Genomic DNA, 57,304 nt, shown 5'->3' on the forward strand with positions numbered 1-57,304 from the left:
GCCTTCATTTATGCTGCTATGATCCATATAATGAGCAGAAGACTGGCTAATATAGTAACTTTACCCGAATGAAAAATGAATATTCAGACAGCCTCTTAGAATATGGACATTACAAACTGCATGTTCACAATTTTTGTATTTGAAGTAAGGTTTCCAGAAGTCATGAACAACTATTCCCCTATACTTTGGTAACACCCCCATTTTCTTCATAGCTTTGTGTCCTCTATTTCTATGATGAAAGTACAATGTCAATTTCTCAGTAGAAATTACATGACAATGGTGTTTTCGACCATTCAAATTAATATCCGTCTCATCACAGTTGATAACGTTTTCTCTAATTAATCTGCTCTTGATGTTATTTGTAACTCCTTTTAGATTGTAGAAGCACTTATTTTCTGCATTTATTATCGTAGCGACTGTTATTTTCAATCCAAAAAAGTCTTGTAATGCTCTCGAGATTCTCTCGTAAGGTATCAATTGAAAATTTCGTAAATAAACTGCAATTGCCAAAACTCTTGAACCATATTGTGTTCTTTTTATTATATTTTCCGGAAAATCTGCTTTAGATATGGAATCACAATAAGTGCATTTCTTAATTTCAATACGATACTCTATCACATTTTGATTTATAATAATATCAAATTTCTGTCTCTTTTCGTATTTTTTGACTTTAGTATTCAATAAACTATTTCCACAATGCTTGCATTTATAAAGTTGATATGTGATGATTTCACCAGGATACTCACTCATATTTAGTGTAAATCCTGGGTGTCCTTTCTGACCACCTGGACGTCTACAACCCCTTTTTTCGATGCTTTGAGTAAAAGTATCAGTAGATAGGGTTGTAATCGTATTTTGATTGTTTTGATTCAAAAGAGCTTCTGTATTTTGAATTTCGTCACATTTCATATAAAACACGAGCCACTAATTTTATAATAATTGATACAAAATAATCAGAAATAAGTGTAATAGAAAAACGAGTTAGGATTAAAAGTCACTGACTTAATATAACAGGGCTTATGCACTTAAAGTACACAATCGAGTACAATAGGCACTGCGATCAAATGTGTCTTTTAGAGAGTTGAAAGTTAAAAGCGTACTAATTTTTCAGTTCAACCGCGTAAGTCCTAGTTATGATAGCTCTTATTTCCAAATAATTACGAATCAAAAGGTTTATTTCTACTAAGGCTTTTTTTTGAGAATAAGAGACTGTACATTATTTTTGTACTAGTGAAAAAAGATTTGTTTTTTATTGTCCCAAATTTATGAAAAACTAATTTTTGGAGAGCCAACTTTCTAAAAAAACGGTTGTGCATAAACCTTACAAAAGCGTACAAAAAATTCGAGTTACCTATTACCCAAAAGGTTAGTGCGGGGATATAGGTAACTCAAAAAAACGCAACGCTGTTTTTTAACATTTATGCACAGCAGTTTTTTGAAAGTTATCTTAGCCAAAAAAATCAATTTTCTAATTTTGAATTCCTTATATACAAAGGAACGTCGAATTTTTCATATAGTTATATGAATTTATGCATAAGAAGTATTTTTAAAAAGCGTTTATTTCTAAAAAGCAAAAATATATAACTGAATACTATTTATAAAATTCTACTAAAAAAGTATTTAGGGGAAATTTCATTTTTATGGATCCGATGGTAATTTTTTTAATTGGTGTCTCCATGTTAATGTTAATTTTTGGTCGTGGAAGTGATGAAAATACGATTCTATCATTAAAAAAAACGGGAGATTATGACTTAATATGTAAATTTGTTCAAATATATAAAAGTGGGTTTTCAGAACGAGAATTCCAATCTCTGAAAAATGAACTCGATAGTAAGAATAGAAGAATAAAAATTAGTGATCCGTTGTTAAAAAAAATAGTGAATTTAGAATTGAAAAAAACTAGAGAGAGAATTAAATCTGAAAAAAACAGTATAGAAAAATATAACATTATCAATGAGGAAAAAAAGATAGATAGCAATCAAAAAAGTACATATGAGGATAAAAATTCTACAAATTATCATGAAAAAGAAGCAGCTAATAATAGAGAGAATAATAAATTTAAAGAGAGGTATACAGCCAAGAAATTACGTGATATGGGTTGTAGATTGTCAAATGAAGGAAAATATGGAGAGGCTATAGAATATTACGATAGATCCATTTTAGCTAACCCAAACTATGCATATGCTTGGTATAAAAAAGGAATAGCTTTTCTTAATGTAAATAGATACCAAGAAGGTATTGAATGCTTTGAAAAAACTAGAAAGATTGATCCTAATTTATATTTTTCTCTTGTAGAAAGAGGTGACATCGCTACACCAAATAAAAAGTTTGAAAAACATGATACGGAAAAAGTAACAGTTAGTAATAAGGAAAAAAATACCTCTAAAGATAAAGACTTAGCTAGAAACTTATTTGATACAGGTTGTAGTTTATCAGATAATAGAAAACATAAGGAGGCAATAGAGTACTACGATAGACAGATCTTGGCTAAGCCTTACCACCTAGAAGCTTGGCTTCACAAAGGAACTTCTTTTTATGAGAGGGGCATGAATCAAGAAGCTATAGAATGCTTTGATAAAGCCCTCTTGATTGAATCAGAACACGCAAGTGTATGCTTGACTGAGTCAGAACACGCAAGTGTATGGTTAGTAAAAGGAGCTTGTTTTATTAATATTGGCATGAATCAAGAAGCTATAGAATGCTTCGATAAAGCAACCCTGATTGAGCCAAACAATGCATCAGCGTGGCGTAATAAAGGAGTTTGTCTTTTTATCCTGGGCAGATACCAAGAAGCTATAGAAGTCTTTGATGTAGCAATCTCGTTTCAGCCAAGAAATGCAGATTTTTGGTATGTTAAAGGAGGTTCTTTATGTAAGATGGAGAAATATCAAGAGGCCATAGAATGCTTCGATAAAGTTATTTCAGTTGAGCCAAATAATGTAGATGCTTGGTACAATAAAGGGGTTTCTCTTCTGATTGTAGGGAGAAATCAAGAAGCTATGGAATGTTTTGATCTGACAATCTCTGCCAAGCCAAACCATGCATATAGTTGGCACAATAAAGGAACGACTTTTTTTAGAATGGGTAGGTACGAAGAAGCTATAAGATGCTATGAAAAAACAAAAAATATTGATTCTAAAGCATACTTTGCTCTTGTAGAAGATACTATTGACGAGATAGATAAAATGAAGGGCTATGATTTTGAAAAATTCACAGGAGCTTTATATAAAAAGATGGGATACACTATTAAACATACTTCATTATCTGGGGACCAAGGGGCCGATTTAATTATATCTAAATGTGAAGAACGAAGTGTGGTACAAATAAAAAGACATACAGGAAAGGTTTCAAATAAAGCAATACAAGAAGTAGTCGCATCTAAAGGGTATTATAAATGTAATTCCTGTATTGTAGTAACAAATAGTTATTTCACTAAACGTGCAATTGAGCTTGGAAACGCAAACGATGTAAAGCTGATAGACCGGGACGAGTTCAAATCTATGATTAAGAATCTGTGACCGTGAACATGAGTAACAGGTGCACCACAGTTATTTTACTGTAAAATTTACATATTACTTGTAAAATTTACAATTTCGTTTGATCCCGTTTTACCATTTTACTGTAAATTTTACATTTTTTACATTTTACAGTAAAACTATACACATTTTTACTTTTGACTTGAAACCAATGCCTCCCACTTATTTACCCTTTCCAGAACATGGCTGTTAAGAGTAAACGGTTTATCTGACATTGCATTTTGCTTCATGTAATGTAAAGTGCCCTTAGAAAATCCTAACTTCTTCCAATCAACATAAGAAATATTGAGAATCTTTTGCCTTATGTCGTAAGAGTCAACTCTCTCAATCTCATATTCAGGCTTAACAAAATCCAGTTTTTCCTTTTTGCTAGTAAGATAATGTGCTAATTCTCTTACCTTCAGGAAAATAACATAGCTCCAAGTGCTTTCTTTTCCCTGGTAATTTACTTTTTTATTCAGCATACTGGAAAACTCATTAACAATCTTCCTAGCTCCTGTAGGTTTAAGCCTCAGATTGTAATTTTCTGTCCTGATAAAGTCTTTACTTTCCATAGCTCCACTTTCAACCAGGCTGATAACTGCCAGATCCACAAGGAACCTGAATAGCTCCTGAAGGTCATAGGCTAAACTGTTTTTGCTTGGTGTCATTTCATGCAAAAACCCTACATGAATATCCATACCTACAGAATTAATGGCTCTCAGGCACTCAGATTCAAGCAAAGAATAGCCATAATTCAGCATAGTGTTTACCATATCCCCAGGTCCTACAGGTCTTCTGTACTGGTCTATCCTAGAACAGAAATCATATTCCTTTGGAATAGCTTTTGAAAACTCATTCCAGTATTTCCAAGCTAACCCTCCCTCTATTCCCATAAGTTCTCGGATACTCTTTCCATCTTTTAATTTTGTGAGTTCATCCGAAACATCAAATTTAATTTGAGGATACCTTTGGCTAAGGAAGTCAAGAACAGTTTTAGATTTATCAAATTTAGCCTCAATAAACTTCTTTGCTATCTCAAGCCTGGTTTCCTGATCCTCAAAAGCGTGATACTGAGCAAACTTTGTTTTTACATTTGTACTTTCAGGAGGAAGCATAGTTGTTAAGAGTTTACCATTCCAATTGAGAATAGTGACCTGGACATTATGTTTAATCAGCCATCTAACAGCCTCGAAGGTTAGGTTTCCGCGTTTCCCATAGATTATAATGCTATCAATATCAATCCTTTTTGGGGAAAATATGTATTCTTGAGGCTCTTCAGTAGTTGAAAACCTGCCATCCTTAATATGAAGCTTGGCTCCATCAACGTGCATATTTATGCCGTGACCATTCAAAAGAAGAAGCTTCACCAAGAATCATCCTCCTTCTTTCCTTTTATATAAGGGTTTTTATATAAACCCAAATTAATTAGAGCCTCAGTTCTTATGTTAGAAACAAACTGTGAAGCGTTATCTTTTCCTTCTATTGCTAGCTCTTCTTCTAGTTTGTAAAGTTCTTCTCTGTGTTCCTCTATAAGGTTGGCTGTGTATTCTGTATTGTAAACATTTTCTACAGAAAAAGGATCCTGTAGGGTTCTTGCATCTTCCATAAACCTTTCAATTACAGCCTTATGCCCATAATGCCCAAGAAGATAGATGATGTGAGTTCTAAGGTTTACATGGGTTGAAACAGGAACAGGATATTTGTCTAGCAATTTTACTAACAAGTCAATTGTTTTTGCTTTATTCGTTGGCTCAATATCTTTTTTCAAAATATATCTGTCTAATAAAAGTAATAGCTTATCAGCAAGCTCAGCATCTATAGTTCCTACATCAATGTTCTTATCAAACTGAGCTACAACTAGATCCAGTTGTACAGGAGTTAAAACATAAGTTTGTTCATAACGGGCAATCTCTTTTAAAGCCATTTTTTGCTTCATGGGCTCTTCTGAATCAAGCCGTTCTAAGATCTTATCCAGATGCTCCGTTATTTTGGATATATTTTTCAAGGTAAGATAACTGGCGTTTTTATCAGTATCCTCTATTCCTAATTTCCCAAAATCGGAATATTCCAGCCGTATAATCATACCTTGATTTTTTAGTTTGTCTAATTTACGGTTTATACTTTTGAGGCTATATCCAAGTTCATTTTTATGTATTTCCATGAGGTCTTTTATGAGTTGCCGCCTTCTTGCATACCCTTTTTGCGTAAGATAATTCTTTACTTCAGTGTCAAAATCATACTCTTTCTTTTTCATATTGATCACAAATATATATAAAATATACGTCAAACTTGTACTTAAAGTTATACTCAATTCTGTACAATACCTAGTATAATGCATACTGTTTATTGTGAGTTACATGAATACAAAAGATACAAAAGACAGAGTACTGATAACATTGTCTCCTTACCTTAAGGAGAACCTCGCACAGAAGGCAAAAGAGTACGGATGCTCTCAGGCTGAAGTTATGAGAACAGCTTTTATCAGAATGATGAAGGCGGAAAGATGAGCCGACCAAAATTTTCCAAAGAATGTAGAACCTATGGAGAATGGCTCAAGGCTCAGCCCAGAGATACAAAATATGCAAAAGAAATCATCAGGAAACACAAGTTTTTCCCTGATCGGAGCCTCAGCCAACTTAGAAAACTCAAGATCGGAGATTTTGATCTAAGCCAGGTAGCCTGGAAAACTCTTTCATCCCAGGATAAGAGAGATAGAACCCTATCTCTCCAAATTTTAAGGAAAATGCGAAAAGGAGAAAATCTTTCTTCTGTACTTGAAAAAATAGGCAAAAGAACCGAATTTGCAGTCAAGCATCTTGGAAAGAACCTGTACAAGTCAGGAGGAACCTGGAAGGTCACAAAAGCCGATACTATCCAGGTTAATATGCTGATCTATTCCACAGAAGGACAAAAAACGATCATTACAGCCAGTTCTAAAGATAGGTCTTTGATTGGAGAATATTTCGCCAGTGTTTACAAGGCTACAAAAAACAATGATCCTTCTGTTCTTGCCAAGTTCAAGGATATTCAAATAGTGGATTCTGAAGGCAAAGTCCACCATTTTGAAACTGACCTTGATAAGCTCTATGAGATCCTGGAAGCCCAGGAAGAACCTGAATTTTTGGAAATCTATCAGCATTGAGGAGGGGGAACTATGGATAAAGAAGCATATCAGAAAACTTTGAACAAACAGAAGAGAAACCGAAAAACTTCTCTTTGCTGTGTTATCTGTGGGGAAGATGACCCAGATGTAATTGAAATGCATCATCCCTATGGGCGGAACAATTCAGACCAGGTTCAGCCTCTCTGTAAAAACTGCCATTCCAAGATAACAAGGGAACAGAATAAGCTAAGCCCAAAAGCCAGATCTGGAAACGCCTCTCCTGAACAAAAGAGAGCTTTTCAGATAGTCTCTATTGGTGCTTTACTAACAGAATTAGGAACTCAGCTAATTGATGTTGGAAATGAGATGATGCAAAATGTCTAAAGTTGCAGTTAGGGGATATACTCAGAGGCTTGAGAAAAAAGGGGAGTATAGGAGCTTTAGGCATTATGATACTCCTCTCAGGCATAACAGGGTACTGGTCTTTGATACTGAAACAACCATAGACCAGTATCAAAATTTCAAAATTGGATACTTTCAGATCTACCAGGATGGAGTTATTCAGCATGATGGGTTATTTCATGATCCAACTATCCTGAATGAAAGAGAAAATAAGATTCTGGAAGCCTATTCAAGAAACCATAACTTAAACCTGTACCTCCTGGATGAGTTCATCGACAATGTATTTTATCCTGAAGTCTTTGAGCTTAAAACCCTCTGCAATGGGTATAACTTAGCTTTTGACATAAGTCGGATAGCAAAAAGATCAGGAGATTCAAGGGGAAGGAACAGAGGCGGTTTTACCCTTACCCTCTCAGATGATCCTTTTAACCCTCCTGTAATCATCAGGAAGCTTGGCTATTCTAACAGCTTTAAGTTTACCACTACCAAGCAGAACAAAGGAGATAGTTATTTTTCAGGATATTTCCTGGATACTCAAAGGCTGGCTGAAGTTCTTCTTCAATCAAACCATATTTCCCTTGAGAGAGCAGGAGAGAAGCTTAATACGCCTGTTCAGAAAATGAAAGGGGTTGAGCATGGAAAGGTTACTGAAAAGTATATTGAATATCTAGTAAAGGATGTTGAAACCACCCAGGCTGTATATAAGGCACTTGTTAAGGAGCTTGACGTTTATCAGATCCATATACCCATAACAAAGATCTTTAGCTCTGCTTCCATTGGAAAACATGCTCTCAGCCAGTTAGGGGTTAAGCCATTCTTGGAAATGAATCCAGATTTTCCAGATTCAGCTATTGGAAACATGATGACTTCCTATTTTGGGGGAAGAACAGAATGTAAAATAAGGAAGGAGCCAACAAAGGTTACTGTTCTGGATTTTACAAGCATGTATCCCACAGTTACAATGGAAATGGACCTCTGGAAATACATCATAGCTGAGAGCCTGGAAATTCAGGACATCACAGAAGAAACCAGGGAGTTTATCTCAAAACTGAAGCTTTCAGACCTTCAGAAACAGGATACATGGAAAAAGCTTGTTGTTATGGTCAAGATTCAGCCTGATAATGATAATTTACCTGTAAGGATGGATTACAAAGGAAATAATACAGGGTTTAACGTAGGAATCAATTATCTGAGTTCTAACTCTGAGATGTGGTATTCTTTACCGGATGTTATAGGCTCCTACCTCCTTACTGGCAAGGTTCCAAAGATCAAAGAAGCTGTAAAATTTATTCCTAAAGGAGTACAGAAGGGGTTAAGGAAATCCAGGATTCTTGGAGTTGACATTGATCCGTCAAAGGATAACATTGTTCAGGTTCTTGTAGAAGAAAGGCAGAAAATTAAGGAAAGGTTGAAAAAGACAGATAAAAATGATCCTGAATTTCAACATCTATCAAGCAGAGCCCAGGCTATCAAAATCCTTGTAAATGCCCTCAGTTATGGAATATTTATTGAGCTTAACCCAGAAGATAAGAAAAGTGATTTTCAGGTTTATGGGCTTGATAACTTTGTTACTAAGGAAAACAGGTTTGAGAAGTCAGGAAAGTATTTTCATCCTCTCCTGGCTGTTATGATTACTTCAGGAGCCAGGCTTTTCTTAACAATGGCTGAAGCCAGATTAAAAGAGCTTGGAGCAATTCACGCTTATATGGATACTGATTCTGTATTTGTGCCTCCTGAAAAAGCTCAGGAGCTTGCAGAGTTCTTTCAGCCTCTTAACCCTTACAACATGGATATTCCATTGCTTAAACCTGAGAAAAAGGATCTCTGGTTTTATGGTATTGCTTCTAAAAGGTATGCTCTATACTACTATGAGAATAGAAAAATCAGGTTCATGGAAGATGAAAGGTCTTACAAGCTTCATGGGCTTGGGCATCTAACAAACCCTTTTCCTAACTCAGTTGAAGATTGGCAGGCTGAAATCTGGCAAGATATTCTTAAACTTCATTATGGGCTGATTACTGAAAGGGATATTGAAGAGAAGTATTCAAACCTTTATGCAATTTCCAGGCTTACTGTTACTACTTCCAATGTATTGAATAGGTTTAAGAAACTGAATGATGTGAAGCCTTGGAAAGAGCAAATTAAGCCTTTTAACTTCTTTCTTGTAGGGTTCCAGGCAATTGAAGAAAATGATAAGGCTGTCAAGCCTCTGGCTCCATTTACTAAGGATTATCAGAAGATAGTTTATGGGCCATTTATTGATTACGAAACTGGAGAAGTTAAGGAAGGATCACAATATTTCAAGCCATTAAGCAGAACCATCTTGCAGTATGTTGAGCATCTTGAAAACAAGTTTGAGGGAGAGATTGGGATTTTAGAGAGAAAGCATGTTCAGGCTGACGGACTGGTTTACATTGGGAAAGAAGCCAATAATATTGAGGATCAGCCTTTGGATGTAACAGGATCTCAAGTTTTCATTAATCAGGAAGAGATTAAACAGAAAATTTTGGCTTTAACTCCTGAAGAGGCAAGGAAGTTAGGAATTAAGCATAGAAGTACATTGAAGAGAATGAAAGATAGAATTCAGGAAGATGGGAAGATAAATTTAAAAACAAAAGAAGTAAATAAACTTCTAGATGTTATCTGAACTACTTCTTTTTAGGTTTCGTACTAAGTCTTTTTCATAGTTTTTTATAGACTCAAAAATTAAAAATGTTTATTCTGGAGGTAAATTCTTACAAACCCGTATTAATATATTAATAATGTAATTAATTTCTTCTTTATTTGATAGAAAGTAATCATTAGTTAGATTTACATCTATTGAATGTGCTGCTGAATTTCCAGATTCTTTGTACTTCTTAATCTTTCTCATTAGGTCGTCATTGAAGCTACTAGAAACGTGTTTAAAATCTTGCTTACAAGAATCAAGATTACGCAACAAAACTGAAAAATCTTGGAACCGTCCCTGGTTTATGTTATAATACATCTCCATATTTGAATGTCCGTATTTTTTACGCAAGATATCAATTATCAAATTTTCTATAATTTTACGAATTAGTATCGAAAGAGGTATATAATGATTAGTTATGTACTGAAAATTTATTTCATTGGCTAATGCCCTGTAAAATGAGTCTGGAACTACTTCACAATCAATTAAATTTTCATGAGTCGGGTTTTTAATATTTTGAATTAACAATTCAATCCAATTATTCTGCTCAAAATTGGTCAATATTTCGTGGAATTTTTCTTTTCCAGTATCGTTCAATGTTCCTTGTTTTCCGACTAATCTAATAAGAAGCATGCAAAAATCTTCGTTATAAGAATGTACATCTTTTAAAAAATAATAAATATGAGACTCATAATTAGAGTCTATAAGTTCATGAGATCTAATGAGTTGTTCATTCTTTGGGAAATTTAATATATGAGTAACACCACATATTTCTGAAACATAAGACCAATTTGTGTCGCTTAAGTTGTTTACTATGAATCCAGAAATATTATGAAGAAATAAGTTTAGCTTTAAGTTTGTTGTCTCAATGAGTGTTTCGTTAGTATAATCAATATCAATGTTAGAAGATTTTAAATTCTCAACAACTTTTGGGTACCATGCATTTATTTGTTCTCCATAATAGTTGAAGTCAAGCCGTTGCGTTTTTTCAATCTGAGTATCAAAAATAATCTTTTTTAGTATTTCTAATTTTTTTTCATCTTTAACAATACTCATAAAGTCTTCAATAGAATGATCGTGTTCTTTCATAAAATCATGAATATTATTCGGGTATTCTACATCATAATTAAGTTCAAAACTTCTTAAAAAGTTAATAAACTTAGAACTTCCGTATACATGAAGATAAAGTCTTTCAACGTAATACCAGGTTTCGTTTTTTATTAACAGAATCATATCATCTTATACAAGACAATTGCATTATATATTTTTCTCACAAAAGTAGCGAACTTGAACTTAAAAGGCAAAATCATAAAACTCATTAGCGAGGATTTAACTGTTTATTTTTAAGATCTTTCACTAAAAACAGAAAATCTGTTTTAAATTCAATTATTTTTTGAAAAATGAATTATGCACAAATTTCGAAAAATAGCCTTATGTTTTATTTTTATATATAAAAATTTATAAACATGAGCTGAATTATATATCAGATCTTTTTCCGGAAAAAACTGTTGTGCGAATTCCTTTCAAAACAGCGTTGCGTTTTTTAGAGATACCTATATCCCAAAAGGTTAGTGCGGGGATATAGGTAACTCAAAAAAACGCAACGCTGTTTTGTAAGGAATTTGCACAACAGTTTTATTTTCAAAAGTTGCCTCAACTAAAAAACTCTTTTTCTACAATTTTTGATTTAATAAGTTAATATAAATAAATAGTTAGTTGGGTGAGAGTAATAATAATGCATCAAAAATAGGACCAAGTTCGAGGAAGGACGAAGCTTGAGAATTCAGATGGATTTTTAGAACGTTGAACTTTGAACGTAGCAGTAAATTAATAGGCACAACTCATTAAATGTTTTTAGTTAATTGTTAAAAAATAAGAGAAGTTAAAAAATAAACGTGACATATATTATAAGTATATGTGAACTGTCCCTAAGCTAAAGACCTGGACGTTCATGCTTCTTTATATAAAAAAAGGAGTATTGCACCCCTCAATTGTAAATTAACTCTAATTCAGGGGTATAGGTGAAGATAGAATCAAATACACCATGCAAAATACCATCTCCATCTGGACCGTCAACACTACTCCTGCTGTCATCTGAATCATAAGCCAGGTGCGTATAATCAACAGCCTTATTATCATTGTTATAAACATGAGGATTATCATATGCTCCTGTTGCATCTGAGTGAACCCAACGGCTTCCATCCCATATCTCATTAAATTGATGAGATATAGTAGGTTCTCCGGGTTCCACTAAATTACATGCAATAGTCCTTGCTGGTACACCTAAAGCTCTTGCAAAATCACTATTTAATACAGAAAATTCATCGCATATTCCTTCATAACCATTCTCAATTATCCAATCATCTGATCCAGTTAATGTTGGGTCTAATGCAGATATATTGTATTCCATTACACCATCAACATATAGAACAATTTTACGTCCTGTAGTATAAGGAGTAGATGTATTATCTCCAGCTTGAGCTGCTAATACAGATATTTCATATTCGTTATGATGATGGAGGTCAGTCAGTTGCAAATTTCTGCCATTATCAGGGTCTTCAAGATACCCTACATTATTATTGTAGACTTCAACAAAGGGTGCACTGACGGTTGGAGCACTTGTTAAATAAACGCTTGAATTGACCACAACGTAATTTCTTATAGTTATTGACTTGCTACCCACAGTTGTGAATAAATCAGGATCTACATAAAATGGAAGGGAAATTGTAACTTCTTCACCTGGTAAAAGGTTTACGTAATTTCTTGCCCAGCCATTCGAATCTTCATAAGAATAAAGCATAACAAATCCATTAGCAGCAACTGTGCCATAATTTTTTATTGTAATTTGATTGGCTGCAGATTCATTCTGAATCCATCTCCAGTCACAAGTAGCACCCGTAACAACAACATTTGGTACCACTGTCTTTATAGAGTATTCGGAAGAGTCAGATATTGCCTTATTTTTTGAAGTTGACCAAACCATAACTATTTTATCATCCTTGATTGTGACATTTTCAGGCGAATTACTTTTTACCGAAACATCTTCGATCCCACTTATTAAGAACATTCCTTCTGGAGCATTAGCATTTATTTGAGCTATTTTTTCAGGTGTAAGTGGTTTTTTAATTAAATTTTCTTTTTCATCTTTTTCAATTTCTATTCTGAGTTTTTCCCGTTCTTCTTCGCATTTTTCAAACCAGTCGTCAGGTAATATTGGAGTACTATTTCCAAAAATTGCAATTAGTTCTTCTGGCGTTGAAACTTTTCCGGAATATAGGTCAATATTGTAATTTTGATCTTCATCTTCCTCTACTGCTGCTCCTAATCCTATCATATTGATTAGTAGGAGTACTAGAAGTATCTTTAATTTCATATTTTTACCTCTATTATTTTCTGTAATTCTGAATCATATTCACAAAATAATGGAGTTATTTGAGATCGATGCGCGAGTTATTTATCAAGAAGCAGAATCATTAAAGCTAAGTCTTAAACGCAAAGCTAACATAATTGTGCTTCTTGATATACATCTTAGAGATATTTTGTGGAGTTCAGATAATCTGAAAAGTAGATTTGAACTTCATATGATCATCTTTGGCAATGTAGATATAAATTTTACGGCAAATGTCTTAAATTAATCTTTTTTTGGAATCATTTTAATGTCTATAATTATTTTCTAATTTTGATTGTTTGATGTTCTGGCCATAAAATATATAAGATCATAGATGCCGCAAGAAGTTCCAATGTAAAACTATAAGAAAAGATATGAGTAAATATTGTATCCTCTTCAAATTGTATGGGGAAAAATAAGTTTCACAGATTTGCTGGAAAATTAAAAATTTAGCCAGGTATAAAAAACATACTTGGGAGACACAATCAACTTCATAAATGTATGACCAAATTATTGTATATTTTTCGGGGTAGAAAATTCCCCCTTGAATTTGAAGAGGATACTAAATATTATCTTATATCCTGCCTTCGGCAGGTAAACCTATAGCTTAATATTATTAATTTTATATCTCTTTCCTGGTTTTCCCATGGCAGATAAAAAAGCTCAGGATAGATTCAATAATTATCTTGTTACAAATGAAGAGAAGGAAACGAATATTTACTCACAGGGTATATATCAGATTCCAGATAGCGCTAAGGAATATAGCAGAGTAACATTAACCAGAAGGTGGTATGATAAATGATACTTTTAAGCTCCAAATTCTAATATAGACATATCAAAAATTACTTGATTTTGAACTATATCACAGAATTTTACAAAGAGATACAAAATCTAATTTACTTGTTACAATCCTTATTGATACCGTTTTACAATTTTACAGGTGAAATTTACAATTTCCCTTGATATCGTTTTACAATTTTACTGTAAAATTTACAATTTCTCTTGATACCGTTTTACTATTTTACTGTAAAATTTACAATTTTACACTTTTCAGTAAAAACATACATATTTTTACTTTTGACCTGAAACAAGAGCTTCCCATTTATTCACCCTGTCCAGAACATGGCTGTTAAGAGTAAACGGTTTATCTGACTTTGCATTCTGCTTCATATAATGCAATGTGCCTTTAGAAAACCCTAATTTCTTCCAATCAACATAAGAAATGTTAAGAATCTTTTGCCTTATAACATAAGAATCAATCCTCTCTATTTCATATTCAGGCTTAACGAAATCCAGTTTTTCCTTTTTGCTAGTAAGATAATGGGCTAATTCCCTTACTTTCAGAAAGATAACATAACTCCATGTGCTTTCTTTTCCCTGGTAACTTACCTTTTTATTCAGCATACTGGAAAACTCATTAACGATCTTTCGGGCTCCTGTAGGCTTTAGCCTCAGATTGTAATTTTCTGTCCTGATAAAGTCTTTACTTTCCATAGCTCCCTGTTCAATAAGACTGATAACTGCCAGATCCACAAGAAACCTGAAAGGCTCCTGAAGGTCATAGGCTAAGCTGTTCTTGCTTGGCGTCATTTCATGCAAAAACCCGACATGAGGATCTAACCCAACAGTGTTTATGGCTCTCAAACATTCAGATTCAAGCAGAGAATAGCCATAATTGAGCATGGTGTTTACCATATCCCCTGAACCCATAGCTCTTCTGAACTGGTCTATCCTGTTACAGAAATCATACTCCTTTGGGACAGCCTTTGAAAACTCAATCCAGTATTTACCGGCTAAGGTTCCCTCTACTCCCAATATTTCCCTGGTGCTTTTTACTTCTCTTAATTTTGTGAGACCATCCGAAATATCAAAATTAATTTCAGGATACCTTTGGCTCAGGAAATCAAGAACCGCTTTAGACTTGTTAAATTTAGCTTCGATAAACTTCTTTGCTATCTCAAGCCTTGCTTCCTTATCCTCAAAAGCATGATACTGAGCAAACTTTGTTCTTAGATTGGTACTTTCAGGAGGAAGCATTGTGGTTAAGAGCTTGCCATTCCAATCCAAGATAGAAACCTGGATGTTGTGTTTAATGAGCCATCTAATAGCCTCTAAGGTTAGGTTCCCACTCTTACCATAAATGATAATACCGTCTACATCAATCCTTTTTGGAGAAAATACGTATTCTTGAGGCTCTTCAGTAGTTGAAAACCTTCCATCTTTAACATGGAGCTTTGCTCCATCAACATGCATGTTTATGCCATGACCATTCAGAAGAAGAAGTTTCACCAAGAATCATCCTCCTTCTCTATTATATAACCTAAAGCTTTAGCCGCTTCATGCTTTACGTTATACACAAGCCTGGCTTCTTCCTCTTTGCCTTCTTTTTTAAGATCATTTATTAAATTGAATAATTCGAGCTTATGTCTATCAATAATTCTAACGGTGTGAGTATCGCTGTAATTTTTCTTGATTTCAAAAAATTTCTCATTAGTGTTCAGATTTTTGAGGTCATATTTTAACCAATCAATAACAGAATCGCTATTATAGTAACCAAGGATGGATATGAGATATGTTCTGTAATTTTCATGTTCTTTTGAGATTCCAGAAAGTTTACCTAAAGTTTCGTTCACAGCTTTGAGCAATTTTTCTTTATTTGTAGGCTTAATATTTCTCTCAAGGATATACTCTTTTAAGATTTGTATTATATGAAATTGTAGATTTTCGTTGTCAGTAGATAGATAGTCAACCAAAACATCTAACTGTTCACCAGTAAATGAATATCTATCTTTATAGAGATCAATCTCAATTAGAATCGAATTTTTATCATATTTTTCATTTGATTCAAAGTAGGAAAATAAAGTATCAAGATAAACGTCAATGTCAATAATTTCTTTTACGGTCAAGTATGAGGCTCTCTGATCCTTGTCATATATCCCATAGTTTTCTAATTCTGGTTGCTTGACAATAATTAAAGACCCATTCTTGGTCAATCGTGCAATCTTACGCTCAATACTTGGTCTTGTATACCCTCTTTCTCCGTTATGTGTCTCTATGAAATGATTAATGAGTTGCTCCCTTCTAACAAAGAGATTTTTGTATACATAATCCATTACCTCTACATCAAAGTCTACATCATTTTTCTTGTTAATTACATCATTTCTATAATATTTAGCTATCATATTTACTATCAAATATTACATCAAATACATATAAAACCTTTCATTTGCTTGTGTTTTTTGGTAATTGATTATGAGTAACACAAATGAAAGGATAATAACAACACTTTCTCCTTACCTTAAGGAGAAGTTAGTAAAGATGTCAGATAAATTTGGCTGCTCTCAGGCTGAAGTTGTCAGAATAGCATTAATGAAACTGTGGGAGGCTGAAAGATGAGCCGACCAAGATTTTCTAAAGACTACAGAACTTATGGAGAATGGCTCAAAGCTCAGCCCAGGGATACAAAATATGCAAAGGAAATCATCAGGAAACACAAATTTTTTCCTGATAAAAGCCTCAGCCAGCTTAGAAATCTGAAGATAGGGGATTTTGACCTTAGCCAGACAGCATGGAACACCCTTTCAGCCCAGGATAAGAGAGATAGAAATCTATCTCTCCAAATTTTAAGGGAAATGAGAAAAGGAGAAAATCTTTCTTCTGTACTTGAAAAAATAGGCAAAAGGACAGAATTTGCAGTCAAGCATCTTGGAAAGAACTTGTACAAGTCAGGAGGAACCTGGAAGGTTACAAAAGCCGATACTATCCAGGTTAATATGCTTATCTACTCAACAGAAGGACAAGAAACAATAGTTACAGTCAGTTCTAAGGATAGGTCTTTAATAGGAGAATATTTTGCCAGTGTTCAGAAGGCATTAAAAAATAATGATCCTTCTGTTCTTGCCAAGTTCAAAGATGTTCAAATAGTGGATGCAAAAGGCAAAGTCCACCACTTTGAAACCGACCTTGATAAGCTCTATGAGATCCTGGAAGCCCAGGAAGAGCCAGAGTTTTTGGAAATTTATCAGCACTAAGGAGGTGAAACTATGGACAAGGAAACGTATCAAAAAACTTTGAACAAACATAAGAGAAATGGGAACCCTTCTCTTTGCTGTGTTGCCTGTGGGGAAGATGACCCAGATGTTATTGAAATGCATCACATCTATGGAAGGAGCAATTCAGACCAGGTTAAGCCTCTCTGCAAAAACTGCCATTCCAAGGTAACAAAGGAACAGAATAAATTTAACCCAAAAGCCAGATCGGGAAACGCCTCCCCTGAGCAAAAAAGAGCTTTTCAGATTGTATCTATTGGTGCCTTGCTTACAGAATTAGGAACTCAGCTAATTGATCTTGGAAATGAGATGGTGCAAAATGTCTAAAGTTGCAGTCAGGGGATATACTCAAAGACTTGAGAAAAAAGGAGAGTATAGGAGCTTTAGGCGTTATGATACTCCTCTCAGGCATAATAGGGTACTGGTCTTTGATACTGAAACCACAATCAACCAGTATCAAAATTTTAAGATAGGATACTTCCAGATCTACCAGGATGGAGTTATTCAGCATGATGGTTTATTCTATGATCCATCTACCCTGAATGAAAGGGAAACAAAGATACTGGAAGCCTATTCAAGAAAACATAACATAAGCCTGTATTCCCTGGATGAGTTCATAGACAATGTATTTTATCCTGAAGTCTTTGGGCTTAAAACCCTCTGCAATGGGTATAACCTGGCTTTTGATATAAGCAGGATATCCAAAAGATCAGGAGATTCAAGGGGAAGGAACAGAGGAGGCTTTACCCTTACCCTCTCAGATGATCCCTTTAAACCTCCAGTAATCATCAGAAAGCTTGGATACTCTAACAGCTTCAAGTTTACCACTACCAAGCAGAACAAAGGAGAGATCTATTTCTCAGGCTATTTCCTGGATACTCAAAGGCTGGCTGAAGTTCTCCTTCAGGAAAGGCGTATTTCCCTTGAAAAAGCCGCAGAAAGGCTCAACACTCCTGTTCAGAAAATGAAAGGGATTGAACATGGAAAAGTCACTGAAAAGTATATTGATTATCTGATAAAGGATGTTGAAACCACCCATGCCGTTTATGAGAAGCTTGTTAAGGAACTTGACGTTTACCAGATCCATATACCAATAACAAAGATCTTTAGCGAGGCTTCCATTGGGAAACATGCTCTCAGCCAATTAGGAGTTAAGCCATTTTTGGCACTGAACCCAGATTTTCCAGATTCAGTTATTGGAAACATGATGACTTCCTATTTTGGGGGAAGGACAGAATGTAAAATCAGGAAGGAGCCAACAAAGGTTACAGTTCTTGATTTTACAAGCATGTACCCTACAGTTACAATGTTAATGAACCTCTGGAAATACATCATAGCTGAAAGCCTGGAAATTCAGGATATAACAGAGGAGGTCAGGAGATTTATTTCAAACCTGAAGCTTTCAGACCTTCAGAAACAGGACACATGGAAAAAGCTTGTTGTTATGGTTAAGATTCAGCCAGATAATGATATTTTTCCTGTAAGGATGGATTACAAGGGAGATAATACAGGGCTTAACGTAGGAATCAATTATCTGAGTTCTACCTCTGAGATGTGGTATTCTTTACCGGATATCATTGGCTCATATCTCCTTACTGGCAAGGTTCCAAAGATCATAGAGGCTGTAAAATTTGTTCCTAAAGGAGTACAGAAGGGGTTAAGGAAATCCAGGGTTCTTGGAATTAATATTGATCCATTAAAGGATAATGTTGTTCAGGTTCTTGTAGAAGAGAGGCAGAGGATTAAACAGGAATTGAAAAAAACAGATCGGAATGATCCTGAATTTCAGCATCTATCAAGCAGAGCCCAAGCTATCAAGATCCTTGTAAATGCTCTGAGTTATGGAATTTTTATTGAGCTTAACCCAGAAGATAAGAAAAGTGAGTTTCAGGTTTACGGGCTTGAGAATTTCATTACTAAGGAAAACAGGTTCGAGAAGTCAGGCAAGTATTTTCATCCTCTCTTAGCTGTAATGATTACGTCAGGAGCCAGGCTTTTCTTAACAATGGCTGAAGCCAGGTTAAAAGAGCTTGGGGCAATTCACGCTTACATGGATACTGATTCGGTATTTGTGCCTCCGGAAAAGGCTCAGGAGCTTGTAGAGTTCTTTCAGCCTCTTAATCCTTACAACATGGATATTCCATTGCTTAAACCTGAGAAAAAGGATCTCTGGTTCTATGGAATTGCTTCTAAAAGGTATGCTCTATACTACTATGAGAATGGAAAAATCGGATTCATGGGAGATGAAAGGTCTTACAAACTTCATGGACTTGGGCATTTAACAAATCCCTTCCCTAACTCAGTTGAAGATTGGCAGGCTGAAATCTGGCAGGATATTCTTAAACTTCATTATAGGCTGATTACTGAAAGAGATATTGAAGAGAAGTATTCAAACCTGTATGCTATTTCCAGGCTTACTGTTAGCACTTCCAACGTATTGAACAGGTTTAAAAAGCTGAATAATGGGAAGCTCTGGAAAGAACAGATTAAGCCTTTTAACTTCTTTCTTGTAGGGTTCCAGGCAATTGAAGAAAATGATAAGGCTATTAAGCCTCTTGCACCATTCACAAAGGATTATCAGAAAATCGTTTATGACCCTTTTATTGATTATGAAACAGGAGAAGTTAAAGAGGGGTCGAAATATTTCAAGCCATTAAGTAGAACAATTTTGCAGTATGTTGAGCATATGGAAAACAAGTTTGAAGGGACAATTGGAGTATTAAAGAGAAAACACATTCAGGCTGATGGTTTAGTTTACATTGGAAAAGAAGCTAATAATATTGAGGATCAGCCTTTAGATGTTACCAAGTCTCAGGTTTTCATTAATGAGGAAGAGATTAGGCAGAAGATTTTGGCTTTAACTCCTGAAGAAGCCAGAAAAAAGGGAATTAAGCATAGAAGTACATTGAAAAGAATGAAAGACCGAATTCAGAATGAAGCCATAATTAGCCTTCGCACAAAGTCTATAAAAAAGCTTATAATGGATAGTTAATGTATTAATTAAACTGATCAGCTCATGGATCAATCAGAAACCCCAAATGATAATGGTACCAAACGAGATAAAGAAGATATAGATACTAAGCCAGTAGCATCTAAAGCATTAGTAAACGTTCGTGTACCTAAAGTGTTCACTCCTAAATTAATAGAAAGTATTCAACGTATCCAATCTAATTATGCTGGAATTCAGTCTTCTTTTGCTGGAGTAATGGCAAACATCCAAGTACCTAAAACGTTTGACCCTGAACTAATAGAAAGTATTCAACGTATCCAATCTAATTATGCTGGAATTCAGTCTTTTTTTGCTGGAGTAATGGCAAACATCCAAGTACCTAAAACGTTTGATCCTGAACTAATAGAAAGTATTCAACGTATCCAATCTAATTATGCTGGAATTCAGTCTTCTTTTGCTGGAGTAATGACAAACGTCCAAGTACCTAAAACGTTTGATCTTAAATTAAATAATTTAATTGAGGATGTAAGTTATTTAAGAAACCCAGCCATCGAAGGAACGGAACTTTTAAATGTACCTGCTGAAGATCCTCGTCAAATATTCCCAGGCTCAAATCTAAACATTGGAAAACTTGGAGAGTTAGAGAAATTAGATGACGAAATATCAACGGCCTATAAAAGATCTGGTTTTGAATTTAATAATGAGGCATACCGTTTTCTTTCTGACTTAGAAACATACTTAAGATATTTGATCAAGAAAAGAATAATTGAACCTCATGAAAAAAATCTTGAGAGCAAAATTCCAAAAGATGTATTAAGTAGATGGGAAGAAAGAAAAAGCCGTGATGCTTCAAATGAATATGATTTGATAGACTATAGTGATTTTACAGATCTGAAAATAATATTCGAAAAAGGAAGAAATAAGGAATTATTTAATGATATTTTTAACAATGAGGAATGTAAAGCTCTAATTACTAAACTACATGAATTAGACCCTATAAGGAAAAAAATAGCACATTTTCGACCACTTACAAAAATCGAATTCACTCGGTTAGTTTTATATCATAATGATATTTTTTCAATTGTAACGGCTCGACAACCTTGATTCAACACTTAGAAGAATAATAACCGTAAAAATACTTATAATGTGAAATATTACAGAATGTTTTGCATGATATATTTGCCCAATATAAAAATATCTGCTTATTTTAATCAAATTGGATTGAAAATAGAAATTTTATTTTTGAGATATAAATTTTTAGGATATTATTTTTGGTTAGGGCAATTTTGAAAGATACAGTTGTGCATAAACCTTACACATGCGTTGCGTTTTTTTAAGTTACCTATATCCCAAAAGGTTAGTGCGAGGGATGAGATTCGAACCCACGAACAGACACATCACAAGAATAAGCCATATTCAGATCATTTCCTAACCGCCGCATTGGTAATCCACCAGTAGTCGATTGCTATTATTCCAAATTAATCGAAATCCAGTTTCTACTCTTTCTTTTCCCGCATTTTTCTTGCTACTGTGGTCATCTGCTGTACGAGCACATAAACGCAAGCAAAAGCCATGTTGGAGAGAACGTTATGAAAACATCAATCACGTATTGGTGAATGACCCAAAGATTTAGTTTTCATAATAAAAAAAGTGTGCCGGAATGAGAATTTGATGTTTTTCAATCTCACATGCACCTGTAATTATAAATATCATCCAATTTTATAATAATCACTGAATAACTGACATACACAAACAAAAGGGAAAATGGGGGATTGAAATAGATGAAAAAGAAGGATAATTTATCCTTAACATTTTTGACTTCAGCAGTCCTGGCTTGTTTTTTAATTATCGGCTCATCTGCTGCACAGGTATCTAGCGAGCAAAATGCTTCGGATAATGACTCGGCGGCAAATAATGAATTTCCGTATCCGCGCGGTATGGCTCTGGCATACGGGATGATGGGGTGGGAGACAGGCACTCAATTTTTAACGGATAACGCCACGCTTGTCCACCTCGGATGGAGCACTTCTATAACTCCGCAGCAGTTTGTTGACAACGTAAATAGAGGCAAAGAGCTGGGGATTTCGAAATATCTGGTAGCTACCGGCGGCCCGCAGATGGAGTCTGAAAGCTTCTGGAAAGAAGTCAGGGATCTGGGGGTTACTGATGATGATTTCTATGGGGTGTATTTCCCTGATGAGGAAGGAGACCCTTCAACGCTTATCGCCATGCGCACGGGTATGAAGAAATACTTCCCCAATGCTGTTGCCGGCGATTATTTAGGGGATATGCAGACCGGGCCTGACGATGAGGAATTTATTCCGGGGCTGGACGTCTGTTATTTCACCACCTACACTAAATTTCATCCAGAGCGCCCGCACGCCTGGGTATATGGCAACCTTATTGCAAATGCCCCTGACTGGAAAAATGCAGGAAAAACAATATATGTAACAACAGAAGCGTTCGGTCAGGCTCTTGAGGTGAATGATCTGGACCCGGACCTTGATACTGAACAAAAAGTGGCTGCTCGTCATGAAAGCCAGATCGTGATGGGAATTTTAGGCGGGGCGCAGGGTGTTTTCTCATATGCTTACAAATACGCCGAAGATACTCCAAACTATGCCGGTTGGGTCAGCTTTAAGCCGAAATATGAACAGGTCTGGCCCTGGATTATGAACGACAACCGGACACTTCTGGCAACAAACGTAACCAGCGGCAGGACAAATATAACATCAGATCCGGGCGGCACAATCGATGCGGTTACAGCTTACATATTTTCTGATGCAGACGATAGAAAGTTAGTTGTGTCATCAAGTATGCTTGATTTTACCGAAGCAAACGGCACGGCAAATAATGCAACAATTTCCGGCGTGCCAGACGGAACGTATGATGTCTTATGGGAGAACAGAACCATGAATGTTACTGATGGAACCATCAATGATACCTGGCAACCATACGAGTACCACTTTTACCAGTTAGAGGCGAACGATACCAGTACCTTATAAGCTTTTACTGTCACCAGATAAGCTCTAAGTGTTACCAGTGGTTCAGGTTTACTGTTACCAGTGGTTCAGGTTTACTGTTACCAGTGGTTCAGGTTTACTGTTACCAGCAGTCCGTTTCGGGTTCTTTCACCGGGGGTCGGCAGGTTACTATCTCTGCTGACTCTTCTATCTTTGCCGACTCTCCTGTCTCTGCTTACTCTCCTGTCTCTGCTTACTCTCAACTCTTTCGCTTTCGCTTTTTCTTTTTTACTGTTTCATTGAGCAGAAGTTCTGGTAAAACCTCTCTACTTTCCCCGGTTTTAGATTTTAATAACAGATTATTTATCAATCTAAGGATTATGCATATATTTTATAAGAGCTAAATAAATAATATGTGCTGCAAAGCTAAATCAGAAATCTGTTAGTTTTTTTCAATGGCACATGTGGGGGTTAGATATGAAAAATAAAACTCTAGCGATATTTGTAATTTTTTTAATTTCTGTTGCACTGGTGACAATTGCATCGGCTGGAACGGAAAATAAGCTCACACAGGATGAGAGGTTAACACTGAGAACATCAATCTATGGCAACTATGTTTTTTGGACAGAGTGTGCCGGGAATGATGTACATGCTTACGATCTAACTACCGGAAACCGGACAGATATTACAGGGAATTCGGCAGGAAGTAATCTTAATGCATATGGAGATAAGGTGGTATGGACCTCGGATAGTGAAACTGTTTATATGTATGATATTTCTACAGGCAATGAAACCCTTATAGCATCCGGAAGGCGTATTCCTGATATTTACGGGAACTACATCGTCTATACTAATAACTATTATTATGGTGAGGATCACAAAAATGATGGGATTTATCTTTACGATCTCAATACTCACAATGAAACCAGGATTGCTGCGGTTTACAGCTTTCCTGCCATATATGGTAAAAAAGTAGTGTGGTCGCAGGAGAACGGCAGCAATGCTTCTGATATCTACTTATATAATATATCCACTCAACAAACAGGCAAAATAACAACTACAAACAGCTCAATACCCGAATCCGAACTCGATATCTACGGAAATATCGTAGTCTGGACGGAATCAGGCAACGTATATATGCATGATATTGCTTCCAACAAAACGACTCAGGTCACCAGTAACGTAAGTGCATATCAGCCTGCAATCTACGCTAACTCGATAGTATATACGATAGGCGATCCTTATAGTGGGGGTAATAAAGACATCTACATGTATGAGATATCTGCTGCCAGGACAACCCGCATAACTAACAGTACCCTTGCATTCAGTCCGTCTGTCTATGGTGATAAAATCGTATATGCAGATTGTCGCAATAATCCGGAATTTTGTGAAGGAAGAGATATTTATCTGTATGATCTCTCAAATACATCGAATAATCTCGTCGCAAATTTCACCGGCAATGTTAACTCAGGAACTGCACCTTTAAACGTCTCTTTTACAGACACCGGTACAGGAACACCGGATGCATGGTACTGGGACTTCGGGGACGGAGATATTTCAAACGAACAGGACCCGGTTCATACTTATTTATCAGCAGGAAACTATACCGTCTGTCTGACAGTAAGCAATGCAAACGGTACGGATTCAAAGTTAGCTACAATAAGTGTAAAAAAAGAATTGCAGTGTTAGAAGTGGTAAGGAAGCAGTCACAGTAGCATAGTGGGGATGCCTGCGTTTCCTTACAGATGGGCAGGTTCACCCCATTAATCCATTTTTAATATCTGCCCTTTTTTCCATCCTTCTGCCAGTGTTTTAGAAAAATGAACCGAGAATTAGCAAAGATTTTTGCCGCAAAATTAAGAAAATCAGAATTTCAATGTCAATTTTTGCTGAAGTATGAGCGCATAAATCATATTTGGCTGTTCTCCGTATGATGACATGACAAAAGCAAGAAACATCACAATTTACGAGACAGGGTTTTTATACACGGAAAGGATCAAAAATCAGGAGCATTTTTAACTATGAATCTTTAATGCTTTATTACGAGTCCTGAAGGTTTAACTGCAAGTCTCAGTGCTACTTAGTGCTTATACTACTGATGCTTATTAAGAACCTTTAATGCTTAACTACAAGCCCTGCCCATTCACTACACGCAGATCTTGCTAATTATTATATACCTATAAGCCACGTAAAATTAAAACGTCTATTGAGGAATACTGATGAAGGACCCACTAAAAACAATAAGGGAAACAAAACCCCTGATTCATCACATCACGAACTGGGTAACTATTTACGACTGCGCAAATATGACAAGAGCTTTTGGTGCGCTTCCTGTAATGGCGCATGCTCCTGAAGAATGTGCTGACATGACAAAGATCTCGTCGGCTCTTGTGCTCAATATCGGAACCCTGACATCCGAAATCATAGATTCCATGCTGCTCTCAGCTGCCGCTGCAAACGAAAAGAAAATACCGGTGGTACTTGATGCAGTCGGCGTTGGAGCTACGAAATTCAGGGATGAAATGGCTGCAAAAATCCTTGGTTCGGTCCACATTGACATCATCAAAGGCAATTACTCAGAAATTGCAAAACTGGCAGGCGAAAAAGCTGAAACAAAAGGCGTAGAAGCAACCGCAATTAATGCCGATCCCGAAAAAGTTGCAAAAGCCTTCGCAAAAGCAGAATCCTGCATCGTAGTAATGACAGGAAAAGAAGACATAATAAGTGACGGAAATAAGACATTTATTGTGAAGAACGGGCATGAGCTAATGGGTTCAATTGTCGGGACCGGCTGCATGGCTGCTTCAATAATCGGCTCATTTGCTTCAGTCAATCCGGATTATTGTGATGCCGCCAAAGATGCTTTATGCTACTTTGGAGTTGCAGGAGAACTTGCAGCTGAAAAGTCAAGCGGGCCCGGAAGTTTTAAGGTTCACCTGTATGACGAAGTGTTCAACCTGTCAGATGAGAAAGTAAAGGACATGATGAAAGTCGAAGAAAGATGAATCCGGAAAAAGGGACTTCCACGCGGTTTGCTTAATCTGCCTGGATACTATTCCGGGGTGCTCTGCCAGTACACCCTTGCCAGTGCACCTTGCCATGCCATCCCTAATGGCATCTTCCAATCATTTCCGTCCCGCGCCCAGGCGACCGGGCCGCCGCCTTTGAAGAAACGAATATCTAAATATCAGGCACAGAAAAACCGATAATCACAAATATCAACAATTTACGAGCTGGCTACCTTATTATTATTATAATTATTATAACCAGCTGGATTCTAATTATTTTTAAAACACGTATGCTGAATGGGTTGAAGCATTATGGACCAGGAAAATTCCACTCAAACAAATTTCAATCAGACACCTTTCAACCAGAAAACCTCTCTTTTAAAAGAGATCGACTTTTACCTTGTAACAGACTCCGGACTCTCAAAGAAAGGGACTTTATCCGATGTAAAGGAAGCAGTTGAAGCAGGCTGCAAGATTGTTCAGTACCGGGAGAAAAACAAGAGTACAAAAGAAATGGTCGACGAAGCATCCGAAATCAAAAGAATATGCGGTGAGAGGGCAATCTTTCTTGTAAATGACAGAATTGACGTTGCTCTGGCAGTTGATGCGGATGGCGTTCACATCGGCCAGGACGACATGCAAATTGAAACTGCAAGAAAGCTTCTGGGCTCGGATAAGATAATCGGCCTTACTGTCCACAACGTTGAGGAAGCAATCGAAGCAGAAAAAAGTAGCGCTGATTATTTAGGCCTGGGATCCATATTCGATACCTCCACTAAAAAAGATGCAGGAAAGGGAATTGGTCCTGCCAGAATAAGAGAAGTTAAAAATGCGATAAAAATTCCGATAGCTGCTATTGGGGGAATAAATAAAGAAAACTGCAAAATTGTAGTTGAAAATGGAGCTGACAGCCTTGTTGCAATTTCTGCAGTCGTTTGCAGCGACGATGTGAAAAGGGAAACCGAATATTTCATAGATATAATTCAAAAAATGAAAAACAGAAGCGTATAAGTGCACTTTTCAGGCCGGACTTAATTCTGTCCTGATTACATCCTCACAGACTTTTTATGGCACTTTTCCTTTCTTGCTTTTCCTTTCTTGCTTTTCCTTTCTTGCTTTTCCTTTCTTGCTTTTCCTTTTTCTTTTTACGCTTTTTTGGGAAAGACCGCTCTCCTGCGTCGAGCGTAACAGGAACGACCCGGTATGGCGAATACGGTTGTACGGTCGAAAGATTTGTAATTTAGTCCTCTTAAAACTTCATGGTACAGGGCTTAATGGAATGCCTTTCTGTTGGCCCTCTCCCATTTCCAGGGCTCGTCAAGAATATTGACAGTAACCTTTTCTATCCCGTTAACGCTCAGAACTTTTCGCCTGACCTGGTCCTTAAGGTATTCGATCATGGGACAGGCACTCGTTGTCAATACAAGGTTTACGTTCACACTTGTTCCCTCCACGATAACTTCCTTGACCAGGCCAAGGTTGACGATATCTATTCCAACCTCAGGGTCGATCACGTCTTTTAGCAGGGAATAAATTTGCTCATCTTCGTTGAGCACGGTTTTTTGCGAGGTTATTGCAGATATGGGCGCGGATATGGGTGAAGATTCCCCATGAGTTTGAAACCGTTCTTCTAACCTGCTTAACCGGTCAAGCATCTGGCTTACCACAGTAAGCACGGGGTCCGATAACTTATCGTGATTCAGCTGCCCCACGAGCCCGGAGGATTGCGGCCCTGCAATCCTGGCAGGAACACCCACTACAGTAGCTTCGGCTGGGACTGACCGGATCACAACCGAACCCGCGCCTACTTTAGCACCTTTTCCAATAGTAATTGGCCCGAGCACGATTGAACCTGAACCCAGAACCACCTCATTTTCAACAGTAGGATGGCGTTTTGTCCTTTCCAGGGCTGTCCCTCCCAGCACAACTCCCATGTATATGAGAACGTCATCACCTACTTCAGCAGTTTCTCCGATTACAACTCCGGACCCGTGGTCAATGAATACCCGCTTCCCGAGCTTTGCTCCGGGATGGATCTCAATGCCTGTGAGCATCCTTGAGATATGAGATGTCAACCGGGCAAGGAAATAGAAGTGTTTGTTCCAGAGAGAGTGCGCTACCCGGTGCATCCAGATAGCGTGCAGCCCCGGATAGCAGCAGAGTACCTCAAGCCTGGACCTTGCGGCCGGGTCTTTTTCAAAAACTGTCCTGATATCTTCTCTGATATCTTCCCAGATTCCCATTGAAATCTTCCAGCATTAATTGTCAAATAAATTAGTCAAAATTGTCAAAAAGATCAATCAAAATTGTCAAATGGATCAGTCAAATAAATCGGTGCTCAGATAACGCTCCCCTGTGTCCGGCAGGATAACAACAATCATTTTCCCGCTCATTTCCTTCCTGGATGCTACCTGCAGGGCTGCGTATGCGGCTGCCCCTGAAGATATGCCTGCAAGGATGCCTTCTTCCTTAGCCAGCCTTCTCGCTGTGGCAATGGCATCATCTGCAGTTACCCTGACTATTTCATCGACAAGGTCAAGCCGGAGTACATCCGGAATGAAACCTGCCCCTATTCCCTGGATCCTGTGCGGGCCCGGCTTTCCGCCGCTTAGTACGGGAGATTCGGCAGGTTCGACTGCAACCGCCTTGAAAGCAGGGTTCCTTTTTTTGAGAACACTGGCAATCCCTGTGATTGTCCCTCCTGTTCCCACACCTGCTACAATCACATCCGCTTTGCCGTCCGTATCTCGCCATATTTCCTCGGCAGTTGTCCTGCAGTGAACTTCAGGATTTGCAGGGTTCTGGAATTGCTGGGGTATATAGTAAAGAGCAGGATCTTCTGCAGCCATCTGTTCTGCTTTGTTGACCGCCCCTTTCATCCCTTCAGGCCCGGGGGTCAGGACAAGCTCTGCTCCCAGGGCCTTCAGCAGTTTTCTTCGTTCTACAGTCATTGTCTCAGGCATGACAAGGATGAGCTTATAGCCGCGGGCAGCGCATACACCTGCAAGAGCAATGCCGGTGTTGCCACTGGTAGCTTCAACAATGGTGGTACCCTCTTTGATTTTCCCCTCACGTTCGGCTTCTTCGATCATTGCCAATCCGATTCTGTCCTTTACACTTCCCATCGGGTTAAAGGACTCCACTTTTACCACCACATCCGCATGAAGACCTTTAGTAATGTGATTTAACCGAACAAGCGGCGTGTTACCGATTGTCCGGGTTATGTCTGAGTATATTCGCTCCATATTATCCGCCTTTTTGCTGCAGTTTTTTCCTGAAACTTGCCGTTCTCCATAGTTCATACCGGCTTGAATTGGACCCTCAGTCATACGCTGTAATAAGGAGTATGCAGGGAAATTCACAATTGTGAACTACGTGTGGTCTTAAATATAAAGTTATCGAGCAGACAGTGTACTGTAATGAACTGCAAAGGAAAAACTAAGAGTCTAAAGACATCGGAGGCGTGATTATAGAAGATGAATATGGAAGATGAATATGGAAGATGAATATGAAAGATGAATATGAAAGATGAATATGGAAGAGTCAGTAAAGTGGATGCCAGAATGAGATAAAAGTTTTAAAATAGACTGATAAAATAGACTGATTTAAAGTGAACTTATTTAAAATCAGAATATGTCATTTTATTCAGTTCACTTTTTGTTTTCAGGTCACTTTTTGTTTTCAGTTCACTTTTTGTTTTCAGTTCACTTTTTAGCTTTCTTCTTTTTAACTGCCGGTTCTTCCGCAACACAGGTGCTACTGCAGTCGCTCTCAATTCCTCTTGCACTTGTACATATCTTGCAGATCCTTGGTACAAAGTCGTCGACTTTATTGTCGATTAAGTCCTGAGCAAGTTTTTCAATCAATTCTTTCGTCTCGCCCTGGAACTCGATTCTGTATCCTCTTTTTCCCGAAATATACTGGGAAACTGCCGACGGAGCAATCCCCAGCAGCTTTGCAGAAGCTGCCTGTGACTGTCCTCTATTTACAAGTTCGATTGCAAGACTGGCCCTTATTGCGGGGACCAGATCCCACACAATCTTCTGACACGGAGTTTCCATGATTATCATCACTTCTTTAGGTTTTACAATTGAGAACGAATATATCTTATATAGATATATATTTATTTTCAGTGTTAAAAATAATAATAAGATTTACCTGCGAAGCAATATTCTCAAGGGGACTGCTGAATTTCAGCTGTTTCATCGGTTCTATCAGGGAAATTTTCCAGGATAAAACTTAAATAGTCACAATTGTTATGCTTATTCACAATTGTTATCATCGGTTATCATCACTCACAATTGTAAAGGTGCAAATGTGACAGTTGAAAACAGGACCATTTACATGGATAACTCTGCTACAACTCCTGCAAGAAAAGAAGTTGTTGAGGAGATGCTTCCCTACCTGACAGAAAACTTCGGAAATCCTTCTTCTATCTATGATCCGGGAAAAATCTCAAAACGTGCAATAGAAAAAGCAAGAAAAAAGGTCGCCGATGCCATCGGGGCTGAAGAAAATGAGATCTATTTCACATCCGGAGGCACCGAATCCGATAACTGGGCATTAAAGGGGATAGCCTTTGCAAACAGGAATAAAGGACATCACATAATCACTTCTTCTATTGAACACCATGCCGTCCTTCACACCTGTATCTGGCTGGAAGGGCAGGGATTTGAGATAACATACCTGCCGGTGGATAAATATGGAAGAGTGTCCCCTGAGGAGCTGAAAAATGCGATCAGAGCCGACACAATACTCATTTCCATAATGCTTGCGAACAATGAAATAGGGACAATTCAGCCTGTAGAAGAAATCGGAAAAATCGCAAGAAAGAACAGGATATATTTCCATACGGATGCGGTCCAGGCAATAGGCCATGTCCCTATAGATGTCAAAAAAATGAATATTGACCTCCTATCCCTTTCAGGGCACAAGTTCGAAGGGCCAAAGGGTTGTGGAGCCCTCTACATACGAAAAGGAACAAAAATAGAACCTCTTCTCCACGGCGGAGCTCAGGAAAGAAAACGCAGGGCGGGAACCGAGAATGTCCCTGCCATCGTGGGCCTTGGAAAGGCTATAGAGCTTGCAGCAGGCGAGATTGAAGAAACGAATAAAACCCTGCTGGAAATGAGAGAGCGCCTGATTAAAGGGCTTCTGAAACTCCCGAAAACCCACCTCAACGGCCATCCCACAGAGCGGCTTGCAAACAACGTAAATGTCACGTTTGAGTACATAGAGGGCGAATCCCTCCTGCTTCTGTTAAATGCTAAAGGAATTTTTGCATCCACGGGAAGCGCGTGTAATTCTTCTTCGCTTGAACCCTCGCATGTGCTGACAGCCTGTGGAGTTCCGCATGAGATAGTTCACGGTTCTCTGAGGTTGAGCCCTGGAAGGATGAATACCCGGGAAGATGTGGACAGGGTGCTTGAGGTTCTGCCTGAAATAGTACAGAGACTCAGAAATATGTCACCACTGACCCCTCAGGAGTACAGGACCCTTTGAGAGACACTTGTAGGCTGGCGGGTAAAAACTTCAGGCTGGTGGGTAAAAACTGCAGGACAATTTGGGAAAAAAATAACCTGAATTTGGAATAGTTTGAAAATAGAAAAATAATGTTTGAGGATAAATCATGGATTACAGCGCTAAAGTGATGGACCATTTTTCGAACCCCAGAAACATGGGAAGCATTGAGAACTGCGACGGAGTAGGAGAGGTGGGGAACGCAAAGTGCGGAGATATAATGAAGATCTTCCTTAAAGTCGAAGATGACCGGATTGCGGATGTGAAGTTCCAGACCTTTGGATGCGGGGCTGCAATTGCATCAAGCAGTATGGCAACCGAACTTATCAAAGGAAAGACCCTGAAAGAAGCCTGGAAACTTTCAAACAAAGCAGTTGCAGAGGCCCTTGACGGGCTCCCTCCGATAAAAATGCACTGTTCAATGCTTGCAGAAGAAGCAATCCATGAGGCAATTAATGACTATCTGCGGAAAAATGGACTTGAGCCGTGGACAGAATGAGCCACAGTATGTTTGAGAAATAGAGTAACTTTGAAAATCAGATCCCTTTAGAAAATGAAGTTACTTTGAAGATGATATCACTTTGAAAATGAAATCACTTTGAAAATGAAATCACTTTGAAAATGAAATCACTTTGAAAACGGAATTACTATGGAAAATGGAATTATTATGGAAGATCAGTTAATTGCAGAGGAAATAAAAATACTCAAAAAGGAAAGGAATGCCATAATCCTTGCCCACTTTTACACCCGCAGGGAAGTGCGGGAAGTTGCGGATTTTGTGGGCGATTCCCTTTCCCTCTGCAGGGAAGCAGTTAATTCGAAAGCTGAGGTTATCGTTTTTGCAGGCGTCCATTTCATGGCAGAATCGGCATCGATTCTTTCCCCTGAAAAGTTAGTCCTTTTGCCTGTCCCTGATGCGGATTGCCCGATGGCAGATATGGTCACTGTAAAGGCCCTCCGGGAAGAAAAAGAAAAACATCCGGAAGCAGCTGTTGTATGCTATGTAAACAGTTCAGCCGCAGTAAAAGCCGAATCCGATATCTGCTGCACATCTGCAAATGCAATAAATGTGGTAAATTCAGTCGAAAACAGTGAGATTATTTTTGTCCCGGACAAAAACCTTGGCGCATTTGTAGCTCTTCATACCGATAAAAAGATACATCTCTGGCCCGGGTTCTGCCATGTTCACGAGAACATCGGGGATGAGGAGATAAAAGAATTAAAAAAAATGCACCCTGATGCAGAATTTCTTGCACACCCAGAGTGCAGGCCTGAGGTCCTTAACCTTGCTGACCACATTCTCAGTACCTCAGGGATTATAAAAGAGGCGGAAAATTCAGATTCGACGGAATTTATAATCGGGACTGAAAAGGAAATTGTTAAAAATCTGAACAAAAAATACCCGGATAAAAAATTTTATCCTGCTTCTGAAAAGGCTTTTTGCTATAATATGAAAAAAATCACCCTCGAGTCCATTCTCAACAGTCTCCAGAATATGGAATACGAAGTCCATGTTCCGGAGCATATAAGAGTAAAAGCAAAAAAAGCGCTGGACAGGATGCTTGCGATTAGTGGAAATAGAATCTAAAAGAAAGGACTGCAGGGTTCTTTCCCTGACTTTTTCGCGAGATATCTTTTATTAAATTATCTCCTCTGTACCATATTTATTTCCCCGGATCATATTTGTTGGTGGTTCCTGCTTAATAGGTTGGTATTATTCAGAACATCCTGAGATGAAATCTTTTTATTCTCTTCTGCGCCTTAAAGGGCTGAAATCGTCTCATCTGCCCGCAAAAACAAATAACAGGCGGATTCCCTAACGGTATTAAGAAAAAACGAGATTATAGTGAAATGCCTTCCTGGTTCGAAGAATACTTCCCTTGACCCCGGAAACCGCTTTTCAATTCACAGGGAAATATCGGACGTATCCGCCAGCTTGTCTGGCGGCTCTGCAAAAAAAGGAGAAAAAAGAAGAAAGATAATAAGAGAAGAAAGAAACACGAGGTTGAAATCTCCAGTAAAAATCTATAAAACTTCACTTTTACTTTATAGCTTTTCTTTCGGGTCTTTTCTTCTTCTTTTCACTTTTTTGAAAGACCGCTCTCCTGCGTCGAGCGTGACAAAAACGACATGATAAAGCGAATGACGTTTGCGGGTCATAAATATTTTTAATTCTGTCCTCTTGAATTACGCTCACTGCTATAATCCATCAAGTAGTCCTCTTGAGCGCAGCGAAAAGGACCTCGTGCTGTTGCACTTACAGTGCAACTCCCAGGAAATCTCTGATTTCCTGTGATCCCGAAGCGAAACTCGGGAGGCGAAACTCTGCCGAGGCGCAATTCGGGTTTTAAAAAATATCAGCCATGTAATGTGGACGACCTATTTTTTCCCCGGTTCGATTTTTTCTTATTGACGGATAATTATTTATATATTAATCACAATTGTGATTATGTCTTCACAATTGTGATGATTCCTGAAAAGCAAATGTTTGTCAGAATGGCAGAGTGGTTATGCCTCCGGCTGCAACCCGGAGATACGTGAGTTCGATTCTCACTTCTGACTTTGAATAACAGCTGAAAAAGAGGTAGAAGAGAAAATGGTGCAGGATATAAGGGTACAGAAGACGTTTGAAGCCTTGTTTGCCCTTGAAGATATAAGGGAGATTTTCAGAGGGACTTTACCCACGGGTCTGAATGAAACCGAAGAACAGGAATTTCAGAAAAAGATCTCGGCTCTCAAAAATGTAATAAATGAGCTTGAAAGCGGGACAGGAAAGCCCGAAGTTTTCAGGCTTGCAGGAAATCTTCCTGTCAGGGACAGAGAAGAATCCTTCATAAACATCCAGCCTATACAGGCAGCCGGAAAGCTGACTGTTGACGCAAGAAAAGCGCTTATCGCTTATGGCGACGGCTATTCTACCTGTGATTCATGCAAAAAACCTTTCAGGCTTGATAAGATCACAAAGCCTGGAATTGCGGATTTCCATTCCGAACTTGCAGATTTTCTCAATATGGATGAAGCCAGGGTTGTCCCGGGAGCAAGAAGAGGGTTTCAGGCAGTTGCATCTTCTTTACTCGAAAAAGGAGATATTGCCCTCGTCTCTTCCCTTTCTCATTATACCGAGTTTCTTTCTGTGGAAAACGCAGGCGGCATTGTAAAGGAAGTACCCCTGAATGAAAAGAATATAATTACAGCCGAAGCAACCGCAGAAAAAATCGAAGCAATCATCAGAGAAACCGGAAAAACCCCTAAAATCGTGATGATGGACCATTTTGACTACCAGCTGGCAAATGAGCACGAGATAAAGGAAATCTCAAAGGTCTCACACCAGTACGATATTCCGCTTCTCTACAACGGAGCCTATACCGTAGGGGTAATGCCTGTTGACGGAAAAGACCTGGGAGCTGATTTTGTAATAGGGTCAGGCCATAAGAGCATGGCGTCTGCTGCACCGTCCGGGGTCCTTGCAACAACCGAGGAGTGGGCTCCTGTCGTCTTCAGGACAACTCAGATGAAAGGGGACCTTACTGAACGCAAGTTTGGCATAAAAGAAGTTGAAATGCTCGGCTGCACCCTGATGGGAGGGACTCTGTTCTCAATGATGGCGTCTTTTCCGGCTGTAAAGGAACGGGTAAAACACTGGGACGAAGAAGTGGACAAATCCAACTACCTGATGGACAGGCTCCTTTCGATTTCCGGCAGCAAGGTATTGTCCGAATACCCCCGAAAACATGCCCTTTCCAAAATCGATACTACTGACAGTTTTGATACGGTTGCGAGAAGCCATCCGAAAAGGGGCTATTACCTGAGCGACGAACTTTCAAAAAGAGGAATTGTCGGCTTATTCCCCGGAGCAACAAGAGCCTGGAAGCTGAGCACGTACGGGCTTTCCCGGGACAGAGTAAAGTACCTGGGAGATTCCCTGGTCGAGATAGCAGAGAAATACGGTCTGGAGGTAAGATGAGATGACGGACGAAAACGGAAACAAGAATGAGAACGAAAGTAAGGAAAATAAAGAAAGTAAGGAAAATACAGGAAGTAAGGAAAATACGGGAAGTAAGGAAAATAAGGAAAGCCTGAAAAAAAAGAGGTTTGAAAATCTGGGAGTTTCTACTTTAGCCGTGCATGCAGGAACAACACCTGATCCGGCTACAGGAGCAAGGTCAGTTCCGATTTATCAGACAGCAGCGTATGTGTTCAAAGACACTGAAGAAGCAGCCGACCTTTTCGGGCTTAGAAAAGCAGGCAATATTTATACGCGCCTGATGAACCCCACAACCGATGTCTTTGAGAAAAGGATCGCTGCCCTTGAAGGAGGCATAGGCGCCCTTGCAACAGCCTCAGGGATGGCTGCAATTACAACGGCTCTTCTCACCTTTACAAAACCCGGAGATGAGATCGTTTCAGGGGACAAGCTCTATGGTGGGACCTACGAGCTTTTCAATTATACGTTCCCCAAACTCGGAAGAACCGTAAAATTCGTAGACTCAAGCAGCCCCGAAGAATTTAAAAATGCAATCTCCGAAAGCACAAAAGCCCTGTATGTGGAATCAATAGGAAACCCGGGACTTGATGTGGCTGACCTTGAAAAACTTGCAGAGATCGCCCATGCAGCAGGAATCCCCCTTGTCGTGGACAATACTGTTTCTCCTTTGATCTTAAGGCCAATAGAACACGGAGCAGATATAGTCATATGTTCTGCAACAAAATTCATAGGAGGGCACGGGACTTCGATAGGTGGGGTAATTGTTGACTCCGGAAACTTTGACTGGAGCCCTGAGAAATTCCCTGAGATCTGCGACCCCGACCCCGGATACCACGGCCTGAAATACAAGGAAGCCTTCGGAAAGGCAGCTTTTATTGGAAAAGCAAGGGTGCAGTTCATGAGGGATACCGGAGCCTGCATTTCCCCTTTTAACTCCTTCCTGTTCATATTGGGGCTTGAGACTCTCCCCCTGAGAATGAAAAAACACTGCGACAACGCCCTTGCAGTTGCAAAGTTCCTGGAGGGCCACCCGAAAGTTTCCTGGGTCTCCTATCCGGGCCTTGAGTCTCACAGGAGCCATGAGCTTGCAAAGAAATACCTCAAATCAGGTTCCGGAGCAATAGTAGGCTTTGGAATTAAAGGCGGAATCGGGGAGTGCAAAACGTTTATTGAAAGCCTTGAGGTCTTTTCCCACCTTGCAAATATCGGGGATGCCAAAAGCCTCGTAATCCATCCGGCTTCAACCACCCATGAACAGCTGTCAAAAGAAGAACAGCTGGCATGCGGAGTAACTGAAGACTTCATCAGGCTTTCCGTAGGAATCGAGGACGAAAAAGACCTGATTTTCGACATCGAACAGGCACTTTCAGAGGTTTGAGTGAGTATGGTAGTTTCCGGGAGTTCTTCGAAATCTAAATCTAAAAAACTGTTTTCGGAAAAAAAAGGCCAGAGCATCGGGATAGTCCGCTCGATGAGCTATAAAATCCCGGGAACCTTCAGCCTGGAGAGCGGAAAAACCCTTTCCGGCGTCAGGATAGAGTACGAAATGTACGGGAAGCCGAATGCCGATAAGAGCAACGTTATCCTGATCTGCCACGCCCTTACGGGAGATGCCCATGCTGCCGGGTTCTACAAAGGCGACAAAAAACCCGGCTGGTGGGACATTGTAATCGGCCCCAATAAAGCGTTTGACACTGAAAAATACTGTGTTATCTGTTCAAACATACTGGGCGGCTGTAAGGGCTCTACAGGCCCTTCTTCCATAGACCCTGAAACCGGAAAACACTACGGCATTTCCTTTCCTGTAATTACCATAGCAGATATGGTAAAGGCCCAGAAAAAGCTTGTCGAGCACCTCGGAGTAAAACAGCTTTTTGCGGTTGTGGGCGGCTCCATGGGTGGAATGCAGGTGCTCCAGTGGACGGTCAGCTACCCTGACATGGTAAAAAAAGCAATTGCAATAGCGACCACAGCCTCCACAACCCCGCAGCAAATAGCATTCGGAGCAATCGGAAGGAAAGCCGTAACCGATGACCCTAAATGGAACGGGGGAAACTACTACGGGAAAGAAATCCCTGCACAGGGGCTTGCCCTTGCCCGCATGATAGGACATATTACATACCTGAGTGACGCTTCAATGCAGAAGAAGTTCGGAAGGCTCCAGTGGGATACCGATAAGTCAGGTGCAAAAGCAGGTACAAAAGGCACAACAGGCACAGGGGATACGAGTTTGTCTGAACTCCCCCCTGAATTATCCCATGACTTCACCCCAAACTTCCAGGTCGAGAGCTACCTGAACTACCAGGGAGATAATTTCACAAAGCGTTTTGATGCCAATTCCTACCTGTACATCACAAAAGCCGTGGATTACTTTGACCTTGCAAAGAACGGTTCCCTTATAGAGGGCTTTTCCGGAGTTACTGCAAAATGCCTTGTAATTTCCATCTCTTCAGACTGGCTCTATCCCCCTTACCAGTCGCAGGAAATCGTCTCGGCTCTTACTGCAAACGGAGTAGATGCCAGGTACGAAGAAATCAGGTCTCAATACGGACACGACGCCTTCCTGCTCGAAGAGGGACAGCTGAACTACCTGATAAGGAGCTTCCTCTCGCAGATCCTTGTAAGCGATGTAATGAACCGGAATTTCTATTCGGTCTCAAGAGACGAAACAATCGAGCATGCATCAAGGCTCATGGTAAAAGAACGTGTGAGCCATCTGCCAGTCATATCAGATAACGGAAAGCTTGAAGGCATCGTCACCTCCTGGGACATTACAAAAGCGGTTGCCTGCAAAATAAATGAGCTGGATGAAATTATCACACGGGATGTCAAGTATGTGTACGCAGACGAAAGGATTGAGAAAGCGTCCTCAATAATGGAAGATTACTCAATTTCCGCACTTCCGGTCATAGATTCCGAGCACCGCGTAATAGGCCTTGTTACAAGCGAAAGCATAAGTGCCCTTATCGGCAGGTTCGGTTGACTAACCGGGAGATTCTATTCCGGGGCGGCCTGAATAATAATTTCCGCTTATTCCTGTCCCGCGCCCGGGTGCGGATGAGGCCGGCCGGCTTAGAGTAATGAAAATTAAAACGCAGGTAGGCGCTCCCGGTTGATTTTTTGAGCAAAAATACTGCTGGCCTGGCTGGCTTGAAATTCTGAATCTTGAAATCTGCCCCTTACAACTCTACCCCCTATCTCACGTCGTTTTTGTCACGCTCGACGCAGGAGAGCGGTCTTTCAAAAAAGTGAAAAAAGACCAGAATAAATCCTCAATTTTGTCCTGATCAGAACCGGATAAGGCAGTGTACCGAAAGTTCTGTAAATTTCAATTTACAATGCATAAGTTTTGGCAGGTCGCGAATTTGCTAAAAATTCAAAGTTAATTTTTGGCTCTTCGTTGTTTTGTGTGGATATTCTCATAAAAACCAACGCGGTCTTGAATTGAAAATCATCTTCTCCATAGAGAATGACGAAGAGCCTAATTTTTTGTGTACTGAGTATAATTCCGTTCTCTCAATATTGAATTTTCAAACTACCAACTTCTTGATATTTATGATTTTACAGAACTTTCGGTACACTGCCATTTCTAAATGATTTTGCTCTAAAGTATCCGGTAATCGGTCATATATTCCGTATTCTTAGATAATGTAGAATAATTGAGTTTAGAAAAGTATAGTATGAAAGGATGCAAAAAAATAAGAGGGTTTAAATTCACTCAACTGTGTGAATTTTAATAACATGTAAGAAGAAATTATTACATGCCAAAATTATCTAATATTTGATCATATGACTGTTCAAGCATACAGATCCTGCCGTCTTTCCCTAATCCGAAGTCGAGAGCGATTGCAAATGGTCGATTAAAATCTTTCGCAGTGTCGCAAAGTGCTATCAAATGTTGTCGACTAACTCCGAAAACAGCACAATCTTTTGCCCCATCGGCTTCTAATGCTCTCTCAGCAGACTTTTTTGATATGAATAATGCTATCGCCCCATTAAGTGCTGTCTCCCCATGAGAATTATATCTCGACATATATAGTGCTATCTTTTCACTAGGTGAATAACATGTACCTGTATTTTTCCCATCTTCAGTTACTTCCATAATAATCCAATATGGATCTCCATATGTATTTTCGTCTGGCAAAAGCCATTTCACATGGTTAAGAGTTAGGGGATATATATTTGGCAAATCTTCAGTAGTTATTAGCTCTATTCCATAGAATTTTGCTTCTAGTTTAGCTCCTTTTTGGTATCCATTCGCAGCGATCATAAAACCAGTCTTAATATTGCAGCCATCAAGTTTTGACTTAAAAGCGTCGAGCTTTTCTTTTTCTACATTTCTATTGTAATTTTTACATTCAATTGCGACTTTATGAGTTACTCCTGCTATTTCAACTTCACAAAAAACATCGAACTCATGTAGGGCTCCAGATTTTGCTTTTTCTTTGTGGTTCTTTATAATTTTGAAATTTTTTAAATGCTCGTTTTGCAACAGAATTGAGTAAACGTTTTCAACATTATTCTCTAATTCCTTACCTGCTTCTTGCGACTTGGACATATTTCCTCCTTAGTAAATCTTGAAACTATATTCTTTCAGAAGAAAAATACGATGAAATATTATTCCAAATCATATTCAGCTAATATTTCATCGTATGAATGTTTTAACGCAAAGAGACATCCATTTGAGTCAAGTGACAAAACGCTGCTGATTAGTAATTCACATTTAAAAACCTGTGAAAGGAGACAGATCCATTTCAATTGTTGTCGACTAACTCCAAAAACAGCACAATCATTTGCCCCATCAGCTTCTAATGCTCTCTCAGCAGTCTTTTTTGATATGAATAAGAATATTGGTCTGTATCGCTCGTGGACGATAATTTCTAACATATTGAACTCGTCGCCATTGAGTGAATAATATGAACCTGTATTTTTCCCATCTTTAGTTACTCTCATAATAGTCCAAAATGGATCCCCATGTACATTTTCGTCTGGCACAGAACAGGCCGTGGCTAAAAGCAACATTCCGGGTATATTGGGTAACTGATCATCAGTTATTAGTTTTATATCATTAAGATCCGCAAATTTTTTTGCTCCTGCATTATAGCTTTTAGTAGCTAGAATAAAACCAGTAATATTATTGCATTCATTAAGTTTAGATTTAAAATCTCTGACCATTTCTTCTGTTATTCTTTTATTGTAATATTTGCATTCTATTGCAGCTTTAATGGATACTCCCGCTATTTTGACCTCATAAAAAACATCAAATTTATGCTTAAACCCACCCTGTCCAATTTCGATATGATTCTTTTCAATTTTGAAATTTTTTAAATTATCATTTTTTAGCATACGTTCGAAAACGCTTACAATATAATCCTCTAGCTCTTGCTCATTCTCTTCCCACTTAGACATTTGCTTAGACATATTTCCTCCGGAGTATAGCCTACAATCAACTTTCAGCATAATCACAGCTAGTCGAAAAACGTTGAGAATGCAGGATTTATAAAAAAGTCTTTTATTCTCAAATTCTTAGGAATTCCTTATACAGAAAGAATGAATAATAACGGTTTTGTTTTTATTCAAAATTATATAATATTAAAAATATAAAATGTGGCAGAGTTCTTACTCTGGTTTATCCTCAGTAATCTCAGGTAAAACCTTCATGTTCAATTAGTTTTTCTTCAAGAAAAAGCAGATCTGCACTTATCACACTACATGTCTCTTTTTTGGGGTTCGAAGTCTCGAAAGCCTGGCCACAGTTGGCTCTTCGTCATTCCCTATGGATAAGATGATTTTCAATTCAAGGCCGCGTTGGTTTTTATGAGGATATCCACACAAAACAACGAAGAGCCGGAATAAATGATATAGATATTACCAAAACTTGCACCAAGGCTTACTAATTTCCATGCTCTCCGGAAACAGCTTAATGTTTAATCTGCTGTTCTTCTAGAAATTGATACAGGTGTGCTTGGAATGGCTGATCTATTTAGAAATAGTTCATAAATTGATTATACCAATTTTAGATTCTATTTTCCCACTTATTTTTTCCCAAACTGTTCTATAATCAACCGCTTTATTTATTATTATCTTAAATGTTGATAAAATATCGTTTTTTAACTCAGATACAACAAGGTTATCGGATTGAGTACAGACAGTCTGAGCGTAAGTTAAATCAAATTTAAAGCTATTTATAACAAATCGTGCAAACTGGCGTGGACAATTGTCATAGTTCATATAGAAATATCTTTTAACCAATCCACTTAATGCTTGTTTGTATTCTGTGGTCAGAGATGCTGTTTCGATTTTAGTTAATAATCGCTGTGCCTGATACATCTGTGCTTGATCTATGTTTATTTTGATTTCATTTTGTGTATCTTGCATATATTTCCCATAAAAGTAAATGTCACCAACATACTAATATTTTTTTATATATTTGTTTTTAGGAAATTACTACAACTTCCATCAAGGCTTTTTACTTTCTGTGTTCTCTGAAAGCAGCTTAATGTTTAAACTGCTGTTTTCTTATGAGTGAGTTTGATAAAAAAGGATAGGAGAAGCTATCCTTTCCCAGTAATCTTTAATTTAATGATTCTATTGTTATTTCATACGGTTGAGCAGTATTTATAGAAAGATAATAATCTCCAGATCCCCTCATTATAGTAGAATCTGAATTAGAGCCAATCACATTTGCAGCTACCCCTTTTAGTGTGCCATCAGAGCCATATACATAAATTTGGAAGTTCATGGCTCCATATTGACCAGGTTCGGTGTTCCAAGATATCTTCCATTCGTTTGAATCTACATGGAACGTTTCTGTATCTTTGATAGAGCTACCAGACCAAGTAGCAATGACGCCAGAATTTTTCTCGGTTTGTGTCGAGTCTGTTAAGTCTGTATCTGGAGCATACGCAACTATATTCTGCATATGTTCTCCCGCTAAGTTTTGATAAGTTTGAGCTGTTTGTAAATCAACGTTTGCCCCAGTTACATCTCCATCTTGCATTTTGATTGATGCCAATGAATAATATTTACCTAATTGAACAAAATCCAAAAGAGCTGATTCATACTCACTTTTTACGTATTGAAAGAGCGAAGAAGAAGACAGTTGATATTTTTGACTTTCTTCCAGCTTCATGAGTGCATCAGCTTCTAGCTTATTTCCTGCATTCTCCAAACTCTTATAATCGTTGTTATCTGTTGCGTTTGAAATACTTTCAAAATCAGATGCGAGCAAAAAACAACCGTTTCTATAGCTACTCTCCCACTCAGCATCGCTGCTCAGAGTTGACGATTGGTTCGTCTGCTGTGTTTCCCCTTCTATTCCCTCTGCCTTGATTACTCCTGTCTGCATTTCTTCAGATTCTACTGAGTTTACAGAACCGGTGTCCGATTCAGTGCATCCTAAACACATTGTAAATCCAAGAATTATAAAAATTACCAGAATCATATTTTTTTTATTCATCGTCACACCACCAGCAATTTACACTTTTATTGTGATAGATTAGGCATACTAAAAAAGAGATTGATTTATCTTGAAATGATATGCTTTTAAGCAGTCTATATTTTTCATTCAATGCTCTAAAAATCTGTTGATTTGTTTAACTATTCTCATTGATTCTCTCTGACTTCTGTGCAGAAAGCCCTCAAGAATCCTTACAAAGGGTCGAATCTATTTTCTCGATGAATTGCATATCTTATCAATCTCGTTTTCAAGCTCTTATGAACTCAATATTCCCCACTCTGCAAATCGCTTCTTAATATCTCTCATTTCGTAATCGGTGAAAGACAGGCTTTGATAATGCATTAGAGATGTTTTTGGATCGTGACCCTGCCTACTGTATATGCTATATTCAGGAATTTCACATTTTAACATCCAGGACTCAATTGTTTTTCGAGTGGTTTTATTCTCGACGTTTTGATTTTTTTTCCCGTATTTTTTCCATATATAAACTATAAGTACTATAGCCATTATAATGAAGAATATGGCTGAGACTACCACCATACAAATAACAAAACAAACACGCGACCAGCTACGTGCTATCGGATCTATGGGAGACGATTACAATACCGTCATCGAGAAACTGATCATCGAGCATAACAGAAACCGGCTCGTAGAATACGGTCAAAAAGTAGTAAATGAAAACAAAGAAAAGTTTGTGAGTGTAGATGAGCTTTGATGTCCTGGTGCTTCCAGAATTATTTGACAGGATACCCTCAGAGCTAAAACAACACATTAAATCGGCAATTAAAGAACTTAATGATCCTTTTCCCGGAAGTGGGGGAAACAAAAAAGAAATTAAGGGTGCCGGAAAAGTTTCATACCGCCTCAGAGTAGGAAACTTTCGCATTTTCTACAACGTAGATAAAGACGAAAAGAAAGTTTATGTTTTTGATATTCTCACAGCTGAACAGGCGCACAAGAAATATGGAAGATTGTAAGCTGCTGTAGCTTTTATAAAGACTTGTGATCTGTCTTTTCATGCTCTTTCTCTTTTAGATATCGTGTTTAAGGCCATCACAAAGCTGGAAACGAATATTAGAGCGAGTACTGCTATATTTAAAGGGCTGTTTATAACCGTACTGGCAAAAGGACCGGTAATTGAATAAGTCGCGGTACGCAGCCCATAGTAAGCTGATTCCAGAAGCAATGCTATAAGTGAGATCTAAATAAATTTATTTCAGTCGAATGTCCTGCGAATTTTTAGAGCAAAAATACTGCAGGTCTGGCTGGCTTGAAATTCTAAATCTTGAAATCTTCACCTTACAGCTCTACTCTCTGTCTCACATCGTTCTTGTCCCGCTCGACGCAGGAGAGCGGTCTTTCAAAAAAGTGAAAAGAAGACCAGAATAAATCCTCAATTTTGTCCTGATCAGAATCGGATAAACTAAAAATGTCTCTGTTTCTAAAACTCTTGTTTCTAAAACTCTCTATACACTGGATATTATTTTCAATGTAAATTTCAAGTTTAACAACTTCAAAAGAATCCAGCCTATAAAAACACCATTCCAGGTTAAAAGAAAAGCTCGTAAAGCAGAAGCTATTTCCGATATACCTGAATCTTATGGTGATGTACTCCAACAGTGATTTACTGTGAAAATCGCATAATCATATACAAATTCAAGCCTTTCGTTTTTTAATGTGTTGGTGTCTTAAGATGCCGTTTAATGTCGGTGCCTGGTCGGGTGATCGGGTACTGATTGAAGCCTGGCTTTCTTTTGAAGGTTTTATTTAGAAGAGAAGTTCGTTCAGAGAACTCAATGAGCATATCAGTTTTGTGATATCGAGTGATGTTTTTAGACGTTTACACCGTTCATCTGCTTATGCGTTTGATCAGATAACCGATAGCTATGAGCATTGTAACCAGTTCTCGTGCGAAGTTTACTCCGTTCATGCTGGCTACGTGGTTGATCAGATAACCGATGGCGATGAGCGTTGTAATCAGTTCTTTTGTCTCGATATCATGTGAAAATGTTTTATTGTTTATTACAACGGGAGCGCAGAGGGTCACGAATACCCTGACCTTTACAGGCTGTCCGACAATTCAATTTCAGGATAAAAAGATGGTAAAAAAGGCATTTAAGGCTTTTAAATTGGAGAAGAAGGAATTCAATTAGAATATAATTATTACTGAAGATGATTATCGGGCAGCCTGTTCAGGTTGGAGTGGCCGCACGCAATTTGATTTTAGCATAAATCTCCCCCCGCAGTCAACGATCTCTGCCCATTGGTCCGAAGGCATCGGAAGGGTACATTTTGACATCGTAGTGGCACGAACTGCCCGTCGTTCTTATTCTCGTGCCTGGGTTTTTGCAGGAGCAGTCCATTGCTCCTGCCGATGCCAATCGATCAATGGCTAGTTATAATGCAATTTTATAATGCAATGCACAGACGAACGGTGTTTAATAGTTTTTGTGCCTGGGTTTTTGACCTTTTCTGGAGGGGTTGTTCATCCTATTTACCGGCTTTGGCAATCTTATTTCCGGTCTTTCAATTACAATCTTCTTCAGAGCAGGTAGTGCCTGTTCCTTAATATCTACATCATTGTCTTTCAGCACACTCATGAAATTAGCATGGTCATTTTTGGAAAGGATATTTATCGCTTTTCCTTCTGTTCCTGCTCGTGCAGTTCTTCCAATCCTGTGAATATACTGTTTACTCTCCCTGGGAATATCATAATTGTAAACATGGGAAACACCCTGTATATCAAGTCCTCTTCCGGCTACATCTGTGCATACAAGGACACCTATGTTCCCGGAATGGAATTTTTCCATTATGCGAGTTCTTTCGTTCTGTGTCAATCCTCCATGAATTGCCACGGCATTGATACTTGATTTTCTCAGGTTTTTTGCGACTTTGTCAGTGTTTCTTTTTGTGTTACAGAAAACCATCCCGAGGTTTGACTTCTCATTTTGTAGAAGGTACACGAGCAGAGATAATTTCATTTCATCCTGTACTTTATAAACGACCTGATTCAATTTTTGCGGGTCGATATAAGACTCTGCTGATACTCGAACCGGGTTTTCCATGTACTTGCGGGAAAGCTGGACAATATCTTTTGTAATTGTCGCAGAGAACAAAAGGGTCTGCCTGTTTTGAGGACATTCCTTGATAATTTTTTCTACATCCGCTTTGAATCCCAGATCAAACATATGGTCTGCTTCATCAAGGACAAGGGTTTTCACATTATTGAATTTGATAGTATTTCTGCTGATATGATCGAGCAGCCTACCGGGTGTTCCCACAACAACCTCGGCATTCTTTAATTCTTTAATTTGTGGATTGATCCCTACACCGCCATAGATAGATGCGATATTTAACGGGTCGTATTTTGAGAATTTCCTGAACGAATTTGCCACCTGCTCCGCCAGTTCTCTTGTGGGGGTCAGGATCAAAGCCTGAATTCCTTTTCCTTTTTCGGAATTTTGTAATATGCCGGAAGCAAATGCGAGTGTTTTTCCGGAACCCGTTGCGGATCCGGCTATAACATCTTCCCCAGCAAGTATTAGGGGAATTGATTTTTCCTGTACTGCTGTAGGGCTTTCAAAGCCATGTTCATCTATTGATTTCAAAACAGCATTACTGAGACCTAGTTTTTTAAAATTATTCATAGTTATACTTTCCGTGATTTGTCTGAAAAAGCTACTTAATTGCTTTTTCACATTTATATATTTAAGATATATTAAAAACAATTAAGAGCTATAAGCACAACTTCAGAAAAGTTAAGATTAATTTACTGCTTAAATGTTAGTAATCGCTTATAACGGTGAACTCTCCCTTTATACTTTTGCCTATTTTGATGATGTGATTACCCAGCATTCATTGTTCTTCCAAAGGTTCGACCCCAAATGGGTATATCCGGATGGCATGACTTACGAAGAATATCAGGCTGCAATGGATAAGATGTGGCCCAGCATGGCAGAACCGGACGGGGAAGGCATAGATCTGCACCCATATGACCCCCGGCGGCATTTTATAGCGACCAGCGAAGGTGTAATCTTCAGTCAGGCACCCCCTTAACCGAAGAAGACAGGCTCGAAGCGGACCGGCTTTGGGACAGCATAGCTATGCCAGGAACCAGCCCAGGCAAGAAACAGGAAAATAAAAAGTGATATGTTTCACCCATATGTCTTTCACCCTTAACAACCACGTTTTGGAGCGGGTTAAGGCATGGGAAAAACTGGTTTTGGGAGGTCAGGTTAAGGCTTAAGGGGAGTTAAGTTTTAAAGTCAAGGGGTCAAAGCTGACCTTCCACAGATGCGTCGATTCTTGCTGGAAATAAAGAACTGTCTTAAGATCTATTACTATATAACCTTCTCATAATCCTTATTTTTAAACTTGTAACAATTGAGAACATTCTTTAATTAATTTAGAGTGTTATAATGTTTTAGGGACAAAAATAAAGCTTTATAAAGTTTTAAATCGGCATCGCGTTTTTTATTCGATCTCAAAAATATAAGTATGTTTATATGTTAACTGTCTCTACTATTTTTGATTACGGGTGTTCCCGGACCAAACTAAGAAAAAAAACAGGAGAAATAAAATGAAAACTAATAGAAAGTCTATATGGAAAATAACATTATCTGTTTTCACCGTATTAACGGTGTTGACTTTATTGTCTACAGCAGCCTCTGCATCACTTACTATATACAAAACGCCCCTTGGTGCAGGAACTCCTCCAGCAACACAACGTCTAACCGGCGGAGGTAATTCCATTGATTATACAGCAGTAGCCGCTTCAAGTACTGATCCACGAATAGTACAATTTAAGGATCTTTCAAGAGGTAAAGAGACCTATATCAGATGGGACTTTGGAGATGGAACTTCTCTCTCAGGAACAAAAATTACTCCACAACTAAAAAATCCGGTACATAAGTTTCCAAAGACTGGTTATTATATTAGTGGTCTGACTATCAGGTGCACTGGTTATAATGGATTGTTGTGGGTTCATAAAACACTTATAATTAAAGCATAAGACTGTTGTTATTAAATGATTTGATAAAGTTAAAAGTTGACTTACCCCTTCCATTTTTTATAAATTACTTTTTATATTACTAAAATTCTTTTTTTGTTTAAAATCGCAATCATCTAACGCGAGATTAATTTAGCGATATGTTTCTTACTATTTGTTTGCATTTACCCCCCTAAAGTTATATAGCGGACTGAAAGGATTAATCAATCATTTTTTCAATTTCTTCCTGAGAGGATGAAACGCTCCGTAATGAATTAATCGATTTTTTTTATATTTGTCTTTTAAACAGCTCAACCGAATACTTTCACTTTCCTGCTGACCTGCAGGAATTTTTCTGAAGCCAAAATTCTGGTAGTCTTCGGCTATATGGTTGATATTCGGGGATCAGACTTCCCGGCGCGGCTAATGATTTCATTATTATCTACTGTACGCGGGCGGGTTCGAGTGGAGCGCGGCAGGTGAAAAGAAGGAATGTGAGATGCAATTTACGGTCATTCAGGAAGAATAACAACTAATTCATTGGTCATCGGTTAAGATTTATTTTCCTCCTCTCTTTACTGTTTTTCCATCTACTCTTTTTATTCAAACCATTCTTCTCTGAACCTTTCTCTGTTTACATGTGGATCTAATGCTTGATTTTCATATACTCTCATCAATCCCGAAACACAAGAGTCATACCATAATTCCTCTAAAATACTTACTCAACACTCTGCTAATTTTTACTTCTTCTAATAAGTTTCTTCATGATATTTCAAGTTCCTCAGAAGTACAAACCTTACCTAACATAGGGAAGATCACATCTGTAGCAAAGTTCTGAGCCTCTTTGCTAATCGAAGCAACGCAGTCACTCAGGACAACACAATTATATCCCCTGTCAAAAGCTCCCCTCACCGTACCTTCAACACAGAGGTTCGTCACAGCACCTCCAAAGAGCAGGGTATCGCAGTGCAAGGCCATGAGTATCCGGTCGAGATCCGTATTGTGAAAACCGCTCATTGTATGGTGTTTGGCGACTATGAGGTCTTCCGGATGAGGCTTGAATTCATCTATGATCCTCCCCTGGAATTCTCCTTCTTCATGACTTATTTGAGTGAAGTCCATTTCCTTAATGGGTTTCCAGAAATCGATGTTCGGTAGGTTATTATTCAGAGCCTGGGATATCTGAGGCCGCAGCTCCATTACAACGAAGATTACGGGTATCTTTGCTGCCCTGAATCTTTCTATGGCTTTGGCAGTTCTTTTCACCATATCCTTTTCCTGAGCAAATTTCCAGGCACCCCAACCTGCACCAAACCCGTTTTCATGAAGAACAAAGTTCTGTGCATCCACAATGATGAATGCAGTACTATTTCCATTAATCTTTGTCATTAATGCACCCCCTAAAATAAAATAATGTACAAATAGTGTATACATAGTAACGTTGGTTTGTAAAAAAATATAATATTTGAATTATTTTTACTAAACTTTATTACTAATTTGAAATGAAGAAAAAGAAATCCTTTTTCACGATGAATATTATTTTGAATGGATTAATAAATTAGTCCATATTTTATAGAATTCTAGCCTCAAAAAATAGCGTACACTTTTTCAACGTTGCATATATCCCCTTAATTTAGTGCGAGGGATGAGATTCTAACCCCTGAATTCCTTTGAATCAAATTTAAAATCCGATTCCTTCAATCAAGTTGCAGCACTTCAGAATCAATCCCTCCGGATATAATCTCCTACAAATCACGCAGAGCCTCTACAATGGATTGAAATTAATTTCCGTAATAACTTATCCCGAAGCATGAATTAAATCTCCACATTTTAGTCCTGAGAGAAAAGCATTTCTGCGCACCCGGATAAAAACTATCAACCTTCACAGACCTTCGGTATCAAAAAGTAAAGTGAATTACATACATCATCGGTCAAGCGTTAGATAATCACTCATGGATTCGTTTTTTGTTGACAGTAATTCTTCATAAATGTGGAATCTCTTTAAAAAAGTGGAGTGAAAAATCACTCCAGAATTACCTCGTTAGCCGCTTCCCATGCAGGCTGGTTTATAACCAGTAACTCAAGGTCAACATCTCCGGTATTCTCGATGTATTGCTTTGCGTTTGCAGGTACGAGGACAAGTTTTCCTTTTTTCAGTTCAAATGGTACATCTTCTATGTAGAGCATGCCTTCACCCTCAAGAACATAATATGTTTCCGGGTTCTTCATAATGAGGGTGGCAAGGGGATCACCTGGTTTAACTAGAAAATGTGCAATGCTGTAATCCAGGTCCATATCCATTTCAACTCTATTCGGGTTGATCAGATTTCTAACGGTTGCGTCTCCAAAGTAGTTGATATCTTCAATGTCTTCAAAGTTTTTGTTATAGATGTAGCCATCTACGTAAAAGCCGGAATGAACAAGGTATGTCTGGTTACCGATAGAAGTTCTCTTGACGAATGTGCACTTCTTTGAAGGTTCTGTCTCACCTGGTTTTGGCCAGTCATAATTGACCCATCCCTCGCCTTCTTCGCTTAAAGCAGTGTCTATGAGCATCCTGCCTAACGGTTTGCCGTTGTAGTCTTTAAGATCGCTCACATTCTCGCCCTCGCCGCTTGTTTTTGGAGGGAAGACAATACGTATTCCTTCAGTTTTCCAGACGGTGATGTAGGAATCATTATGATACCACTGGCTGTCTTTTTCTCTGAAATCGGGAAATGCAAGCTCTCCTTTTTCCTCTATCAGGTCAATAGCTGCATTGACCCGGGACATTGTATACTCTTTCTGGGCTAACAGATCGGTCTGATTTTCTTCAATTGTTTGTTCTTTCTGTTCAATAACACCTTTCTGTTCAATAACACCTTTTTCTTCTGATTGCACACAGCCGGAAACTGCCAGCAAGAGAACAGTGATGAACAGAACACAAAGTACATTTTTAAAATGATTCATATTGTAACACCTGTCAAATATATTTAAAAAATGGATGGAATTATCCACTCGAAACAGCGAAGAGGCATGAATCAGCGAAAAGACAGAAATCAGCGAAGAGACCGAAATCAGGGTTTATTGGAAGCTCAAATTAGGATCCACAGCGAAATAATATCTGTAAATGCATATAAATTTTTATGCTGTAATCCCTATTTTCACAAGCAAGCCACTCAATCAACTTCCAAAATAATTGTGCGTTATTCAGGTTATTTTGTAACGAGCCCTTAGTACAGTAAGGACTGAATTTTTGATTCATGTTTCAGTTCTTAGCTTCGTATCTAAGTGACGCCTGAATCCTGTTCTCCCAGTCTCAACGAATTGCTATTATAATTATCGTGGCATATTAATTATTTAATAATATTAGTTAATACTATATCAAATTTATTAAGAATTTAAGAAAACTCAAGCTCTGTATAACTCCTACTTTATATTTTATTTTAACATAATAATTCTAAAAAGATCAACTCTCTGAGTACTATAAGACTGAGTACTATAAGAAACGCATTAGATTTATTAAAACTGCTGCTAAAAATTTTGAAGGGAAACCAACAAATAATAAAAAGATTCATTTTTAAATAATATGATAAGTTTCCTGCTTTCTCTAGTCGCTCTTGTGCTAGGTTATTTTTCTGATGGTGTGTTTGTCGAAAATGTATTTGGAGCTGATCCCTCACGAAGGACACCTGCATACACCCAGGAAGATGGGGTCGATTTTGTCCCCCTCGGTTGGTCCCGCATATTCCTCATCCAGTTTCTCAACATTGCTGGCCTGGGCCCCATATATGGCGCTATTCTGGGAGCTTTATACGGTCCTGCTGCTTTCCTGTGGATCGTCCTGGGAAGTATTTTTGCAGGCGGAGTGCATGATTATTTTTCCGGGATGTTAAGTATCCGTCATGAGGGAAAAAGCGTTTCAGAAATTGTGGGGATCTATTTAGGCAGACAGGCGAGGATTGCCATGATTGCGTTCTCTGTCATCTTGCTCATACTTATAGGAACGGTGTTTATGTCCGGGCCGGCAGGACTTCTGACAAATCTGGGGTTCACAGGGCTGCTGGCCCACCCGAATTTCTGGCTGGTCCTTATCCTCCTGTATTACTTCGCAGCCACTGTCTTTCCAATCGACAAGATCATAAGCCGTATCTATCCCTTATTCGGAGCTGTCCTGTTGATTATGGCATTAAGCATCGGCTCCATGCTTCTCATCAAAGGATATGAGATCCCTGAAATAGCCTTCAGGAGTTTCCATCCTGACGGCCTTCCTTTGTGGCCTATGCTTTTCATAACCATCGCTTGCGGAGCTGTTAGTGGGTTCCACTCGACCCAGTCCCCAATAATGGCCCGATGTCTGACAAATGAAAAATATGGCAGGCGTATTTTTTACGGGGCCATGATAGCAGAGGGGGCTATCGCCCTTATCTGGGCTGCTGCTGCAATGTCTTTTTTTCCGGGAGGAGTAGCCGGCCTGAGTGAAATAACTGCCGCAGGAGGTGCTGCCCTGGTGGTAAAAAATGTGTCATTGGGTTTGCTGGGGCCTGCAGGAGGAATTCTCGCTATCCTGGGAGTTATTGCCTGTCCCATCACATCCGGAGATACAGCCTTCAGGAGTGCACGTCTGACCATAGCTGATGCCATGAACCTGGACCAGAGACCTTTAAAGAACAGGTTAATAATAGCTTTTCCAATATTTGCCATGGGGTTCAGTCTGACCCTGATCGACTTCAGTAAAGTCTGGCGTTACTTCGCGTTCTCGAATCAGGTATTGGCTACCATAGTTCTCTGGACATCTGCGGTATATTTGTCAAATAACGACAAATTTCACTGGATCGCTACCATCCCGGCTACATTTATGACAGCAGTGGTAACAACATACATCTTACAAGCTCCTGAGGGGTTAGGCTTACCAGGCAGTATCTCATATCCGGCAGGAATGATCTGTGCAGCCGCCTTTTGTGTTCTATTTGCCACCTTTTTAAGGAAAAGATCTCTATCATTAGCTTTACTCAGTGAGTGATCGCTTAATGAGGATATGATAACAGTATATTGCTGTGATAGTTAGACCGTCAGAAAGTCCATATATAGTATTTATATAGAGTATTTTCCCCACTTTTGCATAGAGATATCTGGAAAATTGCCTTCAAAGTCCTTAACCGATGACCAGTGAATGGGAATACAACCTTCAGGAAATAAAACTTAATAAAATGTGAAACTTAGGTAAAATAAGGAGTACAGATAAGTATAAATGAGTGAAGATAAGTATAAATTAGCACTTAAGTATAGTTGAATACGTATGTCCCACACACGGAAAGACATCTGTTAAATTAGTAATTATTTCCCTGGTCCTCCACTTTTCATCGTTTAATTCAAAATAATTTTGAGATGTAAAAAATTAGTGAAGCTCTTAAAATTATTGCTGGCGTTAAACATTTCAATGTGAGCCAATATGTTACCTATATTGAAATTTCAATGCCGGTAATTATATATCTTTTTTGAAGAATTATTACTTACTTCGTCAGCATAGCGAACAAAAAACCTTGTGCAGGAATTCTCATCAACTGATCATTGCATGGGAATTCTCCTTTCCTATTTTTATACTCTACGACCTGATAACACTTTTTTACGGATCACTGTATAAAGGGGATTCCCTTTTATTTTCTTTTCAGGGATCGATTTTTGATTACCCTGACCTTTTCTTCAGAAAAATCCTTATTTTTTTAGATTTACCCGGAATTCTGAAGGTTCACTATTCGGATACGTTGAAAAGTCCTAAAATTGTCCTGTCCATCGAAATCTACAATTGCAGTCTCTGAAAATCTTTTGAAAACCTTCTGGATATTGCTGCTTCCGACACCGGATACAAATATTTATATTCTTTGGTAGATAATTTTACTTTAATGGATGACAGCAAAGAATACCAGCTTTATCTTGAAGCTCTTGACAACGAGAGATCTGCATGGGGGAGAAGGACGGCTTTAAAGAGGCTCAGTGAATGCAAAACTGAAGAGTCCCTCTACTACCTGAATGAGCTTATTGTTGACAGGTACTGCATTGTTCCAGACTGGCTTAAAAGAATTGCAAGAGAATATTACGTATGCCTATGCCTTGAGTTTCTCTAAAAACTTAATTTTTTATCGGCTGATTTCTTCAGGCTGTATCCTCTCTCGCCACGAATGCTGTAGCCGATCTGTCATGAAAATTTGAGTAAAAACAGTGCTGTTAATGCGTGCTTAATTCTCTTTTGTTTGTACTCGTACCGATTTTTCTATCTTATTTAGTATTTGCTCTTTTCATGTAATTTTTATTATTACGGGAGTGCGGAGGGTCACGAATATTCCGTCCTTCGCAGGTTGTCCGACAATTCATTTTTAGGGCAAAAACATGTAAAGTATAAGGTATCTAAAGCCTCTAAATCGAAAAAGAAGGAATTCAGTTCTTACTGGCGGTAATTGCAGGACAGCCTGTTCATGGAGGGGGGCCGCACGCAATTTTATTCCGCTTTTATATATTAAATATTTATATATATACCGGGCTATGAGTAGTAAACGTTATATGTTCATATGTAGATTTTATTGATAGTGGAAATATGTTAAAAACTAAAGCTCCGGCTTACTGGGTATGTTCAGGCTTATTTTCGATCTTTGGGTTAAGGGGTCTAAGGAGTCACATCTACTCATCGCTATTTAACTCCAGAAATACTGGACTTTGAAATTTGAGGAGGTACTTATATGAAGAAGTTTCTGGCTTTGATAGTACTCGTTTCAGTAATCTTTGTATCTGGCTGCGAATCAACGACTTCTCCGGTTGATTCTGAAGATCTGGATGTGAGCACAGAACCCCTGGTTATCAAGGAGTTTAATGAGCAGGATGTTTCCGTGTCCGTATTCAACAACAACAGCGCCCAGGCGATTGATACGGTGTCTGTAAGTTCATTTGATCCTTTTACGATTGTCGGGTCAAGCTCACAGGTGAATATTCCTGCAGGTAAGCGGGCTTCTGTCAGTTTCAGGGTTATGGCTCCTTCTTTTGGCGGGGTTGAAAATACCTCTATCTTGATCCTGTCGTATGCTTCGGGTATTGATGAAGAGGGAAAACCCGTAATCAGGACAAAGGCCGTGCCTGTTCAGACCGTTGTCCTTCCTGATGCGAAGCTGCAGTTCGTAGGCTTTGCCGAAAGCATCGACAAGCTGCGTGCAGCACCTCCTGTTTCGACCTGGGAAACTGAGAAAGGTGAAAACGTCACTGTGAAATTCTCTGCTAAAAATCATGGACAGACAACCATAACAGGTGGATCCATGTACGTGCTTGTTGACATTGAAAATAAGCTAATTGGAGACAATGCGAGCATTAACATCACTGAGGCGATGGCAAAGGGTGGGACCTCCTATACCTGGGGTGTGAAGCTTCCAGTTTTGAACGACGCTCCCAACGGGGAGACCGATGTGTATGTAAATCTGATGCAGGGTGATTATCTTATTGATTCCCAGACCCTTGTGCTTAAAGTAAAACTATAATATGGGTTTGGTTTCCATGGGATTCAGGGTTTCGATTAAATCTAAAAAATCTCCCCTATTATTTTTTATTGGATTTTTTATCAGCATTTCCCTGGTTTTAACCTTCTCTTCCGGCTGTTTTGAGAAGCAGGGAGGCGTTTTCAGGGAGTATGAGGAGATCTTCATCCAGGATGTGGATGTGATGTCCACTCCGCAGGGTGAGGGTGCTCTTCTGACGGTCACCCCTTATATCCGGAATGACCAGAACACTGACAGTTCGATGCTTTCCGTTAAAGTCAAGATCATTGATCAGGAAACCCGGCTGATTGTGGCAGAAAAAGATCTCGACATGGGTTATATCAAAGCCCGGTCCCTGGCCTACAATAGTGTTTCTCTGGGGGTTGCGGACCCAGGGGATTATGAGGTTGAGGTCCAGCTTTTCAAGGAAGGCCAGCTTCTTGATTCAGGGGGCAGGTTTGTTACAATAAAAACGGAAACCTTCGCGGACCAGCCGGCCGATATCCTGCTTACTGACATGAACCTTGTAATTACCCAGTTCACTGATAGGGACGCAAAGGTTGTGGTGGATATCTCTCCGGGGGTTTATAATCAGGGAGGAGATTCCAAAGCTCTGACCATGGTGATCACTGCAAGGACCGATCCCTACACCGCATATACTGAAAGTGACGAACTCGGGATTGTCAAAGGTTCAAGCCGGCTTAGAGGGCATGTGCGCTTTGTGCTCCTTAGAAGGGACGAATATACATTTTCGGTTACTGTGGAAGAAAATGGCCGGGAAATAGTCACGTCCGAAGTTCCTGAACCAATAAAAATGGATCAGATAGAGCGGCAAGTTACCAAAAATTACCCGCTTATGGAAGAAGGCATGCCTGTTGAAGCCCCGGAAAAAGAAGATACTCCTGGGTTTGAGGGTTCGATCGTATTTGCAGCCCTCTTGCTGACAGCATGTGTTATGCACAGGAAAGACCCGAAGAGTAAGAAAGATGGGAATGAGGAATTATATGGCTGGAGAAGAAGGTAATTCCTGCGTTGAGGAAAAGGATACGGATCATCAGGCTATGGAGGTCCGAAAGCCGGGGAAAGGGGATGCACAGGACAATAATGATGCATCGTTTAAAAAACTCGTAAATGCAGCAGTGCTGGTCGTCCTTGTGGCGCTGATTTTCATCGCCCTTTTCTCTTTTTTCTTCAATATGCAAGAAGCGATAATTGCCCTTTTCCATCCAAGGTACCAGGCACTTATGCAGGCGATCTTTAGTTTGATAGTCCTGGTTATAGGAGTTTATATGATCCGGCTCCTTCTTCCGAATAAACGTTGACCACAGCTTTTGGAGAAGGGGAATCCCTTTTCCAAAAGCAACTCTTTTTTTTGACGAACTTTATACAGGCCCACTCTCTTATTACTAATGGAGTGCGGAGGATCACGAATACCCCGTCCCTCACAGGCTGTTTTGTAAGACCGCTCTCCTGCGTTGAGCGTGACAGATTCGGGTGAGCCAGAAATTTGTTATTTCAAAAAACAGGTTTTCTAAGAGGCTGTCTTAAAATTAAATAATACCTGTACCACGATTGTTCGTCAATGTCAAAACATACTGAAAGACTTCCTTATCCTAGCGATTTATCTGATAAAGAATGGAAACTAATCAAGCCTCATATCCCAAATCCCCCAACTAATCGAGGCAAAAAACGTGTTCACCCCTATCGAAAAATATTGAATGGCATATTCTATTTGCTACGTTCTGGTTGTGCATGGCGAATGTTACCACACGAATTTCCACCATGGCAAACTGTCTACCACTATTTCC

The 57,304-nt window shown here is 38.8% G+C and carries 51 protein-coding genes; 31 read left to right on the forward strand and 20 right to left on the reverse strand.

Going from position 1 to position 57,304, the window contains the following annotated elements; translation table 11 throughout:
• Window positions 1-60: 60 nt before the first annotated feature.
• Window positions 61-909 (reverse strand): IS66 family transposase, encoded by an 849-nt coding sequence (gene tnpC / locus EO92_RS07760; RefSeq protein ID WP_082107975.1) that lies wholly within the window; start codon window positions 907-909, stop codon window positions 61-63.
• Window positions 910-1,640: 731 nt separating this feature from the next.
• Between tnpC and EO92_RS07765 the strand changes: the two genes are divergently transcribed.
• Window positions 1,641-3,518 (forward strand): tetratricopeptide repeat protein, encoded by a 1,878-nt coding sequence (locus tag EO92_RS07765; protein WP_048170596.1) that lies wholly within the window; start codon window positions 1,641-1,643, stop codon window positions 3,516-3,518.
• A gap of 149 nt (window positions 3,519-3,667) precedes the next feature.
• Here the strand turns inward: EO92_RS07765 and cas1 (EO92_RS07770) are convergent, their stop codons facing one another.
• Together cas1 (EO92_RS07770) and EO92_RS07775 are read right to left on the reverse strand one after the other, a co-directional pair.
• Window positions 3,668-4,885: a CRISPR-associated endonuclease Cas1 gene (cas1, locus tag EO92_RS07770; protein ID WP_048170671.1), complete on the reverse strand. Its 1,218-nt coding sequence runs from the start codon at window positions 4,883-4,885 to the stop codon at window positions 3,668-3,670.
• The gene (locus tag EO92_RS07775; protein ID WP_156165760.1) at window positions 4,882-5,772 is read right to left on the reverse strand and encodes a hypothetical protein; all 891 of its coding nucleotides are present in this window, start codon (window positions 5,770-5,772) and stop codon (window positions 4,882-4,884) included. Before EO92_RS07775 ends, cas1 (EO92_RS07770) begins: the two co-directional genes overlap by 4 nt.
• 103 nt (window positions 5,773-5,875) lie before the next feature.
• Between EO92_RS07775 and EO92_RS18250 the strand changes: the two genes are divergently transcribed.
• From EO92_RS18250 to EO92_RS07790, 4 genes are read left to right on the forward strand one after another with little or no spacing between them, the layout of a single operon-like run.
• Window positions 5,876-6,025 (forward strand): hypothetical protein, encoded by a 150-nt coding sequence (locus EO92_RS18250; RefSeq protein WP_200896753.1) that lies wholly within the window; start codon window positions 5,876-5,878, stop codon window positions 6,023-6,025.
• Window positions 6,022-6,660 (forward strand): hypothetical protein, encoded by a 639-nt coding sequence (locus tag EO92_RS07780; protein ID WP_048170600.1) that lies wholly within the window; start codon window positions 6,022-6,024, stop codon window positions 6,658-6,660. The genes EO92_RS18250 and EO92_RS07780 overlap by 4 nt, the downstream gene beginning before the upstream one ends.
• A gap of 12 nt (window positions 6,661-6,672) precedes the next feature.
• Window positions 6,673-7,005: an HNH endonuclease signature motif containing protein gene (locus EO92_RS07785; protein ID WP_048170601.1), complete on the forward strand. Its 333-nt coding sequence runs from the start codon at window positions 6,673-6,675 to the stop codon at window positions 7,003-7,005.
• The gene (locus EO92_RS07790; protein WP_048170604.1) at window positions 6,998-9,670 is read left to right on the forward strand and encodes a DNA polymerase; all 2,673 of its coding nucleotides are present in this window, start codon (window positions 6,998-7,000) and stop codon (window positions 9,668-9,670) included. Before EO92_RS07785 ends, EO92_RS07790 begins: the two co-directional genes overlap by 8 nt.
• Before the next feature lie 69 nt (window positions 9,671-9,739).
• On the opposite strand, the gene EO92_RS18480 is transcribed toward EO92_RS07790, so the two are convergent.
• The gene (locus EO92_RS18480) at window positions 9,740-10,924 is read right to left on the reverse strand and encodes a hypothetical protein (protein WP_048170606.1); all 1,185 of its coding nucleotides are present in this window, start codon (window positions 10,922-10,924) and stop codon (window positions 9,740-9,742) included.
• Between the two features lie 754 nt (window positions 10,925-11,678).
• Window positions 11,679-13,064 (reverse strand): transglutaminase-like domain-containing protein, encoded by a 1,386-nt coding sequence (locus EO92_RS07800; protein WP_048139614.1) that lies wholly within the window; start codon window positions 13,062-13,064, stop codon window positions 11,679-11,681.
• Between the two features lie 661 nt (window positions 13,065-13,725).
• Here EO92_RS07800 and EO92_RS17645 point away from each other — a divergent pair.
• Window positions 13,726-13,881: a hypothetical protein gene (locus EO92_RS17645; protein WP_156161165.1), complete on the forward strand. Its 156-nt coding sequence runs from the start codon at window positions 13,726-13,728 to the stop codon at window positions 13,879-13,881.
• 269 nt (window positions 13,882-14,150) lie between these two features.
• Here EO92_RS17645 and cas1 (EO92_RS07810) read toward each other — a convergent pair whose 3' ends face one another.
• Entirely contained in the window at window positions 14,151-15,368 is a 1,218-nt protein-coding gene (cas1, locus tag EO92_RS07810; RefSeq protein ID WP_048170672.1) for a CRISPR-associated endonuclease Cas1, read from the reverse strand.
• Entirely contained in the window at window positions 15,365-16,273 is a 909-nt protein-coding gene (locus EO92_RS07815) for a hypothetical protein (protein ID WP_156165761.1), read from the reverse strand. Before EO92_RS07815 ends, cas1 (EO92_RS07810) begins: the two co-directional genes overlap by 4 nt.
• Window positions 16,274-16,331: 58 nt before the next feature.
• On the opposite strand from EO92_RS07815, the gene EO92_RS18255 reads away from it, so the two are divergent.
• The 3 genes from EO92_RS18255 to EO92_RS07825 are packed head-to-tail and all read left to right on the forward strand — an operon-like array spanning window position 16,332 to window position 17,455.
• Complete coding sequence (locus EO92_RS18255) at window positions 16,332-16,475, forward strand: hypothetical protein (protein WP_200896754.1); 144 nt, start codon at window positions 16,332-16,334, stop codon at window positions 16,473-16,475.
• Window positions 16,472-17,110: a hypothetical protein gene (locus EO92_RS07820; protein ID WP_048170610.1), complete on the forward strand. Its 639-nt coding sequence runs from the start codon at window positions 16,472-16,474 to the stop codon at window positions 17,108-17,110. Before EO92_RS18255 ends, EO92_RS07820 begins: the two co-directional genes overlap by 4 nt.
• 12 nt (window positions 17,111-17,122) lie before the next feature.
• The gene (locus tag EO92_RS07825; protein WP_048170613.1) at window positions 17,123-17,455 is read left to right on the forward strand and encodes an HNH endonuclease signature motif containing protein; all 333 of its coding nucleotides are present in this window, start codon (window positions 17,123-17,125) and stop codon (window positions 17,453-17,455) included.
• Window positions 17,456-17,758: 303 nt separating this feature from the next.
• Here the strand turns inward: EO92_RS07825 and EO92_RS18485 are convergent, their stop codons facing one another.
• Entirely contained in the window at window positions 17,759-17,962 is a 204-nt protein-coding gene (locus EO92_RS18485; protein ID WP_235283251.1) for a hypothetical protein, read from the reverse strand.
• Between the two features lie 130 nt (window positions 17,963-18,092).
• On the opposite strand from EO92_RS18485, the gene EO92_RS07830 reads away from it, so the two are divergent.
• The 3 genes from EO92_RS07830 (at window position 18,093) to EO92_RS07840 (ending at window position 23,083) form a co-directional block, all read left to right on the forward strand.
• The gene (locus EO92_RS07830; RefSeq protein ID WP_235283252.1) at window positions 18,093-20,120 is read left to right on the forward strand and encodes a DNA polymerase; all 2,028 of its coding nucleotides are present in this window, start codon (window positions 18,093-18,095) and stop codon (window positions 20,118-20,120) included.
• Between the two features lie 24 nt (window positions 20,121-20,144).
• Complete coding sequence (locus EO92_RS07835; protein WP_048170617.1) at window positions 20,145-21,182, forward strand: Swt1 family HEPN domain-containing protein; 1,038 nt, start codon at window positions 20,145-20,147, stop codon at window positions 21,180-21,182.
• Window positions 21,183-21,859: 677 nt separating this feature from the next.
• Window positions 21,860-23,083 carry a hypothetical protein gene (locus EO92_RS07840; RefSeq protein ID WP_048170619.1) on the forward strand — a complete coding sequence of 408 codons (1,224 nt, stop codon included), beginning with the start codon at window positions 21,860-21,862 and terminating at the stop codon, window positions 23,081-23,083.
• 77 nt (window positions 23,084-23,160) lie between these two features.
• Here the strand turns inward: EO92_RS07840 and EO92_RS17650 are convergent, their stop codons facing one another.
• The gene (locus EO92_RS17650; protein WP_156165762.1) at window positions 23,161-23,304 is read right to left on the reverse strand and encodes a hypothetical protein; all 144 of its coding nucleotides are present in this window, start codon (window positions 23,302-23,304) and stop codon (window positions 23,161-23,163) included.
• A gap of 214 nt (window positions 23,305-23,518) precedes the next feature.
• Between EO92_RS17650 and EO92_RS07845 the strand changes: the two genes are divergently transcribed.
• From EO92_RS07845 to thiE, 3 genes are all read left to right on the forward strand, one after another.
• The gene (locus tag EO92_RS07845) at window positions 23,519-24,730 is read left to right on the forward strand and encodes a PKD domain-containing protein (protein ID WP_048170623.1); all 1,212 of its coding nucleotides are present in this window, start codon (window positions 23,519-23,521) and stop codon (window positions 24,728-24,730) included.
• A 530-nt stretch (window positions 24,731-25,260) separates the two neighbouring features.
• Window positions 25,261-26,046, forward strand: a complete 786-nt coding sequence (gene thiM / locus EO92_RS07850) for a hydroxyethylthiazole kinase (RefSeq protein WP_048170625.1) — start codon at window positions 25,261-25,263, stop codon at window positions 26,044-26,046.
• Between the two features lie 315 nt (window positions 26,047-26,361).
• On the forward strand, window positions 26,362-27,060 hold the full coding sequence (thiE, locus tag EO92_RS07855; RefSeq protein WP_052734303.1) for a thiamine phosphate synthase: 699 nt from the start codon (window positions 26,362-26,364) through the stop codon (window positions 27,058-27,060).
• A gap of 260 nt (window positions 27,061-27,320) precedes the next feature.
• Here thiE and cysE read toward each other — a convergent pair whose 3' ends face one another.
• The 3 genes from cysE to EO92_RS07870 form a co-directional block, all read right to left on the reverse strand.
• Window positions 27,321-28,292, reverse strand: a complete 972-nt coding sequence (cysE, locus tag EO92_RS07860) for a serine O-acetyltransferase (protein ID WP_048170628.1) — start codon at window positions 28,290-28,292, stop codon at window positions 27,321-27,323.
• Window positions 28,293-28,367: 75 nt separating this feature from the next.
• Complete coding sequence (gene cysK, locus EO92_RS07865; RefSeq protein ID WP_048170676.1) at window positions 28,368-29,294, reverse strand: cysteine synthase A; 927 nt, start codon at window positions 29,292-29,294, stop codon at window positions 28,368-28,370.
• 459 nt (window positions 29,295-29,753) lie between these two features.
• The gene (locus EO92_RS07870; RefSeq protein ID WP_235283253.1) at window positions 29,754-30,119 is read right to left on the reverse strand and encodes a transcriptional regulator; all 366 of its coding nucleotides are present in this window, start codon (window positions 30,117-30,119) and stop codon (window positions 29,754-29,756) included.
• Window positions 30,120-30,393: 274 nt separating this feature from the next.
• Here EO92_RS07870 and nifS point away from each other — a divergent pair, with 274 nt between their 5' ends.
• The 6 genes from nifS (at window position 30,394) to EO92_RS07905 (ending at window position 38,537) form a co-directional block, all read left to right on the forward strand.
• Complete coding sequence (gene nifS, locus EO92_RS07875) at window positions 30,394-31,551, forward strand: cysteine desulfurase NifS (protein WP_048170678.1); 1,158 nt, start codon at window positions 30,394-30,396, stop codon at window positions 31,549-31,551.
• A gap of 127 nt (window positions 31,552-31,678) precedes the next feature.
• Complete coding sequence (nifU, locus tag EO92_RS07880; protein WP_048170630.1) at window positions 31,679-32,068, forward strand: Fe-S cluster assembly scaffold protein NifU; 390 nt, start codon at window positions 31,679-31,681, stop codon at window positions 32,066-32,068.
• 168 nt (window positions 32,069-32,236) lie between these two features.
• A complete protein-coding gene (nadA, locus tag EO92_RS07885; protein ID WP_048170680.1) occupies window positions 32,237-33,157 on the forward strand; it encodes a quinolinate synthase NadA in 921 nt (306 codons plus the stop codon).
• Between the two features lie 1,008 nt (window positions 33,158-34,165).
• Entirely contained in the window at window positions 34,166-35,533 is a 1,368-nt protein-coding gene (gene pscS / locus EO92_RS07895; protein ID WP_048170635.1) for an O-phospho-L-seryl-tRNA:Cys-tRNA synthase, read from the forward strand.
• Window position 35,534: 1 nt separating this feature from the next.
• Window positions 35,535-36,932: an O-acetylhomoserine aminocarboxypropyltransferase/cysteine synthase family protein gene (locus EO92_RS07900; protein WP_082107977.1), complete on the forward strand. Its 1,398-nt coding sequence runs from the start codon at window positions 35,535-35,537 to the stop codon at window positions 36,930-36,932.
• Between the two features lie 6 nt (window positions 36,933-36,938).
• A complete protein-coding gene (locus EO92_RS07905) occupies window positions 36,939-38,537 on the forward strand; it encodes a homoserine O-acetyltransferase (protein WP_048170636.1) in 1,599 nt (532 codons plus the stop codon).
• A gap of 774 nt (window positions 38,538-39,311) precedes the next feature.
• Here EO92_RS07905 and EO92_RS07910 read toward each other — a convergent pair.
• From EO92_RS07910 to EO92_RS07925, 4 genes are all read right to left on the reverse strand, one after another.
• Window positions 39,312-40,112, reverse strand: coding sequence for a restriction endonuclease (locus EO92_RS07910; protein ID WP_048170638.1), 801 nt, complete (start codon window positions 40,110-40,112; stop codon window positions 39,312-39,314).
• Between the two features lie 59 nt (window positions 40,113-40,171).
• Window positions 40,172-40,975 carry a restriction endonuclease gene (locus tag EO92_RS07915; RefSeq protein ID WP_048170640.1) on the reverse strand — a complete coding sequence of 268 codons (804 nt, stop codon included), beginning with the start codon at window positions 40,973-40,975 and terminating at the stop codon, window positions 40,172-40,174.
• A gap of 573 nt (window positions 40,976-41,548) precedes the next feature.
• Window positions 41,549-41,932 (reverse strand): hypothetical protein, encoded by a 384-nt coding sequence (locus tag EO92_RS07920; RefSeq protein ID WP_048170642.1) that lies wholly within the window; start codon window positions 41,930-41,932, stop codon window positions 41,549-41,551.
• Between the two features lie 196 nt (window positions 41,933-42,128).
• Entirely contained in the window at window positions 42,129-43,013 is an 885-nt protein-coding gene (locus EO92_RS07925) for a hypothetical protein (protein WP_048170644.1), read from the reverse strand.
• A gap of 520 nt (window positions 43,014-43,533) precedes the next feature.
• Between EO92_RS07925 and EO92_RS07935 the strand changes: the two genes are divergently transcribed.
• Together EO92_RS07935 and EO92_RS07940 are read left to right on the forward strand one after the other, a co-directional pair.
• Window positions 43,534-43,728 (forward strand): hypothetical protein, encoded by a 195-nt coding sequence (locus tag EO92_RS07935; RefSeq protein WP_048170646.1) that lies wholly within the window; start codon window positions 43,534-43,536, stop codon window positions 43,726-43,728.
• Entirely contained in the window at window positions 43,718-43,990 is a 273-nt protein-coding gene (locus EO92_RS07940) for a type II toxin-antitoxin system RelE/ParE family toxin (protein WP_048170648.1), read from the forward strand. Before EO92_RS07935 ends, EO92_RS07940 begins: the two co-directional genes overlap by 11 nt.
• A gap of 872 nt (window positions 43,991-44,862) precedes the next feature.
• Here EO92_RS07940 and EO92_RS07950 read toward each other — a convergent pair.
• Both EO92_RS07950 and EO92_RS07955 read right to left on the reverse strand, forming a co-directional pair.
• On the reverse strand, window positions 44,863-45,060 hold the full coding sequence (locus EO92_RS07950) for a hypothetical protein (protein WP_048170651.1): 198 nt from the start codon (window positions 45,058-45,060) through the stop codon (window positions 44,863-44,865).
• Between the two features lie 391 nt (window positions 45,061-45,451).
• A complete protein-coding gene (locus EO92_RS07955) occupies window positions 45,452-46,621 on the reverse strand; it encodes a DEAD/DEAH box helicase (RefSeq protein ID WP_052734306.1) in 1,170 nt (389 codons plus the stop codon).
• Window positions 46,622-46,793: 172 nt separating this feature from the next.
• On the opposite strand from EO92_RS07955, the gene EO92_RS07960 reads away from it, so the two are divergent.
• Together EO92_RS07960 and EO92_RS07965 are read left to right on the forward strand one after the other, a co-directional pair.
• A complete protein-coding gene (locus EO92_RS07960; protein WP_048170656.1) occupies window positions 46,794-47,069 on the forward strand; it encodes a hypothetical protein in 276 nt (91 codons plus the stop codon).
• Between the two features lie 523 nt (window positions 47,070-47,592).
• Entirely contained in the window at window positions 47,593-48,024 is a 432-nt protein-coding gene (locus EO92_RS07965; RefSeq protein ID WP_048170658.1) for a PKD domain-containing protein, read from the forward strand.
• A 738-nt stretch (window positions 48,025-48,762) separates the two neighbouring features.
• On the opposite strand, the gene EO92_RS16690 is transcribed toward EO92_RS07965, so the two are convergent.
• Together EO92_RS16690 and EO92_RS07975 are read right to left on the reverse strand one after the other, a co-directional pair.
• Window positions 48,763-49,389 (reverse strand): cysteine hydrolase, encoded by a 627-nt coding sequence (locus EO92_RS16690; RefSeq protein ID WP_052733448.1) that lies wholly within the window; start codon window positions 49,387-49,389, stop codon window positions 48,763-48,765.
• 633 nt (window positions 49,390-50,022) lie between these two features.
• Entirely contained in the window at window positions 50,023-50,949 is a 927-nt protein-coding gene (locus tag EO92_RS07975; protein ID WP_052734305.1) for a cache domain-containing protein, read from the reverse strand.
• Window positions 50,950-51,568: 619 nt separating this feature from the next.
• On the opposite strand from EO92_RS07975, the gene EO92_RS07980 reads away from it, so the two are divergent.
• The 6 genes from EO92_RS07980 to EO92_RS17085 all read left to right on the forward strand — a co-directional run.
• The gene (locus tag EO92_RS07980; RefSeq protein ID WP_048170660.1) at window positions 51,569-53,002 is read left to right on the forward strand and encodes a carbon starvation protein A; all 1,434 of its coding nucleotides are present in this window, start codon (window positions 51,569-51,571) and stop codon (window positions 53,000-53,002) included.
• 880 nt (window positions 53,003-53,882) lie between these two features.
• Entirely contained in the window at window positions 53,883-54,104 is a 222-nt protein-coding gene (locus EO92_RS07990) for a hypothetical protein (RefSeq protein ID WP_200894970.1), read from the forward strand.
• 609 nt (window positions 54,105-54,713) lie between these two features.
• Window positions 54,714-55,499 (forward strand): hypothetical protein, encoded by a 786-nt coding sequence (locus tag EO92_RS07995; protein WP_048170663.1) that lies wholly within the window; start codon window positions 54,714-54,716, stop codon window positions 55,497-55,499.
• A 1-nt stretch (window position 55,500) separates the two neighbouring features.
• A complete protein-coding gene (locus EO92_RS08000; protein WP_156165764.1) occupies window positions 55,501-56,520 on the forward strand; it encodes a hypothetical protein in 1,020 nt (339 codons plus the stop codon).
• Window positions 56,501-56,818 carry a hypothetical protein gene (locus EO92_RS08005; protein WP_048170667.1) on the forward strand — a complete coding sequence of 106 codons (318 nt, stop codon included), beginning with the start codon at window positions 56,501-56,503 and terminating at the stop codon, window positions 56,816-56,818. The genes EO92_RS08000 and EO92_RS08005 overlap by 20 nt, the downstream gene beginning before the upstream one ends.
• A 260-nt stretch (window positions 56,819-57,078) precedes the next feature.
• The coding region (locus EO92_RS17085) for a transposase (protein WP_156165765.1) at window positions 57,079-57,304 on the forward strand (226 nt) is incomplete at its 3' end.

Origin of the sequence: Methanosarcina sp. 2.H.A.1B.4 (genome assembly GCF_000979385.1) — an archaeon.
Taxonomy (GTDB): domain Archaea; phylum Halobacteriota; class Methanosarcinia; order Methanosarcinales; family Methanosarcinaceae; genus Methanosarcina.

Bases quoted from the DNA above. Each gene is read 5' to 3' on its own strand.
- EO92_RS07800 (WP_048139614.1), bottom strand. From the start codon at position 13,064: ATGAAATTAAAGATACTTCTAGTACTCCTACTAATCAATATGATAGGA.
- EO92_RS07785 (WP_048170601.1), top strand. From the start codon at position 6,673: ATGGATAAAGAAGCATATCAGAAAACTTTGAACAAACAGAAGAGAAAC.
- EO92_RS07915 (WP_048170640.1), bottom strand. From the start codon at position 40,975: ATGTCTAAGCAAATGTCTAAGTGGGAAGAGAATGAGCAAGAGCTAGAG.
- pscS (WP_048170635.1), top strand. From the start codon at position 34,166: ATGGTGCAGGATATAAGGGTACAGAAGACGTTTGAAGCCTTGTTTGCC.
- EO92_RS07940 (WP_048170648.1), top strand. From the start codon at position 43,718: ATGAGCTTTGATGTCCTGGTGCTTCCAGAATTATTTGACAGGATACCC.
- cysE (WP_048170628.1), bottom strand. From the start codon at position 28,292: ATGGGAATCTGGGAAGATATCAGAGAAGATATCAGGACAGTTTTTGAA.
- EO92_RS18250 (WP_200896753.1), top strand. From the start codon at position 5,876: ATGAATACAAAAGATACAAAAGACAGAGTACTGATAACATTGTCTCCT.
- EO92_RS07910 (WP_048170638.1), bottom strand. From the start codon at position 40,112: ATGTCCAAGTCGCAAGAAGCAGGTAAGGAATTAGAGAATAATGTTGAA.
- EO92_RS08005 (WP_048170667.1), top strand. From the start codon at position 56,501: ATGGCTGGAGAAGAAGGTAATTCCTGCGTTGAGGAAAAGGATACGGAT.
- thiE (WP_052734303.1), top strand. From the start codon at position 26,362: ATGGACCAGGAAAATTCCACTCAAACAAATTTCAATCAGACACCTTTC.
- EO92_RS18255 (WP_200896754.1), top strand. From the start codon at position 16,332: ATGAGTAACACAAATGAAAGGATAATAACAACACTTTCTCCTTACCTT.
- EO92_RS07920 (WP_048170642.1), bottom strand. From the start codon at position 41,932: ATGCAAGATACACAAAATGAAATCAAAATAAACATAGATCAAGCACAG.
- EO92_RS07935 (WP_048170646.1), top strand. From the start codon at position 43,534: ATGGCTGAGACTACCACCATACAAATAACAAAACAAACACGCGACCAG.
- EO92_RS17645 (WP_156161165.1), top strand. From the start codon at position 13,726: ATGGCAGATAAAAAAGCTCAGGATAGATTCAATAATTATCTTGTTACA.
- EO92_RS07925 (WP_048170644.1), bottom strand. From the start codon at position 43,013: ATGAATAAAAAAAATATGATTCTGGTAATTTTTATAATTCTTGGATTT.
- EO92_RS07820 (WP_048170610.1), top strand. From the start codon at position 16,472: ATGAGCCGACCAAGATTTTCTAAAGACTACAGAACTTATGGAGAATGG.
- EO92_RS07995 (WP_048170663.1), top strand. From the start codon at position 54,714: ATGAAGAAGTTTCTGGCTTTGATAGTACTCGTTTCAGTAATCTTTGTA.
- cysK (WP_048170676.1), bottom strand. From the start codon at position 29,294: ATGGAGCGAATATACTCAGACATAACCCGGACAATCGGTAACACGCCG.
- EO92_RS07990 (WP_200894970.1), top strand. From the start codon at position 53,883: ATGGATGACAGCAAAGAATACCAGCTTTATCTTGAAGCTCTTGACAAC.
- EO92_RS07965 (WP_048170658.1), top strand. From the start codon at position 47,593: ATGAAAACTAATAGAAAGTCTATATGGAAAATAACATTATCTGTTTTC.
- thiM (WP_048170625.1), top strand. From the start codon at position 25,261: ATGAAGGACCCACTAAAAACAATAAGGGAAACAAAACCCCTGATTCAT.
- nadA (WP_048170680.1), top strand. From the start codon at position 32,237: ATGGAAGATCAGTTAATTGCAGAGGAAATAAAAATACTCAAAAAGGAA.
- EO92_RS16690 (WP_052733448.1), bottom strand. From the start codon at position 49,389: ATGACAAAGATTAATGGAAATAGTACTGCATTCATCATTGTGGATGCA.
- tnpC (WP_082107975.1), bottom strand. From the start codon at position 909: ATGAAATGTGACGAAATTCAAAATACAGAAGCTCTTTTGAATCAAAAC.
- EO92_RS07900 (WP_082107977.1), top strand. From the start codon at position 35,535: ATGACGGACGAAAACGGAAACAAGAATGAGAACGAAAGTAAGGAAAAT.
- EO92_RS07775 (WP_156165760.1), bottom strand. From the start codon at position 5,772: ATGAAAAAGAAAGAGTATGATTTTGACACTGAAGTAAAGAATTATCTT.
- EO92_RS07790 (WP_048170604.1), top strand. From the start codon at position 6,998: ATGTCTAAAGTTGCAGTTAGGGGATATACTCAGAGGCTTGAGAAAAAA.
- EO92_RS07825 (WP_048170613.1), top strand. From the start codon at position 17,123: ATGGACAAGGAAACGTATCAAAAAACTTTGAACAAACATAAGAGAAAT.
- EO92_RS07835 (WP_048170617.1), top strand. From the start codon at position 20,145: ATGGATCAATCAGAAACCCCAAATGATAATGGTACCAAACGAGATAAA.
- EO92_RS07830 (WP_235283252.1), top strand. From the start codon at position 18,093: ATGAAAGGGATTGAACATGGAAAAGTCACTGAAAAGTATATTGATTAT.
- EO92_RS07905 (WP_048170636.1), top strand. From the start codon at position 36,939: ATGGTAGTTTCCGGGAGTTCTTCGAAATCTAAATCTAAAAAACTGTTT.
- EO92_RS07960 (WP_048170656.1), top strand. From the start codon at position 46,794: ATGTTAGTAATCGCTTATAACGGTGAACTCTCCCTTTATACTTTTGCC.
- EO92_RS18480 (WP_048170606.1), bottom strand. From the start codon at position 10,924: ATGATTCTGTTAATAAAAAACGAAACCTGGTATTACGTTGAAAGACTT.
- EO92_RS07845 (WP_048170623.1), top strand. From the start codon at position 23,519: ATGAAAAATAAAACTCTAGCGATATTTGTAATTTTTTTAATTTCTGTT.
- nifS (WP_048170678.1), top strand. From the start codon at position 30,394: ATGGATAACTCTGCTACAACTCCTGCAAGAAAAGAAGTTGTTGAGGAG.
- EO92_RS07870 (WP_235283253.1), bottom strand. From the start codon at position 30,119: ATGATAATCATGGAAACTCCGTGTCAGAAGATTGTGTGGGATCTGGTC.
- EO92_RS08000 (WP_156165764.1), top strand. From the start codon at position 55,501: ATGGGTTTGGTTTCCATGGGATTCAGGGTTTCGATTAAATCTAAAAAA.
- EO92_RS07980 (WP_048170660.1), top strand. From the start codon at position 51,569: ATGATAAGTTTCCTGCTTTCTCTAGTCGCTCTTGTGCTAGGTTATTTT.
- nifU (WP_048170630.1), top strand. From the start codon at position 31,679: ATGGATTACAGCGCTAAAGTGATGGACCATTTTTCGAACCCCAGAAAC.
- EO92_RS07780 (WP_048170600.1), top strand. From the start codon at position 6,022: ATGAGCCGACCAAAATTTTCCAAAGAATGTAGAACCTATGGAGAATGG.
- EO92_RS07975 (WP_052734305.1), bottom strand. From the start codon at position 50,949: ATGAATCATTTTAAAAATGTACTTTGTGTTCTGTTCATCACTGTTCTC.
- EO92_RS07765 (WP_048170596.1), top strand. From the start codon at position 1,641: ATGGATCCGATGGTAATTTTTTTAATTGGTGTCTCCATGTTAATGTTA.
- EO92_RS07840 (WP_048170619.1), top strand. From the start codon at position 21,860: ATGAAAAAGAAGGATAATTTATCCTTAACATTTTTGACTTCAGCAGTC.